The organism is Bradyrhizobium sp. SZCCHNRI1029, assembly GCF_032487555.1.
Lineage (GTDB): Bacteria > Pseudomonadota > Alphaproteobacteria > Rhizobiales > Xanthobacteraceae > Bradyrhizobium.
This window is the reverse complement of the sequence record NZ_JAUEUK010000021.1, coordinates 1-57,671: the sequence shown is the minus strand read 5'-3', so window position 1 is coordinate 57,671 and position 57,671 is coordinate 1. Positions and strand designations below refer to the sequence as shown.

Sequence of the window (57,671 nt, the reverse complement as noted above, 5' to 3'; positions counted from 1 at the left end):
TGTGATCCAGGAAATCGACTGTCGGCGCAAAGATTGGAAACTGGATTCCGACCAGCAGGATCCCCTTGGCCTCGGCATCCGCGGCCATTCCCGCCAATTGAGCGAGTTGCTCCTCGTCGGCTTTGGGAGCGCCAGGAATGGCATTAACCAAGCCGTTTCTGAAATCAAGCATGACCTGCTTGGCGGCGTCATATTGCGCTAGCTGATAGATCAACGATCCATCCCAACGAAAGCCGGCGCCGGTTCGTGCAGCCGTGACTCCAACCATGGTCAGATCCTCCCGCGGATGCTTCGGATAGCGGCCCGCAAGACACTCCCATGCTGCTTCTAAACCGCGACCGCTGGAATCAATCGTCTGCCCAATCAAGGAGCCGATGCCTCCGATATGTTCCTCGACACCGTAGCGGAACGTCCCCGCCCGCTTACCCTCCATCCTCTGGTAGGAGTTTGAGAGCTGGAAGTAATCCATCGAGAAGATGACCACGCGGGGATACGAGACCTCGGTGATCCTGTTGAGGAAGTCGCGCAACTGCGATACCGTCCAGGCTGTCAGACAGGCGTTATAGAACTTGTAAGGCATGAACATCGCCGACCGCAGCTGACTGCAGCGCGAATTTCCGATAGCGATGATCTCAGGCTGTTCGTCGGCGATCCGCTGCAGCTTGAAGGAGGCCCAGTTGCGCGCGTCGGTCGGAAAAAACACCACGGGCATGTTGCCCTGCTGCAGGCGAGCAGCGGCCGCGGGTGGACGTCCCTCAAGTGTAGCCCACCCCAGATACTCCATCAGCGCGATCTGGATTAGCGCGCACACCACCACCCAAGCCACGAAACGACGGCCCCGGACCCCCGCCGTCCGCTCTTCCGAGTTGGGCGAAACGGACAATTGCATGGCTGATTCTGCTGAGCTCATCGGTTGGACGGACATGGCCAATGTTCACTCGGGTCAGAAATGGAAATAGAGCAGCGCGGCGCGATCATTGCTCAGATACGCCAGGGCCGACCAGACGAGTAGGCAGGACACCGAGACTGCCCAGACCGGAGAAAAAGACAATTTGAGCGCATCAGCCGAAGGAGCGATCTTGGGGTAGCCGCCGCCTTCGAGGACTGGATTGAAACGGGACAGGATTTGGTTGCTGTTCGGCAGCCCCCAGACGATCAAGAAGAGCAGGAGCAGAATCGCTAGGTCGGCGACCGTGAGTGGCATCGTGCCACCTGTGGAGAGAACAGGGTCCGCCAGCCGGGTTGGCCACGCGCCGGTCAGCAGCGTGGCGCCGGTCCACTCGGAGCGTCCCAGCAGCGTACCTAGCATTGCGAACGCCCCACCAGGATTGCTCGCGCGGAAGATCGCCCACCCCGCTGCAACCGACAAGAAGGTCAGTCCCAACGCCACCATAGGCCACCAACTGGTAGCAAGGGCCACCTTGCGATAGTACCCGCCAAAGCTCCGCCAAAGGTGGTTCACTACCAGCAAGGCACCATGATACAAGCCAAACATGGCGAATGTCAGATGATTGCCATGCCAGATTCCCATCAGAAACATCACCAGCGTGGTGGGGTAGGCAATGCGCCAGACGAACTGCCTGGCTGCGCTCGCCTTGGCGCCGATCCGGCGCGCCATGTCGAGCGTGACTGTGTTGTAGACGTAGATCGTCAGGAAACGAGTCAAGGAAACATGCCAGCGCTGCCAGAAATCCACCATACTGCGCGCCTTGAAGGGCGAGTGGAAATTAGCCGGCAGTTCCACTCCGAGCAATCGTGCGACACCGATGGCCGCATCACTGTAGCCCGAGAAGTCGAAATAGACCTGAAATCCATAGGCAATCATGCCGACCCAGGCGGCGGCGGTTGGGATCGGCTGCTTGGCGAGCCACGGAATCATGACCTTATCCGCCACGAGCGCCACCGCCGGCGAGATCACGAGGTTCTTGAACATCCCGGCTCCGATCAGCGCCAAGCCGACGGACCAGTCAACGCTGGTCGTGCGGCCAAGCCGATCCTGGCTCGTCATCGCGTCATAGCGGATCAGTGGACCACAAAGAATTGCAGGGAAGAACAAGACATAGCTCAGTAAGTCCACCGGAGAGTGCGCGACCTTGCCGCCACCGTGGGCGTCGATGAGATACGACACCAGACGGAAGACGATGAAGGAAAGTCCGATCGGGAAGCCGAGCCCAAGCTCGACAGAATAGGTCGGGCCCAACCCGGCGACGAGCGTACCGAGATATTTGTAGGCGGCAAGCAGACCAAGATTGAGCGTCAGTCCAAAGACCAAGATTGTCGTCTTGCGATGATTTGGCGACAGAACGAACGCCCGCCCCAGTCCCCAATTGATAGCGACGAGACCGAGACAGACTGGCAGCCCTTGCGGGTCCAGTTCGTAGTAAATAACCGTTGATCCGAACGCAACGATCGCGCGGCGTGTCTCAAGGCTCCTTGTTAGCCTGAGTGCGATCGCAATCGCCGCGAGAGCTGCAAGAAAAAGGACAAAATAGTCCGAGTTGTGCATCGTGCGTTCATTCCCCCCTGAGGCGCACTTTACAGTGACTTATCCTCTAGCCGTCTTGAACGTCAGACACAACCATTCGATTGTGGGCCTTGGGAGGACTTAACTCGCTTGCGGGGGCCATAGTCGTGGTCGCTGCCGTTTGGCTTTTTGCGATGGATTTATGTCGTGGCACGAGTTGCCGACGCCTCCACTCTTTGCGTGAGTGGGCACATGTCCGCAGTTGGGCCTTTTGATCGCCATCGCTTCGCAAGAGAACGGGCGGCCCGATTGAGCAGGCTAATCTATCCTGTTCTGCAGGCGGCTACCTAACCGCCGTCGATCTCGGGGCCTCGATCGTTATTCAATTCCGCGGATAGAGCTGTAGCTCGATCACACGGCCGACCTGCTCGATCCGGACACCTGACGCATCAATGGTTTTCACCTTCCAGCCCTGGAACATCCCTTCTTCATCAACCCAGGAGCCGACTCCGCCACCAGCCTTGTTCAGCAGGTAGGCCTTACTCTCCCGAGTCGTTATCATAATACCACCAACAATGAGGCCGGGGTCCGCGGTCACTGCCTGCTGGGGAGCGACAGGGAGAGGCGGTGCGGGTGGAGGCGGAACGAAGGGCTCGCGCGACTTGGAGAAGACCGGGCGAGCGACGATCTCTGTGTAGGCATCCGCGCGCGGTCGTTCCGCATAGCCCGCCATCGAGCGCGGTAGCTCAGCGTTCCATGCTACGCGCTGCGAGCCCACCGTTTCTTCTCCCAATCCCAGTATCGCCAATTTCGCTCCGAGCACCAGATTGATCGTGCCCAGAACCGCCAGCACTCCGACCGGCGAAGTTACGCGCCATCTCGCCGGTAGCCTCATTGGATCGCACCATAGACATCGAGCTGCGCCTGAAGCATCGGCTCTTCGGCCGCACCCTGCCGCAGGGCGGGTCCACTCTTCAGCGTCGCGCTGAATATGAACAAGTAGGGCTTCGCGCTCTCGACGGCATGGACCACGTGCATCACCGATCGCAACGCCCCCGAAAGATCGACCCGCACTCCACTATACCTGATCCGATCCACCGTCCGGCTGGGCAAGGATTGGATGGCGCGGGACTGGGCACCCGAACTACCCAAGATCGTCTTCAACTTCGTCTGCAGATCGGCCGAGATCACGTTGTCATTGGCGCCCGTCAGAAACTCCCCGCCCTGAAACTGCAACTCCGTTTCGGCTGAGAGCGCCTCGACAGCCGATGCCTGCGCCGCGATCGCCCTCAGCCTTCCCAGCAAAAGCCGTTGATCCTCAATGCGGCCCTCGCGCTCGGCAAACATCTTATCGATCGGCACGACGATCACCCAAATCGCAAGGCTCAGCATGGCAAAATTTCCGAGGACGAACAGGCTGCGACGTGCGAGCTGAGCATCGAACTTAAAAGAGACCTTCATCGTGTCGCCTCCTTGATTGCGTCAGGCAGCCGAATCTTGACCTGAAGCGAAAAGCGCTCCCGGCCTTCGATTGGATCCATTGCGACCGGTGATGTCAGCGTGGCGTTGATGAAGAATTTCGACCTGTCGAGAATGCTGACGAGGCTAGGCGCGGCAGCGGAGAACCCCGTCAATGCGACCGTCGCGCTGCGGGAGCCGCCCCCCTCGATAAGCCGCAACTCGGTCAGCCAGGAGTGTTTTGGCAGAAGCCGTGTGGTTTCGTCCCAGACGTCGATCAGCCCCGGCGACTCGCTCCGCTGCAGGCGAAGCCGCACCAGCGCTGTTTGCCGCTCCCGCAATTGATCGACCACCGAACGGACGCGCTCTGCGTTCCGGCGCGCGATCGCGATATCGGTCTCTAACCGATCCAGCGCAGTCTGTTGCCGGTCATAGGTCATGCCCGCGAGGCCCGCCCCGAGTAGAATGGTCGTGCAACAGAGCGCCGCGATTGCGATCCGGTACGAATTGCGAACGTCAGCCTTGTGGGCCAGGCGGATCGAAGGTGCCCCTTCATCGTCGCCGAAGACGACGAACGTGATCTGCTCGAGCGGAAGCCCGAGCTCATCGGCGGCCTGCTGGACACGCCCTCGTCGGGTGACCCATTGCCGAACGGCAATGCGGCCGTCCGGAGATGCGCCCGCTACATGGTCGGAATAGATGTCCTGTACCTTGAAGGGAGTCCGGCGCAGCAGATCCTGCGGCACGATGGTATTGATCGAATCGCGGGCTTCGGCCGGGAGCACGAGGTCGCGGCGAAAGACGTCCTGTTCAGGCAATCGCAAGCCGAGATCGACGTCGCGCCGGTCAAAGCCGTAACGCTTCATGATGGCCTCCATCGCAGCCATCACCCCTTCTTCATCCGAGGTCTCCGAGACGTCGATCCCAGATCCCGGATCGATCAGCCGAAGCGTGACACCCGAAGCGCAGCCGTCGACCACGATCCTCGGTCTGCCGCCGGAGGTCAGCGAGGCCGCCATCCGTTGCGGCAGCAGATTGACGAATTCCCCGCACCACCAATTGACAGCCAACCGCGCCAGCTCGCGCGGACCAGCCGCACGGACCGTCGTTAGCAGCGTTCCCATGTCCCTGCCCTCCAGCATTGCCGCACTCGCTGTCCTCATCCCATACGGGTCGCGCGCAGGACGTCGTCGATCGTGGTTTCGCCGCGCCAGACCTTTCGAACGCCCATCTCGTACATGCTCTGCATCCCCCGCTCGCGGGCCGCGCGCTCGATCGCCGTATCCGCGGCCTTGGCCAGGATCAGACTTTGACATTCGTCATCGACAACCAGCATCTCTGCGATCGTCGAACGGCCGGAGAATCCGACTTGGCCGCAATCCGCACAGCCCTGCGGCTGGCGGATATCTGGTTCACCAAGCGCACGAACCTGCGTAACGGACCGTTCGAAGCTCTCGGCCCAATAGCTCACTTGCGGATGACCACAAGAACAGCACCGGCAGAGCTTGCGCACGAGACGTTGCGCGATCACGCCCTTCAGCGTCGACGCCAGCAGATAGTTCTCGACGCCGATATCGATAAGGCGCGTGATCGCGGATGCCGCGTTGTTGGTATGCAGCGTCGAAAGGACGAGATGCCCCGTCAGCGAGGCCTGAATGGCGATGCGTGCCGTTTCGAGATCGCGGATCTCGCCGATCATGATGATGTCCGGATCCTGCCGGAGCATCGATCGCAGCGCGTGCGGGAACGTCAGTCCGATGTCCGATTGGACCTGCACCTGGTTGATACCAGACATCTGGTACTCGATCGGATCCTCCACCGAGAAGATCTTACGCTCGCTGTTGTTCAGCGCTTTCAGCGCGGTATACAAAGTCGTCGTCTTGCCGCTGCCGGTCGGCCCCGTGACCAGGATGATGCCGTTGGGTTGTTGCAGGAGCGCATGGAGCGTGGCGATATGCTCGTCTGAGAATCCGAGCTCGGCAAAGTCCAGGCTCACGCGATTGCGGTCCAGCACGCGCAGCACCACGCTTTCGCCGAAGGCCGTCGGTATCGTCGAGACGCGGAAATCGATGTCGATGCCGCGAACCGCGATCTTGATGCGTCCGTCCTGAGGTAGCCGGCGCTCCGCAATGTCAAGTTTCGACATGATCTTTACGCGCGACGTGATCGCCGCGCGAAGATCCGCTGAGAGAACCTGCGCCGAGCGCAACACGCCGTCGATCCGATAGCGGACGAGCACCTGGTCGACGTTCGGCTCGATGTGGATGTCCGATGCGCGCGCCTCGACGGCGTTGGCAATGATCTGGTTCACCAAACGGATGATCGGCGCCTCGCTCGCCAGGTCACGCAGCCGCTGAACGTCTGCTTCATTGGCCTCGACACCGACGACCACATGCGTAGCGTCGTGGCTCGAACGGATCGGATAGAGCGCGCCGCAGACCTGGTCGAAATCAGCAGCCGTAAACAGGCGCATATCGACAGACAGTCCCGTCAGGAATGCGAGCGCCCTGACAGGATCGTGGTTGAACGGATCCGTCACGCCAAGTATTAGCCGGCCGTCTGTGCTCTGGAGCGGCAGCACCCGATTGTGCCACACGAACTCCGCTTCGACCAGCTCTGGCAAGACAGGCTCGATCGGAACCTCGTCTGGACGTACCAGACCAAGAGCCAGGAACTTCGCGAGCGCTGCAACCAAGCCCATCTCCGACACGAGACCGAGCTTGGTCAGCACCGTGTCGAGCCGGTCGCCGGTCGTCTGCGCCGCCCGAACCGCACGATCGAGGCTCATGCGGTCAACGACGTTTTCCGCTAGCAGAAAGGCGCCGAACCGTTGCAGTAGCTCGGCCCTGTCGATTTCATGCACGGAGTGCAGGTGCACAGCGCGCGGCGCGCGAGCACATTCAGCCGAAGCACCACTCTGGAGCGTCACGATCATCCTACATCCGTCATTTCGTTTTCCAGCTCAGCACCCAATACGGCTGCCGCGGGTTCTCCGTCAGGCGAACCGCGACATCGGCCGAGACCGTGCGCGAGGCGTAAGAGAATTCGGTCCTTATCGCGAAGGCGCGACCGCGCAATACGATCGCGGGATCATCTGCGAACAGCACGGATCTGGCTTCGGCGGTCTCGCGCGCAGCCACAGTCGCCTCGGCGCTCTCTGTGCTCATGTTGGGCAAAGCGCGCAGCACCTCGCGGGGCGCAAGCTGCGGATCGACAAATTGCCGCCCCGAATAGACCGTGAGCGCAGGCGCAATCCGCGCAAAGATCGCGGGCGTCATATCCATGACCAACAGCAGCTCATCGACGCTCTGGAACGGACCGTTGCGGGGATGATAAGCGGCGCTGCGCGAGGCATAGTCCCGGTCCTTGGCGCCGTTCAGGTGCTTCAGCGCGGTCGTCGTCCGCCAATCGACGATCTTGTCGGTCAGGCTACTCGCGACCTGTGCGTCCAGCCCTACGGATTGCAGTAGGTTGTTCAGCATGGCCTCGTCGGTCTGGTTGAGGTCGATCCTCCCCAGTTCGTCCTGAACCCTGATGCCGATCAGCGTCCCGTTGAAATCGAGCTTGTAAAGCCTGCCGTCGGCGCGCCAGCGGCGCTCTGCCTTTGGATCGAGCAGCCCGTCGATCGCCGCGTTGACGCCGGCTTCGACGAGCGCATTCAGACCGGCCTGCTCGATGCCGTTATGAGCCAGACTGTACGACACGCTGCTCGACCATGATAGCGACAGCGACACCGCCGTCAGCAGCATGAGTCCCCAGAGAACGGATATGACCGGCATGGCGCTATCCTCCCCGCTACCGCCCGCGACAGCGCATCGTGAGCGCGTCATAGACGCAACTCACATCTGCCTGCACGCGCGGCGCGATCACGAGCTCAGGCCAGGTTTGTCCGTCGCCGGGACGCATGAGGACCCGAAGACGGATAAGAGCCGGGATGTCGGTCTGCTCCTGCCAGCTGGTGCGCCAGCCCGCGTTGTCGGCCCCTGTCCCTCGTCCGGCATAGCTGAACTCCACCCGATCGATATTGGAGACCAGCAGCGTCCGCTCGGAGTCCTGCTTCAACGCCAGTTCGGGGCGTGATTGCAGGACGAGATCGACCCGGTCCGGCTTGCGGTCGGCGAAAAGCTTGAACCGGAAGTGGCCCGCGCCGCCGGCCACAGCCGGCGCGTCGCCGAGAAATTCGAGGCTCTCAGCCTGGCCGTCGAAATCGATCCGGCGCTGTGCGGCATCTTCTCCGAGCATCATCGGATAGAGATTCCCGATCAGCCGCCGCATAACATCCTGGGCCGCAAGTTCGCGCTGGAACGCTTCCGCTCGAGCGCTGCCGCTGCGCCAAGCCTGCAGGCCGAACTTGACGTTGTCGAACAGCAGAACGGCGAGCAGGCTGAACAGCGCGAGCGCGACCAGGACTTCGACCAGGGTGAAGCCTGCGTCACAATCATCCAGTCCTGCGGCTTCCGACGACGTCATCAGCATGGCTCACGGGGACTTGGTGGCTCTGGGTCCGAGACGCAGCGTCGAGAGCGCGAAAGAGCGCGGGTCCTGCCCTTCCAGCCAGCCGACCTGGACGGAGACCTGATACAGTTCGACTGTGCGCACGTCTCCGCCCTGCACCGGACGATAGGGCTGCATTTCGAGGCGCCACTGATAGCCATTCGCCTTCGTGCCGGCGAGCGCCTCGGTGCGCAGCGGAATCACGGGGCCGACCTGTGCCAACATGGATTGCGCCAGCGACACAGCCCCTGCCAGACGTTCGGCCATTCCCGTTCGCAAAAGCCCAGTCGAGAATAGGCTCATCACCAGGGTCAGGCCGAGCGACAGCATGGCGAGCGCTACGATGACCTCCACCAGAGTGAAGCCGGCCTCGCCGTCGTCAACCGCTGATGTCATCGCTGTCCCGATGGACGTCATGGCTGCCAGCTCGTCACATTGGCATTGGCGGAGGTCTCGTCCTCGCGGCCGTCGGGCCCGAGCGAGACGATGTCGTAGGCACCGTGCTGCCCTGGGAATTTGTAGACATAGGGCCGCCCCCACGGATCGTTCGGAACCAAGGTGCCACTGAGATAGGGCCCGTTCCAGGTGGCCGCGGTGGCCGGCTTCTGCACGAGCGCGCCGAGCCCTTCGGCCGAGGTCGGATAGCGGCCATTGTCGAGATGATAGAGATCGAGCGCCGACGACAGGCTGCGGATCTGGATCCGCGCCGTCTTGAGCTTGGAGTCGGAGAGATAGCTCAGCACCCGCGGTCCCACCAACCCCATGATGAGGCCAATGATCGTGATGACGACCAGCATTTCGACCAGGGTGAACCCCGCCTCGCTCTCGGCGCCCCTGCGCGAGCGGGCCTGGCGGAGACCGCGCCACGCCACAACACGCCGCCTCATGACGTCACTCATTGCCTGACATTTCAGCATCAATGCCTCCCTCCCCTCAACATGCGGCCGCCGTGCGCACCGTCCCCGTCAGCCACCCGACGCAGAGCCGCACCTCGCGTCCGCCAAGCTCCAGGCTGAGATCGCCGCCGGTCGACGAGCCGTCCGGAAAGAAGCGGAAGCCGCCCACCGCCGGCTCCGATTGCGTGGCGGCCGCATAGGTCAGCTTCGCCTGGATCTGCGGCGCAAACGAGCGCGACGAGACCACCTCGGAGCCGAACGTGCGGCGGTCGACATCCACGCTGAGCGTCATCACCCGGTTCTGCACGATCGCTGCGGCGCGCGTGGCGCGCAGTGCTGACGCAAGTTCGCCGGTCGCGGCGTCGAGGCTCACAGTGCCGGTACCGCGCGACAGCATCGGCACCGCGGCGACCGCAGCCAGCGCGAGGATGACCAGCACGGCCAGCATCTCGACCAGCGTGAAGCCCGCGCTCGTTCCGTCCTGCCACTCGCTCGTCAGCGCGCTCATCGGCCGGCCAGATCGTTGATGCTGAGGACGGCCGTCATGACGGGCGTGATCAGCGCGCCGATAATGAGCGCGATGCCGACCGTCATTGCCGGCGTCAACGCCGCCATGAAGCGATCGACATTCGTCTGGAGCTGCTTCTCTAGCATCTGCGCGACGCGCAGCAGCATGCGGTCGAGCTTGCCCGCCTCCTCGCCGACCGCGATCATCTGCAGCGCGACCGCAGGCAGCACGACCTCGGTGCGCAGCGCGCGGTGCAGCGCCGTGCCCTGCTGAACCTTCTCGATCGCCTGGTCCATGCCCGCGCGGAGATGGCGGTTGCCGACGACGTCGCTCGCCGATTTCGTGGCGGATATTAGCGGCACGCCGGCCATCAGCATCGTGCCGAGGGTGCGCGCAAAGCGTGCCGTGTCCTGCTGCAGCAGGAAGCCGCCGAGCAGCGGCAGCCGCAGCACGAGCCGGTCGAGGCGCCGGCGGCGGCCGGCATCGGCCATGGTGAATGCCACGACGGCGACGAGGAGCACAACGGCCGCAAGGCCGCCGACCACGATCTCGAGCCAGTGCTCGTTGAGCGCCAGCATCAGCTGGATGGTCAGCGGCACCGGCTTGCCGCTCTGGGTGAAGATCGGCGCCATCGACGGGATCACGCCGCCGATGATGATTGCCAGCGTGACGAGGCTCAGCACGATCAGCATCGACGGATAGATCAGCGCCGACTGGACGCGGGCACGGATCTCCGCCCGCCGCTCCAGCAGCTCGGCGAGTTCGGTCAGCACCTGCGCCAACCGGCCGCCGGACTCGCCGGCTCTGATGACCGCGACATAGTCGGCGGGAAACACACGCGGCTGCGCCTGCATTGCCTCCGACAGCGGCCGGCCGTTGAGGATTTCGGCGAGCAGCGCCTCGATCAGGCTGCGCAGCCGTTGCGCGGACGCCTGCGTCTGCACGATGCGCAAGGCATCGTCCATCGGGATGTCGGCCGCGCACAGCGTCGAGAATTCGCGGGTGAACGCCAGCAGATCGCCGCGGTCGGAGCCACCGCCGAGCGTGATCTCGCGATTCCACCATGTCGTGCCGCCGCTGTCAGCAACCGTCATCTGGAACGGCGACAATCCCTGCGCCCATAGCGCGGCATCCGCGGCCGCGGCTGACACAGCGTCGATCGTGCCCTCCGCAAAGGAGCCGTCGGTGCCGTAGGCGCGGTAGCGGAAGCGCGGCATCAGTCGAGGATCCTGCGTCCGGTGTCCTCGACGCGGCGCCGCGCCGGCGGACGGCGATGCGGGCCCTCGATCGCCATGAAGTGGCGGTACTCCTCGGTCACGCTGCGCGCCTCGTCGAGGCTGCGCATCACATGCGGCCGGATCAGGATGATCAGCTCGGTCTTGCCGATGACGTTGTCGCGGCTGCCGGCGAAATTGCCGATGAACGGGATGTCGCCGATGATCGGCAGCTGGCTCCGACCGCTGGTGCGGCCCTCCTGGATCAGCCCGCCCAGCACCAGCGCGTCGTTGTCGTTCACGACCACAGATGTCCTGATCTTGCGCTGCCGGATGGTCGGCGAATCGATGTTCGACGACGTGGTCGGCGCCACACTCGACACCTCCTGCTCGATGTCGAGCAGCACGCGGCCACTTTCATTGATGCGCGGGATGATCGACAGGATCACGCCGGTGTCCTTGTAGCTCACGGAATTGACGATCGGCGCGCCGGGCGTCAACGTGCCGGTCGCCGACTGCGTCGTGATCGGCACCTGGTCGCCGATCTGCAGCACCGCCGCCTTGTTGTCCATCACCGCCAGCGACGGCGAGGACACGATGTTGACGTTGGTGATCTGGTTCAGCGTGTCGATCGTGGCGGCGATGTTGGCCGCGGTCAGCGCATAAGAGAAGCCGGGGAACACCGAGCTGACCGCGCCGGAGGCCGCCTCCGTCAGCGTGAATTTCGAGCTGTGCTTCTGCATGTACCATTGCACACCGAAGCGCAGATCGTCGTTCAAAGTGACCTCGGCGATGGTCGCCTCGATCAGCACCTGGTTCGGCATCTGGTCGAGCCGTTCGATCACCTGCAGCACGCGCTTGTAGTCGGCCGAGGCCGCCTCGATCAGGATCGCGTTCTTGGCCTCGTCGGCGACGATGCGCAACCGCGGCCCATCGGCATCGCTATCACGGCCCGACGGCGCGGCCGCTGCCGCCGCCGGAGTGACGCTGGGCGCGGACGTGGCCGGCGCCGAGGTCCGCAATCCCCCCATCCCGCCGCTGGACGAGCCGAGGCCGCCGGTGAAGCCCGATGACGATGATCCGGAGAAGCCGCCGCTGGACGACGACGGCTGCGACTGCACCGTCGCCTCCTGATAGTTCGGCGCTACCGTGCGCCGCGCGGACGATGCCTGCGTGTCGGTCGGGAACATCGACTGCAGCACTTCGACCAGCTCCTGCGCGCGCCGGTTCTGCACCGCGTAGGTGAAGAGCTGCTTCTCGGACCCTTGCGCCTGCGCGTCGAGCTTGCGGATCCAGCTCTCGGCTCGGCGCAGATACTGAACCTGCGGCGAGATCACCAGGATCGAGCGCAGCCGCTTGTTGGGCACGAACTGCACCATGCCGGCCATCGGCCCGTCGCGGTCGGAGGCGAATACGCTCTTCAGCTCGGTGGCGATCGCGTCGGGCGCCGAGGTCTTGACCGGGATCAGCGCGAACGACATGCCCTTCATGGTGTCGACGTCGAACAGCGCGATCGCATCCTTCATCGCCGCGATCTCCTGGCGATTGCCCGAGAGCGTAATCAGGTTGCGCGCATCGTCGACCCGCACCACCCCGCCGCGCGGCGCGATCGGCTCGACGACGCGCCGGATCTCGGAGGCCGAGACATATTTCAGCTGCACCACCTGCAGCCCATTGCCGACCATCTCGCCGGTGTCAGCCACGTCATCGGTGCGATAAGCCGACGACACCGCCGTCTGGTCCGCCGCCACGATGCGATAGATGCCGCGGTTGTTGACGACAGCCGCATTGTTGGCCCGCAGCGCCGCCTGGAACAGATCGATCACCGCGGCCCGCGCCACCGGCTTCGGTGTCTGGATCGTGATCCGCCCCTCGATCCCAGGATCGACCGTGTACTTGACCCCGAGAATATCCCCAAGCACCATCTTCGCCGACTGCAGCACCGGCACCCCGGCGAGATTGATGGTGACGCCGTCAGCGACATCCTCCGTCCCGCGCGGCACGGCCCCGGTCGGCGGCTCCCCGACGAACCGCCCGGTGCCTTCGACCATCGTGGCAGGACCGCCCTTGTTGTCATCAAGCAGCGGTGAGCCCGAGATCCGGCCGGCCCGAGCACTACCCCCGGGCGACCGCATTGCCGCCTGCGCCTGCGATCCCGCCTCCGCAGCACTCGTGCTCCAGGCGAACGACGACGTGCCCTCCTCCACGGTCTGACACGCCGACAGCGCCAGCACCATCGGAAGCGCCATCCACCCGCGCCTGTAACCCTCGCCCCGCACTGCCGTTCACCTCAACCCGAAGCAGCCAAGCTGATTAACAACTAACAGGCGGAGTCTAGAGGGTTTCAAGAGCGAGAGATATTGCCAGTAGGACACGCAAGTGAGTCATGCACATGCTTTGATGCACCGACGTGGAGCGAAATCACATCACAACCATGCGTTCCAATGCCCTAAACGCGATTACAACCAGACTTCGCCTGCTCGTCCGATCAACCAGGAGCGTCGCGGCACGACGCACCCAATCAAGTGATTAAGTGTGCAGTCCAGCACTGTCACCGTAATACACGAGAGCCCGGCGATTCCCCTGATTGCCTCGCCGGATCGCGTTATCCCGAAGTCATCAATCTTCACGGACGACTGATGCGGATCGGTGTCCCGATGGGAAGCCCTTTAGCCTTCAGAATGAACTGGCCAGATATATGCCAATATACGTCGATGTCAGAAATCTGCAAATTACCTACATCATCCCCTCCCCCAAGGAAGAGCGGCTTCTTATATCCGGCACACTGATCGTATTTTAATTTCGTACGAGCAAATTTCTGCCAGCGTTGAAAAAACTCAAGCGCAAGGGCAGCCTCACCAAAATTGACTAGCTCGTCATCGTGGAAGGTTTCGATGTTCGCGGGAATCTTCAGAGCTTGCCCTGTGCCTGGCTCAAACATGACCACGCCGGGCTTTCCACCTTCAAGGCGCCTTTCATCAATCGCGAATGCCCTACCGAGCCAATCATACCCAAAGCACGTGATGCGCCCTTTGAATTCGGGAAACGCATATCCAACGCGGTCGGCCCATGTATCGAGGCTGCTGACCTGTACCACTCTATACAGCCCGCCGTTGAAGGAGCTTCCACCAAATTCGACAAACAGTTTTGCCGTTTCAGACGGCAAGCCCATATCACCTGATGGACCTGTCGGTGTTGGGCCTGCGTCCCGACGAAAATGTCTCTTGAAGGTCTCGAACATCATCTAGGACCAATCGTAACCCTGTTGATAGCCGTGCCTACAGGCAGATTTTTGATCGCCTGCTGGATTTGAGCCCCGAGGCTCCTGTTTACACTCGAATTGAGCGGCCACATATTGGAAACCGTGTCAGATCCACCCAATTGAAGATCGACCATATGGTCAATATCTGAACCTGGGACCAGATCACCCCCGGCCCTGGAATATCGGCTAGCCGCTGATGTACTCGACCGATTCACTGCTGTCACAACGGTTTCGGCCTCATTGAGGATTGCTACCTTCGCATCAGCCTGCGCCATTTGGGCAGCTGTCCAACCTGGTTTGTAAGTGAGCGCTAGATTGACGCCTCTCTCTGCGTTTAGCAAGTCATAGGCGTAGGTCAGCCCTTCGACAATCTCTCCACCGAAGACAAACAGGCCTGCCTGTACGATGAACGACATGGCTTTCCACCCGGCCGCGTCGGCGCGCGCCAGCGACTCCGGTGTGATATGCATCCCGTTATTGAACATGTATCCAAACGCCGCTGTTACCGCGCCGTTTGCGAACTTTCCGCCGCCAGCAACAGAGGCGAGACCACCAGCGACCGCGGAGACTGCAGTTCCACCCGCGAGCTGTCCAAAATCTTGATCCGGATGGGGGAATGCGCTGTTTGTGAGCGGCGACAGCGCCGATCCAACTGCTCCCGACAACGCGCCGGACTTGCAGTCTCCTTCCGAAGCCGCGGACGAAGCGCAACCGACGAGTGCGTGTCCAACGACGTTTTCGGCATATTGAACCGGATTAAAGCCCGCTCCGATGGGCTTGGCGGCGCCCGGCGTGATATCGCCAATCCCATAGAAAGCTGCCGCCGTTACCGCAGCTATGAGACCTGACTTGAGAACTTGCCCAATGTTGCCTCCGGACAGCCCTGTCGCGATCATCGCGCCGCCGGCGGCGGATGCGACGGCGAGCGCCAAGGAATTTGCAGCAAAACCAAGTCCGGGAAGCGCAATACTGAGCAGGATCGTCGCGCCGATCTGCAGGATTGACCTAGCGATGGCGTTCGTCTGGAAGAAGTGCGTGACCGACTTCCAGGCGCCGCTCACGGCCTTACCAATCGCATTCCAGAAGCAGCCGAGGAAACAGTGGCCGGAGGGATCGGTGAAGGTCAGCGGATCATTACCGACATATGAGTAGCGATTCCAGCCCTGGGTACTGAACGGACTCTCCGTGATCGTGTCAGGACTGGTAAAGCGCGCGAGCAAGGGGTCGTAGACCCGGCCGTTCATATGCACGAGGCCGGCGACAGACAGCTCTTCATGGTCGGTGAAGCCGCGGGTGGTCTGGCTGGTGATGCTGCCGGTGGTATCATCCGTGCCATTGATATTGCGGCGCTTGCCCCAGGCGTCGTAGCTGAGACGCTCGACCACAAGCCCGTTCTGGTCCGAGATCGCCGAGATCGAGCCGAGATGGTCGGTGTGGAAGTAGCGCGTGGTGACGGTGGTGCCGCTGCCCGATGTCTGCGCCACCCGCATGCCGACCCTGGCATTGCCGACCAGGAGATAGTCGGTCCACTTCTGCGTGATCGTGCCTGGGTTCTGCACCTCGGCCGCCACGCCGAACGCGGCGATATAGAGCGTCGTGCCCTCCGGGGTCACCTGCTTGAAGCGCTGGTGGTCGGTGTCGTCGACGAAGGAGATCGTCCGACTGCCCTGCGTGATGCTCGCCGGCTTGTTGTAGGAGGTGTAGACGATGCTGCGGCCGAGGCCGGAGGTCTGGTTGCCGTTGGCGTCATAGGTGAACGTAGCGCTGATCGTGCCGGAGACGCCGGTCACGGCATGCGGCAGCGGCTGACCGGCAGCGGGATAGGTGTAGGTGCCAACGTCCGATTTCGACAGGATGTTGCCGATCGGGCTGTAGGAGAACGTCTTGACCAGCGGTGTCGTGTCGACATTGGTGGTCGAGGTCGTCAGCCGGCTGAGTGCGTCATAGACGAAGATCTCGCTGACACTTGTGTTGGCGTCGCTGCGCGAAGTCAGATTGCCGAGGCGGTCATAGCCGAAACTCTGGTTTTGCACGGCATTGTTGACGCCGGTGGCGATGCTGGTCAGGCGGCCCGTGAGCGGGTCGAAGCCTCTGATGGTGCTGAGGCCGTTGCCGGCGGTCTGCTGGGTGATGTGCCCCTCGGCATCCATCGCATAGGCCGCCCAGTACGACTGGCTGGAGGCGTCGTCCTGAAGCTGGTTGGCGAAGCCGAGATTGTTGTAGCCGTAGCGGGCGGTGAAGCCGGAGGGATAGCTGACCTTGGTCAGCCGGCTGTTGGCGTCGTAGACCGCGCCCATCGTATAGGTCGCGCCATCGACCGTGGTCGCGACCTGCAACGGGCGGCCGAGGCTGTCATAGCTGACGCTGCGGGCAAAGCCGTTACCGGAGCCTGAGGTGATGCCGGTCGAGGCCAGCTTACCGATGCCGTTGGCGGCGGTGTCGTAGACCCACACCGAGGTCATGTCCGGCTCGATCCGCTGCACCATGCGGCCCAGAATGTCGTAGCTCAGGCTGACGACCTGCCCCTTGGCGTCGGTCTGCGTCGTCAGCTGCCCTAGCGTGTTGTAGCTGTAGCTCCAGTTACCGAGATCCGGATCGGCGCTGGCGATCTTGCGGCCGCGCAGGTCGTAGGTCGCAGTGACGACGTTGCCGACGGGATCGGTGGTCTGCACCATGTTGCCGACCGCGTCATAGGCGGCGGTCAGCGTCTTGCCCATCGCGTCGGTCACGGACACGATCTGGCTCTGGCTGTTCTTGGTCGTCGTCCGCGTCTGGCCCAGCGGGTTAGTCTCGACCGTGGTCAGGCCGTGATAGGCCATCTGCGACACGCTGCCGTCCGGCTGCGTGGTCGTTACTGCACGTCCCAACGTATCGTAAGTGAAGGTCGTGTAGCGCGGCGTGCCGCCGTTCAGGAAGTATGGCCGGCTGGTCTGCGTCACCCGCCCGAGCGCGTCATAGGTTTTCGTCGCCTGGATGACGCTGCCATCAAAGCCCTGGGTCTGGCGCCCGATCTCGCGCTCGAGCGAATCATAGAACAGCGTCGCCGGAGGCGCGATTACCGTGGTGCCGTCGGCGGCATATGATGTCTCCTGGACCAGGTAGCTCGCGCCCGAGAGGCAGGTGGCTGCGCCGCCGTTGACGCCGCTGCAGAACTGATACAGCCAGCGCGTGATCGTGCCATCGGGCCGCACCTCCTGGATCTTTCGGCCGAACGAATCGTAGCTCCAGGTCGTGGTCAGCCCGTTCGGTCCGGTGTGGCTAGTCGGCTGGCCGAAGCGTGCGTCATATTGGAAGCTCTCGCTCTGCCCCAGCGCGTTGCTGTTGGAGGTCGCGAACTCTCCCCGCGCGTCATAGGTGCTTGAGCTCGAGCGGCTGACGATGTCGGCGCCACTCACGGTCACTGACTGCTTATGCCCGAACGCATCATAGACATAGTCGGTCTGCAGCCGCAGCGCCGGCGTATCCGGCTCCACCACCTCTTGGGTGAGAAGGCCCGAAGCGGCGTCGTAAGCGAACGACGAGGTTCGCGTGATGCTGCTCGAGGCCCAGGCTGGCCCCGCCAGCGCCAGAGCAATCACCGCCGCGACCTGCGGCAACACAGTTCTGATCGAGATCGTCATGGCGCCAAGCCCCCAAGTCGCCGAATGAAGCTGCTGAGACTGACCGGTCAGCCCCTGACCGGCGCAACGCAGGACACAATTTCCCCGGTGGCGTGGGCCAACCCACGCCACGAACCTTCGTGATGCCGTGCCGCTATGGCGCGACGCTCGTGACGGAAGCTCTCGTGAGACGGCCGAGATACCAGAGCGACGGATCGTTGCTGTAGGTGTTGACCGTCGTCTTGCTGTAGCCGTCAGGTGTGGACACGGTGACCCGCGTCGCATTGCCGTAGGCGTCATACTGGTTCGCGGTGGTCACCGTCGGCAGCACCGAACCGTCGAGGTCCGACCCGCTCGCAACGTTCTGGGCCAGCGACACCCGATACGGCGCGCTCGACGGACTGATCGTCGTCGTGCCGGCTGCGTTGGTGAACTGGTAGGTGTTGGTCGACTGCCCCAACGTCTGGCTGCCCAGCGTCCGCACCGTCGACGCGACCATGCCGATATAGGGAAAGTCTTGCCGGAAGGTCGTGACGTCCGAGATCCCGGTCTGCAGATCATTGACCGTCATCTGGCGGAAACCCAACATCCCGCGCCCGGTGATGTCTGCCTTGGCTCCCGCATACGCATACGTCGAGCTGTACGTCCCGCCCACCCCGTTCGACACGTCGACACGCGAGACGACAAATGAAGCAGACTGCAGATCAACGTAAGGATAGGTGGCGGTGGTGTCCTTGGTGTAGACCGCACTGCTCGTGATCGGCTTGTACGTCACCGCGGTCGTCACGCCCAGACCGGTCGTGAAACCGACGATATAGTCGCCCGCTCCTCCGTTGGCCATGACCGAATACACATGCGTCGCGTCAAGCAGAGTAAATCCTGCTTTGCCATCGCCCTTGAAGTCACCGCCAAACAACCAGTAGCTGGCAGTCACCGGCGCGCCGAAGTTCCAACTGTTCGGCATCGGAAGCAAATGGTAGCTGAACGTGGCATCGCCGTTGCTCAGGAATTGATAGATGAACGAGCTGTTGCCGCCTATGAACGCAAAGTCCGATTTTCCATCCGCATTGAAATCACCGGAGAGAGGACTGAACAAAGCAGCCGGTTGCGTTCCAAAATTCCAGCCGACCGAGCTCGGGATGGGGATCGTGATGTAGTTAAATGTCCCATCACCTTTACTCTGGAATTCGTAGAGATAGGTGCCCTGCAGCATCACCCAGTCGGTCTTGCCATCACCATTGAAGTCGCCACTGATGGGCACGAAAGAGTTGTCAGGCGGACTGCCGAAGTTCCAGCCGTTCGAGATCTGCAGCGCGCTGTACGCGAACGTGCCATCTCCATTGCCGAAAAACTCGTACAGATAGGCGCCACCCATCATGATGAAATCGGCTTTCCCATCTCCGTTGAAGTCACCTGAGATCGGCGTATAGTTATCTGAGGGACGATTTCCAAAATTGGTGGGACCGATGTTGATCGTGTTGCCACTGAACGTGCCATCTCCGTTGCTGAGAAACTCGTACATGAACTGGCCGCTCATCAGCAGAAAATCTGACCTACCGTCGGAATTGAAGTCACCGGCGATCGTTGTATAGGTCGCCTGCGGCGGAGCACCGAAGTTCCAGCCGTTAGGACACGGCGTCGCCACACCCCGGAACGTTCCGTCCCCATTGCTCAGAAATGTGTACACGACGCCTCCGCTCAGCATCGCAAATTCGGACTTGCCGTCACCGTTGAAATCGCCAGAAATCAGGGCGTAGCTAGAGAACGGGTCGTTGCCGAAATTCCAGCCGTTCGGCGCACTCGAATTGACGAACGTGTAGGTCCCGTCCCCCTTGCTAAGGAAGGCGAAGAGATTCGGGCCATACAGCATCAGGAAGTCAGTCCTTCCGTCGCCATCGAAGTCACTATAGATCGGCGTAAACCCGATTGCGCCTTGCAAGACATGGCCTCGGCCGGCACCGCTGGTGGTCGAGGATGGCGAGCCAAAATTCGCACCATTCGGAACCGCCATCACCGCCGCCGAAAAAGAGTCTCCCCCTCCGCTGGCCCACTGGAACGTCGACGCCGGAAGGCACGATCCGTCACCCCCACAGGCGGCAATGGATGTCACCTCGGAGACGCCGCTCGTCGGACTCTGCTGATAGGAAAGACGATAATCAGCGACCAGAGTCGCCCCGGCAAAGGTCTTGATGTTTGTTAGCCGATCGGTCGTCTGGACCAGCGAACCAGCATGATAGTGCTGAATGACATCCGGCCGCTGGGCATACACAAACGCCACAGAGTTATAGGGCGCCACACCGGCGGAAGCATTGCCGGTATAGACAATCCAACTTGGGACGGACTGGCCAGTCGATGCATTGGTTACGTAGGTGACCGAGAAATAGTTACCCTTGGTGTCGCTGACCTTGTTTACTCCCCAAGCCCGCGCCATGGCTTTTCCGACGACCAACATCTGAGAATCGGCCGTGTGACCAAACTCCATGACTTGGCCCGCCTTGGTGCGCACCTCGAACCACGCAGGCCCGCTACCAGCCGTTCCGTGAGAAACAATTTTCGAGTAGACGTCGATCTCGGTGCGATACTCGGCTCCATCAGCGCCATATGACCCGCTCACCAGAATAAGCCGCTGGCCATCGAGGCAGAACCGATCATTGCCGTCGAAATTCACAGTCCCGATGACGCCGTCCTGCACCATTGTCCGTGGACAACGACCAACGGAAGGCAGTCCACCGAGAGACCAACCGATACCCATGATGCCGTTGGCCCCGGAGCTACTATAATCAAGCGAGAGCGAGGGCACGACGCCAGCCGTTCCAGGAGGAATGGCAATCGGAATCGAATAGGCTGCCGCGCCACCCTGGTTGACCGAGAAGCTCCCAGGCAGCGACATCCCACCTGCACTACTTAAAGTTGAATTCAACGCACAAAAAATAACGGCAAGACTGACACTTGCAGCCCCTCTTATGCCGCCCCGTGCGAAGCCCCCTCGACAGGCCCGAGTCGAAATAGCCAACATCCCTGCCCCCGCAGCATGTGTAAAGCACTGGACACAGCAAAAGGTATTTGCGTCCGACGATCAATATGCTTCAAAACTTATCCACAACAGGAGAGCGATTAGTTATCGAAGCGCACTCTGAAATTGATTCTTCCATCACGCCTTCCGCTCAATGCAAGAATGACAGCGCGCCCCGACTCCTGTTCCGGTCAGATACTTTTGTGAGGAGCAAGGATTGAAAGCGTACCGCATCAACCGCACTCTTCATACGGAGGGAAAGCGCGCGCAATAAGCCGGTAGCGCGCCGCTTCATTTGTCGATGAGCCAGGAGCTCCGCCCTCGATCAACGGCAGATCAACTACCTGATGCTACAGGACGCCGAACCCGCGGGAAGTCCGCCCGGCGGGGTCAGGCCGTTCATAACGAGCACCGCGTAGCTGTCGCAAAGGCCGCCGCGGCCGCCTCCCGGAACATTGAGGAATCCACCCGTGAAGTTTGCGTACCCGCCATGAAGCTCCATGAACTGCAAGGAGGGCGAGACGCCATTCATGTCGATAAATGTGCCCACTGAAAACTTGCTAAAGGAATTAGTAAAAACAAATTCGCCGATCTGCCCACCGAGAGTTATTCCCGGATTGCTCGCGCCGACAGCTCCGTACTGTGCGATGTTGTATGCGCCGAGGGCATCAGCCATAAAGACGTATCTGAACGCGCCAACACGCACACTGTTGACATCGAGCACACTGAACTGAGCGGCGTAGAAAGCGGTATCCGTCCCTGGATTGATGGTGTCCACGGTGAGACACTGCAATACGCCAATGCCGAGGTCACGAGACTGAATCAACGTTCCACCAGGTGCCCCTGTGTAGCGCAAGACTACGTTCACTTCTGTGGCAGGCACGTTGGAGCAATCGCCCTGCAGAATGTACAACCAGCTTCCAACCGGCGAACCGAAGAAGTTCTGCGTGCTATCGATTGAGTAGTAACCATTACACAACTGTACCGTCGGTTGATTACCTGCCAGGTCAATATTAGCTGCGATGTATCGGATCGCTCCATACGGCGTCGCAAATTCGGTCCCACTACCGCACCCTCCCTGGCCGGTACGCCCCGTATCGGAGCCGTTTGTTGCCACGTACCAGGTAAATGAAGTTGCCGTGGTGCGGGCATCTGCCCTAACCGGAAGCAACCAAAGCGCAAGAAGACAAGCAAGAAGACGCATCTGAACTCTACCCCTGATAGAGATTACCGCTCGGGAGAGCGCCACCGGCCGCAGATGAAATGCAAGAGAAGCACAACAACTACTTAAAGTAGAAAATGAGGCCAAAAGAGAGCGTCTGGGTCGATCCTCCCAGCTCTTTTTATTGATCCGCGCGCGACATTGCCCCGGCCAGCCTGAGTCGAAATACGGATCATTCCTGTCCCCGCAGTCTCTGTACATTCCGAAGCATAAACAGACGTCATTCGTATCTGGCGATCAACGAACATTGCAATCTATTCACAACATAAAGATGACAAAGCGGATAGCACAACTCCTGATTATGCGCTCCAAATCTGACTCCACATTTGCGAGCAGAGACCGCCCACATATTGCAGTAATGAATGATAGCGCCGCGGTTGCACTGGGGCCGATTTTGATCCGCACGAACCTTAACCGGCTTCGTGCGCTACGCGGACGATTGCAACATCAATGTGAGCCGTCGGAAAAAGGGCGAGTTCAGCTTGGCGGTCTAGGCGCGGACGGAAAGTCGAGCTTGAGGAGTCTCCGTGCTCACCGCCGGCCGGGCACCGCGTGAACTTGCCCAAGAAAGATCCCGCCGAACATGTCGCCTCAATATGCTCGCCACGAGGCCAGTCTGTTCGATCGAGGCGATCGAAGACCTGCCGACGAATGGCGCCGGTGCCGCACTGTCGTTTATCGCGATCCTTTCGATCGGCAACGGCGAAAGGTAGGATCGAAACCCGTCGCTGGCGAACGGCTATTCCATAGCGATCGTTACGGCGGGACCACCGAGCGCCACGACACACTATGACGGCGGCCGAACGGCCTGGCTCGGTCTGCACGTGATCGCGATCTCATGGATCGGCGTAGTGCTCTAGATTGGTGACGGGCTGTCTCGTTTAGGAGGGGGCCTTTGCATACCACCCCTCCCCTTTGGCAGCTAACTCCTCCGGGAACAGTCTGTTCTCGATTGGTCCAGCGGCCGCTCCTTGCAGCCGGTCGCCCAAAGCCTGTCGTCGCGCTCGCAAATGGGTGAGCCGGTGCCGGGAAAAGCCGGTGGCAGCCAATTGCGCCGGTTAGAATTTGCACTAGATGGCCGTTCTGCCGCGCAAAGCATGAGATCAGCAAGACTCATCGAACTCGCCGCAGCAGAGGTACCCCAGCTTAGGTGCGAGCTCGGCGGCTCGACCAGCGCTGACATCGTCGCGCAAGCGATTTGAACCGGGAAATAGTTGCGAGAGCAGACACCGTCCGGTTTCACCCTCGATATGTCCCTCGTACCTCAGAAATGAAAGAAATTGGCGATGTATGAGGATCTTAGCTTTGCAATTCGAATCTCTCCGCGCCAGTCTACGCCAGAGCACGACGTCATAGCCTGCGGCCACCTTTTTCGACGCTATCAGAACCAGCGCGTCGCCGCGATCCCGCCCGCTTCTTAAGGGGCCTCTTGTGATCGGCGAGTAATCCAACTGTGGCGCACGAAGTGGCAATCCCCACGGCATCGGCTCATGCCTGCAGGCATCGCGACGAAGGATGCGATCATCTAGCGGCGCCGAATTGCGCCATCGCGGCGAAAATGTCGCGAAGGCTTTCGCCGCGTGGGGTCAGCTCGTATTCGGTCGTCGGCGGATTGGTGGGAAACACGCGGCGAACCAGCAGGCCCTGGTGTTCGAGCGTGCGCAACCGCAGCGTCAACAGCCGCGGCGAAATCCCTTTGAGGCTTCGCTGCAATTCGCTGTAGCGCTTCTTGCCCGACAGCAGATCACGCAGGACGAGCATCGTCCACTTTCCATCCAGAATCTCGACCGTGCGCTGAACCGGGCATTCCGGACCACAGGGATCGTCTGGTGCGGCGACAATGAGATCTGCAGATTTCATGACTTCACTTTTGGTAACTACTTCACAAAAGATAGTGCGCCTCATAGGTCTTGTCACGACATCATCGTCGACAGGATATGCAGCATGTTTTCAGCTCTCTTACGGATCGTTGGCATGATCCAGATCGTTCTCGGGCTGGCCTATCTCTTCGTCCCGGCGGAATTTCTCCGGCTGATTGGACACAGCGCGCCGGCAGCCGATCTTCTCTATCCGCTCGGCATGCTGGCCGCTCGGTTCATCGCGTACGGCGTCGGCTTCTTGTGGGTCAGCCGCACGCCTAACGCGCACCGGCCCTGGATCGCGCTGATGGTGCTGATCCAGACGATTGATCTTGGCGTCGGCGCCTATTACACCGCGACGGGCGTCGTGCCCCTCTCTTTGTCCGGCTTTCCGATGTTCAACGCCATCTGGATCGCGATCGGCCTGAGCGCGATGCTTCTGCGGAAGGACAGGGAAGGCCAAGCGAGCACATGAGCCGCATTGGCGCTGCGCCATTCACGCGACTGCAAGGCGCGCACGTCGATCCTCAGATGCATGCGGCTGCCATCGATCTTCCGCCTACGGCAGCGCATCTCAAATGGCTCGACGTCGATTGCCCCGGGGCTCCACGTCGATCTTGCCATCGATCGAAAGGGCCGCCATCAAAGGGGAACCGAACCAGCCACCCATGAGGCGTCGCGCGAGATCGTAGTCTGTCACCGAATATACGGCGGGATTGCGCAGCCTGCTCCGATATCATAGCGCCACGGCGAAACAGTAGTGCCCATCTTCATTGACCGTGGCGCGCCAGAGCCATCAACCAACCCACCTCCTGCCCCTTGAGCCAGTACGTTCTGACGCTGCGGGCGGCATGTCGAGAGCATCTCCCACGACCGCCGCAGTTTCGATGCCGGGACCGGCGGCCTTCAGGCGCTCGTGACCTCGTGAGTGAGCCGGCCGACCTGGATCAACGGCTGCGTCGCATCGCCGACGCCACCGAAGACCTTCAGCTCGATCTCGACGCGGGGCCGGCCCGACGTCGTTGGCTTCGTCGTCGCCCGCCACGTATCGATCATCTGCGCGAACGGGGCCACGAAGGGCGGCTTCACGCCCGGATCGACCGCTGACGGGGTCGGCGTCAGCAGGTTGATCGGCAGCCGTACGCGCGGGATCGACGGCTGGCCGGCCACGATCTCATAGCTGTACATGCCCTGCATCGCGACCTCGTCGCTGGTGCCGCCATTGCCGCCGGCATAGAGCCCCGCGAAGAACGTCGTCAGGCGCGCATCGAGGTCACCGGTCGCCCCCGACATCGCGTCGAGCGAGAACGCCGTGTAGTTCAGCTGCGGAACCACCGTGGACGCAAACCGCACCTCCGGCGTCTGGAACAGGAACGCCGGGTTGGTGCTGGTGGTCTTGAGATCTGCCAGCGGGAACAGCGCGAGATTGCGCTGCACGAACACCGACGCCCAGCCGCTCTGGTATAGCAGCACATCGAGCGGAGCGATCGAAACGGTTCGGGCCGGCAACCCACGTGCCTCCTCTTCGCCAAGATAAACCGTCTTGCCGTCGACCTGACGCGCATAGACGTAGGCGATCTGCACGCCGACGGGCAGCTCTGCCGGAGGCACGGCCTGGGGCGTATAGAGCTCGGGTGCAATCGCGATCGCAGGCGCCGGAAGCGTGGTGGTGCCGTTCGAGATCGTGTTGGCCGCCGCATTCCAGCTCGCCGCCGTTCCATCGATGGTGATGTTGACGAGATTGGTGCGCGCGTGCCCGTCGCTGGTGCTGTCGAGCGTCGACAGAAACTTCACGATCACATGCGCGGGCGCCGTCGCGAGCTTGGCGGCTCCAACCGTCTCCCGCACATAGGCATCCGCGATCTGCCTGGTCTCCAGCGCAAAGGCGGCGGTCGCCTTGCGCGCGGCGGCCAGTTTTGCCGGATCCGGCTCAGCGCCATCGATGCCGACCAGATACTGGTTGAGGTCGCGCAGGATCGCCGGATAGTTGGTGACGAATTGAGCGAGCGCGGTGAACAGGTCGGGCTCGCCGCTCAACCTGGCCGAGCCGCGCAGCGTCGGCTCGGTCGGCCGGTTGAACTCCATCGTGCAGGACACTGCGTCGGCTGCCGCCTGCTGATAGAGGTAGTCGAACGAATAACCCCAGGCATTCAGCTTCGATGGATCGGTCGTGCCCTCGCCGGTGAGCTGCCGCGCCTGCTGCGCGGAGACCGTCGGCGGCGTCGGCAGATCGCGGTTGACCACGGGAATGTTGGTGACCTGCGTCCCCAGCGGATAGCTGAACGGCCCGTTGACGAAGGCGAGCCATCGCGAATCGACATAGCCGTCGATTCCGGGGACGGTACGCCGCTCGAATTCGAGATGAGTGAGCGAGAGCGTGAGCTCGAGCGGCACATAGGCCTGGTCGACGACGTTCTTGGTGGCGAACACGAAGGCCAGCCGCGGATCGTACCAGGTCTTGCTGGCGGGATCGTAGACTTCGCCGAGCGGGACGCGCGTCGGCGTCAGCGTGAAATTCTGATTGTCCGCGGCGCCCTTGATGCTGCCGCCCGGCTGACCGTAGAGGTTCGGCGGACCGGCCGGGTTGCTATCGCCTCCGCCGGTCACCTCGGTCACTCCGAAAACGACGGCCGCACCGGCCCGATAGGCTGCGCCAAGCTGATTGAGCAGCTGCTGGCGCAGCTTCTCGCTGGCGGCGAATCCGGTTGAAGGATCGCCCGCGCTGGTCGACAGCACCGGTAGCGTCTTCAGGCTGATCGTATCGGCCAGCGATTCCTTGGTCGACAGCACGCTTCCCAGCGAACCGTCCTTGAGCGGATCGGTCACCCCGTCGATCCGGTCGAGGATGAACGCGTGCGGCGCGTAGTCGGCCGACAGGAACTGATCGATGGCATCCAGCGCGCTCTGGAACCACTGGTTCAGATCGACACCGTCGAGATGCAGCGTGTCGGTGTCGCCGCTGTCATAGCGCGTGATCGTCGCATCGCCGCTGGCAAGCGCCTTGGCGATCGGCTTCGGCGCGAAATAGCTCGGTGACGTGCCCAGCTTGAAATGGATGCCCTGCCCGGCCGCCTTGCCGAAGCGGACGGCCCAGAGCTGCTGAGCGCCGTCGGCCGCATCCTCACCGTCGCGGGACAGGCCCTGCCCGACCTTGAGATACCAGTCGGCGGTGACGAAGACCGTTTCGACGATCTTGCTGAACTCCGTGTAGGATACATTGCCGTCGCCGTCGGTACGCGGCAGGATCGCCGCGGCCACGCCGGTGCCGCCCTGCAACGCCGCCACCGCCGGGTCGACCAGCAGCGGATTGCGGCTGAGTGTGAGCGTGACATCGAGCTCGAGGATGTTGCCGGCGGCGATCGCATTGACGTCGACCGGAAGCGACAAGGTCACAGCCGGGGCTGCGGGCGCCTGGCCGCGCGTCACGAGCTTCAGATACAGCACGCACGCGCGCACATAGCCGCGAATGATGTCCGCCTGCGCATCGCCAAGATCCACATCGGGCTTTGCCATCAGCGAATTCGACAGCCGCATCGCCACCGCGTTACCGGAGACACCCGGCACGGGGACGGCGACATCGGCGGAATAATCCTGATGCAGCTGATAGTAGATTCGGGTGTAGAGCGAGAGATCGTCGGCGGCCCGCGCCGCTCCGTCCGGTCCGGCATAGGCGGCGGCGTTGAGGGATAATGCGAGCTTGAACGCGGCACCGCCCGCCGCGTCATAGCTGTAGCTGGCATTGGTATTGATCCAGGACCCCAGCCCGATCAGCTCATCGCGGTACAGCATCGACACCGCAGCCCCGTTGAGCGCGCCGCGGTACCCTTGCGGCGGCGCCTCGAACGGTGTCACCGTGGTGTTGCCGAAGATATCGCGCCATTGCAGCGCGACCTGCGCCATGGTGCCGACGCCGAGATAGGGATTGGCCGCCTTCGGCGGCAGATCCGGATCAGACGGGTCCGGCGCGGCGTTGACCAGCGCGAACTGCGCCCCAATGCCGATGGACTGGCGATAGTCGAGATCGGCGATCGCGACCTGCGCCAGGCGGTCGCCGCGCGTCCGCGCCGAGCGCGCATGGCTCTCGAACGCGCTGGACTCATCGTCGTCATGGTCTTGGGGACCGAACGGCATGCCCAGCGGAGTAGCCTTGTAGAAGACGTTGCCCGCGAGTCCCGCGGCCAGCGAGGTGTAGAGCTGATACATCGTCTTCTTGGCAAAGTCCGGCGCCGCTGGATCGTCCGGCGGCAGGCCGAGATTGTCGCGCGTCAACGAGAACCCGATGTTCTGCGGTGGCAACTGGTCGCGCAGGGAGAACAGCTGCGGATCGAGATCGAGCACGGCATTGACCGGGAACAGCCCGGGCGCTGCGCTGGCGCCACGGGCGATCAGGTCGACATCCAACCCGTAATAGGAGGCCATGCTGGCAAAGCTCATCCCGGGCGCGGCCGAGGAACTGACCTGATAGGCCAGCGGCGGGATGTAGAACACGGCGGCCAGCGCAACAGCGACTTGTGGATTGAATGTGGCGATGTCCTGGCCGGTGATCGGATGGACTGCACCGGCTGAGAACAGTCTGGCGAGCTTGTCGAGCGTGGCCTGCGCGTCGATGGCCGCCCCGGTGCCGCGAACCAGATCCGCGTCGGTCAGTTGGCGCACCGCGCCCACGATCGGCACCAGCGCGCCCGCGGCGAGCGGCTTGGTCGCGTTGACCTCGGCGATCCGCCCGGGCCCGGGGCCGTAGATCGCCGCGAGCGCATCGAGCGATGCTCCCGCCGCAACCGGTGCCGTCTGGGCGGTCGAGGCGAGCGACACCGTCTGTACCAGATCGCTCTGCGGATCGACAGCGTCGGTCGTCACGAAGGCGTTGACGAAGTCGGGAAGCGTGGTGCCGAAGGACTCGCTGCCCTGCGCCGCGAACGTCACGACCATTGTCACGATGCCAGAGCCGGAGGAATCGAAGACGGCCGCCGGCAGGCCTTCCTCGCTTTCGACGTTCTCGTAGTAGAGATAGTAGCCGCCGCTGCGGACCGTGCTGAGCTCCCACATCAGGCGGATGAACTGCGCCGGCGAATTGGCAATGCCGCGCGGCGGAGCGTCCTCGGCGCTCAGCATCAGGCGCAGCGCCGCCGCAGGATTGGTCTCGGTCGACAGGTTGGTCTGGGTGATAAAGGCGAGGAAGTCGGCGTCCGCAGGCGTCACCAGCATCGGCGCGCCGGGTCCGGACTGGTTGTAGAGCAGGAAGACGGCGGAGGCGATGCCTTCGCCCAGCGCATCCATGGCGGTCAGGATGCGCTGCAGCCGCACCGCGTCCTCCGAGCTGGGTCCGACGAGCTCATAGACGAACGGCAGCGACGGCGCCGATGCCGGACCGCTCGGCAGATCGCCTGCGCCGGTGCCCTGAGCAGCCAGCGCCGTTGTGTCCGGCAGACGCTTGATCTCAATATCGAGCCGCGTGCACCAGGCCCAGCGCCCCAGGTCCGCATAGTCGGTGCGTCCGGTCGCGGGATTGCTGCGCCCGGTCTGCGGCTGGAACTTCGGCAGCAGCGCGAAGGTCGAGCGGAGATCCGGCATGACCGCGCGGATCGACTGCTCCCGCGTGGCGACCAGATTGGTCTGCGCCGGCGGCAGGCTCCATAGCGTCGGCTGCACCTGCGCGCCGGCATCGGCCGCCGCGGCCACGCCGCTGCGGTTCGTCAGAGCCAACAGGCTCGCGACGGATCCGCTCGACCAGCGCGCGTAGCCGCTGGCGGTAAACGGCCGCGGCTGACGCTCGGCGAGCGGCAGCGCCGCAAACGTCGGGCTCGGGACGAAATTGCCCGGCGCCCTGGCCCAGCTGACGACGACGTTCAGCGCGGCATAGGCCTGACTCAGATCGACGTCCATGCTGAGGTCGGTGGTGTCGTTCAGCAAGATGAAATCGAGCGGGACGCCGTGGCTCTGAGTCTCGCGTGCGAAGCCGACCTTGTAGCTCGTGGCAGAACTGGGCGTCGGGAATTGCTGGCCGGTGAGCTGATAGACGCCGTAGCCCGATTGCGTCCTCGGATAGAGGAACGCAGGCGACAGGGTCAGTCCATCCCGGACCGGCAGCCGCAACCCATAGACCAGGAAGCGCGAAACCATGCCGGCGGTCTGCCCGACCTGGCCCGTGGCCGCGATGGCCGACCACAACGCGCCGACCGACAGGGCCTGAAGACTGCCGACCGTGAGCAGGCCGCGCTCCGCCTGCACCGAGAACAGGCCGGCGACGCCGCGATTGGCGTCCGCCACTGCAACCGCAGTGGTCTGGAACAGGCTCGCGACCGTCGACAAGGTATCGGATGACGGGCCGGAGGTCCCTGCGGTCCTGTAGGCGATCGGCCAGATCGCGAGCGGCAAGGTCGGCTGCAGCAGGCCGGCGACGCCGTAGAGCACGCTCTGTGCAGCGAGCGCGTCGATCGAGATCGCGCCGAGCTGCAGCGCGATGTCGTCGAAGCTGTCGCCCTGCCGCGTCACACAGATCTGCTCCTGGCCGTGGCTGTTGGTGAGCAGCAGGACGACGCCGCCCTGCAGCATGTGACGGGCCCGGTTGGCCACGATCAGGCGGTCCGGCGTCGTGATCCAGCGCGGCGGCAACGCCGCATCGGAATAGCGGCCGGCGATGCCTTGCAGGGTGTCCCCGCTCTGCACCACATATTCGAGGCCGTCGATATGCAGCGACAGCCCGGCCCCCAAGGCATGGTCGACATTGGGCTGTACGATATCCGCAATCGTCAAGGCATTGCCGGCGATCCCGTTGAGCTCATCGAGAATGGCACCGATGCTGCTCGTCGGCGTCAGCGGATAGGCATAGCTCTGCAGCGCGTCGGCCGCGGCCTGGAGCAGTTGGCGCGCGATCAGCGTGAAGGTATCGACGAAAACCAGGGCCGCCATCGACTCCGCCGAGCTCGTATCGGTCTCCGCGGCAAGCCGGCGCGTTTCCTTGTTCTGGGCCTCGATGTTCGCGGCGACCTGCGCGAATATCTTGCTGACCGCGGTCGCGTAGCCGGGCGTGGCCGTGGTGTAGGTCTCGAACGCAATCGGCGCGGTCTCGCCACCGGACATGCCGGGGACCTGCAGCTTCAATCCGTCGAACACCGGAAACAGCACCGAACCGGCATCGAGCTTGGTCTTCAGCCCCGACGATTGCGCCGTCGCCGGATTGAAGATGTCGAGCGTGAAACCGTCGGCCAGGAACTGCAGCAGGCCCTTGATCGACAGGAACGGATCGGCCGTGTCGGCGAGACGCGCGACATAGGCCTCGAGCTGGGTGAGCGTCACCGACATGGCCAGCGTCTCGGCGAGCTCGGCCGCATCCCCGCTCTCGTTTCCCAGTGCGTCGATGATCCAGGGGAAGTAGACCTCGGCCAGCACGTCGAAGGACGTCTTGGTGGCGGACGGCGCGCTCGCCGCGGCATCCGGCGCGTCCATTGCGAGCAGGAGCACGAATGCCCCCTGGTTCGAGGCTGCGTCTGTGGCTGCCTCCGGAGCAAGCACGGTGTACTGCGCGCCCGCCATCAGCGACAGCTTCGGCTTGTTGCCATCTGCGGCGGCAAGGCCCATCCGGCGGGCGCTAGCGGGCCCGAGCCGCTTCGGTCGCGGCTTCAAGCTGCGCGCCAGCCGCATGGCCGCGTCCGGTCCGCGCGCGTGAGCCCGCTGCATCAGCAGCGCGTCGGCGCGTGCCCCCTGAACCTCCCATGGCGCCGTGCTGGTCTGTCCGATCACGAAGGTCGCAGAGACCTGGGCCGAGAACGACAGGCTGATGGAGATCGAGAACAGGCCGAGATTGATCTTGACCTTGAGGCTGATCGTCACGCTCGCGTTGGCGACCACCGGAATCTCGCGATAGCTCTCATAGGTGAGCTGGATCGACAGCACGATCTTGACATTGACCGAGGCTGAAATGATCGCGAAGTCGACGCTGCCATACAGCAGGCCGATGATGCCGACCGTTCCCGACAGCTTGAAATAATAGTCGCTCTGCAGCGCGCCGCTGCTGGCGCGCGATGCCAGCGTGCGCGCGGGGTCATATGGATGCCACGGCGCCACGACGCCTTCGACGATGCCGAAGACGGTGAGCGCAAAGCCCGCCTTCAGAGGCCCCTTCTCGAAATTGTAGCCCAGGCCGAGCTGCAGCCCTATGCCGAACTCGATGACGGGATCGAAAGTGCCGAGGTTGGTCTTCGGGATCTTGGTCGAGGTCGCGTTAGACAGTTTGCCGATGTAGAAGCCGCCCGCGCCCAGCACCGGCACGCCGTACACGATCACCGAGATCGAGAAGGAGCGGCGGAAATCGAGATTGTACGGGAAGCCGATGTCGATGAAGAAATCGCCGTTGGTGTAGACCTTGATCCCGAGCTGCGGCAGCGTGATCGACACCGCACCGAAATTGAGGTTGCGGATGATGTCCGGGAAGGTGAAGTCGATCTGGTAGACGCCGATGTCGTCGGTGATCTTCTTGTAGAGGATGTCGACGACGAGGTTGGCGAGCCCGCCCATCTTCTCGCCGGCGAGTGCCAGCCGCAGGCCGTAGAGATTCGGGTCATTGAACACCAGCATGGCATCGATCGACCAGGCGCCGGCCACCTTCATCAGGCCGAGATGCCCGGCAATGAGCCAGTTGTTGGACTGGTCGTAATAGGGCAGTCCGGGCGTCCCGCCGTCGTCCGCATTGGGATCGACCGGATTCATCTTGCCCGTCGTGCTGGGGACAGACTGCAGTGCGCAGATCACTTCCTTGGTACTGTTGAAGCTGGAATGGCCGGTGATGCCGATGCGCTGCCCAAGCACCAGCAGGAACAGCTTGAACCATTCCTCGCCCCGGCCGGGCACCGACGGCAGGTTCTGCACGTCCTGCCCCTTGGCGGGATCGAGCAGATTCTTGAATGCCGGATCATCGGCGACGAGCGGGCTCGAGCCCTCGATGGCGAGCGTCACCTTGCCGTCGGTGCCGCGACGGAAGGTCAGCGCGGTGATGCTGATGAAGCCGAGATTGATCGGGCTCGACAGCTCGTAGCTGGCCGACAGGCGCTGCGAGAAGCTCTCGCCGCTCTTGAGCGAGACGTTGACACGCAGCGCATCGAGCGAGATCTGGTTGAGCAGGTCCCATGGCGAATCCAGCGTGAAGTAAGGATTGCCGAGCGTACGCACCAGCGCCTGCACCAGCGAGCCGATGCTCCAGCCCTTGAGGCTGAACGTGACCAGCTCCTTGCCGCTCTCCCAATCCGCTCGAAAACCCTCCCACTCGACGAACAGAATGTTGTTGGAGCCCGCCTCCGTCGTCCTGAACTCATAGCCCATCGTGAGCTTGAGGTTGATCGCCGAGTAGATCCAGGTGCCTTGCGCGAAGCCGGAGAACTGCTGCTGGGCCGGCTTCTGGCCGTCATAGCTGACGCCGAGCCGCGCCGGATCGATGCCGACGGTCTGATCGCCGAAGGCGAACGTCCAGCTGAAGCCGACGGTGATGTCGTAGCTCGTCTTCAGCTCGCCCTGCTCGGCCGGAATGGTCGCGGTGATCGCGAATTCGGAGATGATGAGGTCGCCGGGCAGGAAGCTCGGGAAACCGTAGGCGCTGCCGGGCGAAAAGAACTGGTTGATCAGGTCCGAGACCTCGAGCGGTTCCTCCAGCGAGGCGGCGAGGTCCCACCGCTTCGGCGTTTCGAACCCGTCATAGGTCACGCTGACCTTGGTGTGCAACGGGCCGACATCGAGGAAGCCTCCGACGCTCGACTTCCATTGCGTCTGCGAGGCGGTTTGCAGCGCGCCCCCTCGCGAGGTCCGGAGCATCGGCAGCGGCGCCGCCCGCAGCAGCGTCGTCGCATTGCCCCCGTCTGGCGTCTGCGTCGGAGTCTGCGCCGCGATCGAGACCGTCCCCTCTCGCACGGCAAGGATCGGCTGGTTGTTGATCTTGAGCAGATTGAGCGTGAGGCTGAAGCCGGCGTCGAACTGAAAGCTCTGCGCGCCGTAGTCGACCGCGACCGCGATGTCGCCAAGTTCGAAATCGCCGACATTCTCGACGTCGAGCACGACGGCACCGCCGGACAGTGCCGTCAGGAAGTCGCTCAGCTTCGCGGTCCCGGCGAAGGATGCGAAGAACTGCTTCGCGGAGGTGAACTGGACGGTGAACACGCCGTCGCCCTCGCCGTCGGGCCCCTTGAAGACGCTCGGCGCCAGTACGAATTCGGTCGTGAAGTCGTAGGTCTGTTGCCGCTTGGTGCCGTCGAACGGATAGGCCATCGACCATTGCAGCGCGAAGCTCGTGATCTTGAAGTCGAGCACCCCGGTCGGCGGCAGGATTTGCCAGCTCGTATCCTTCGAGCTGCCGATCTCGATCGAGACCGCCGTGATCGTCGGCGAGCGGCCGAGCGTGCCGGCGATCGAGAAGCCGTTGAGACCGACAAAGGCGAGGAACTGCTGCAGCACATCGGGAGTCGCGGCGAGATAGCCGCCATTGCCGCCCATCACCTCGATCACCGTGGCCGGCGTCAGCGGCGCGCCGCCTTCGACGACGGCAAGTGCCACCGAATAGTTGGCATCGGCGCCGGGTGTGATCTCGACGTCGAGCTGATAGGAGCCGGTGCTGCCGACGTCGAACTGCGAGGAGATCGCGAGCGTCGGCGCCTGATCTCCGGCATCCGGATCGGCGGGATCGGCCAGCACCAGCACGCCGTCGACCTCATCGGCGCCATCGGGCGCGGGAATGGTCAGAGCGAGGCTCGGATCCCTGACCGTGAACTGCGACGCGAGCTTGAACGTGCCGTCCTGGATCGCGGCCCGCAGCTGCCCCGGCGGGAACAGCACGGTCTCGCCGTTGAAGATGTCCATGTTGAGCGCGCCGCTCAGCAGCAGATCGCCGGTCGGCGCGGTGAGGCCTGGAAACAGCAGCAGGAACGGCTTGGCGACATCCGGCAGAGCGACCTTGGCAACGAAATTCTGCACCGCGCCGCCGCTCACGGCACGCCCTGCGGAGTCACCATACGGGTAGGTGCCGGTCGCCGTCGAGAACACGAAGCTGACGTTCTTCAGGGTGCCGAACTGATTGAACGGGAAGCCGCCCATGAAGGCGAAGCTGCTGGTCCAGGTCCAGTTCGACGGCGTCGCCTCGGCCTGCACGATCAGTTGGTCGCCGTCCACGGTGAACACAAGCGTGGCCTTCGCGGCCAGCGGGGTCGCGGCGCCGATGAACGGGATCGTCGCCGACTGCACCGTGAACGCCGTCCCTTCGACGGGCCCGACATCGGATTTTGCCACCGTCACCTTGAAGTCGGCCGCGGCCTTGAGGAAGAAGGCCTGGCTCAGCCAGGCGTCGTAGTCGGCGGGGACCTTCACGGCGGGATCGGCGAGGCCCGCCGTCAGGAAGGCGGCATCGAGCGCGAAGGCGGTGTCGCCGGCGGCGGCTTCGACAGCGGCGCGGAGATTGTCGATAGCGCTCATCAGCCGGCGCTCCCTCAGATGTCGGCAGAGATGCCGAAGTGATCGCTGGTGTTGCGAACGCGTCCGTAGTTGCTCCAGCCGGTCAGATTTCCGGCACCGCCGATCCCCGGATAGTTCGCCGCCGTCGGTGCGCCCGGCCACCCCATCGGCGGCGCGGTGAACTGGTTGGCCAAAGCGATCGCACCGGGGGGAGGATTGTCCGGCGGCGCCATGACCCCGTTCATCGGCGTGCCGGTCACCGTGTTCATGATCGTGGTCTGATAGTTGTGCATGCCGTTGTGCGGCCAGACCAGGACGTTGTCGATCGAGTAGAACGGCGCGGCGACGAAGTTCGAGCCGACATAGCCGTAGCCGGGATAGAAGCTCTGTCCCGGCCCGCCGCCGTTGGACCAGAGGAACTTGGACGCCGCCGTCTTGTCCTTGCCGCGGATATGGGTGGAGAAATAACCCTTGTACTGGTCGAGATTGACAGGAACGCCCACCGCCGTCGGACTGACGAGCAGCGTGTAGGCACCGGGACCGCCGGTGAGCGGATTATAGAGGCCCGAGGCGGTACCATTGACGGCGAACAGGTTGACGTTGAAATCGCCGCCGATCACCCGCGTCTCGTTTACGCCCAGAGCGCCGACGACGTCGTTGATCGTCGACAGCGTGGTGATGTAGTTCGCCGCCGCCGGATTGTTCGGCGGGGAATGGATGCCGAAGATGGTGAGGTCTCGCTGCACGACGCCGAGATTATCGGCCTCGGTGAACGTCGCCATGAACGGCTCGCGCAGTCCGGCAAAGGCAACAGGAGCGCCGAGCGTGGTCGTGAAGGCGATCCGCGCCGCGACGACGTCCTCGTTGAGGCCGCCATTGTGCTGGGCACCCGCAGGGATCTGGCGCACCCCGCCCAGGCCCGGAGGCACCAGCATTCCATTGACGTTGACGGCACCGAGGGGCACCACCATGCCATTGTACGGCGTGGCGACGCCGCCGCCCGGCGGCACCGACACGCCGCCATGCCCGCCGGTCCAGATGTTGGGCCCGGTGAAGTAGCGGTTGAGGGTGCCAGCGGTGTTGGTGCGGCGATAGAGAATGCCAACCGTCTCTGAGCGCCCACCGACCCCGGTGTAGAGCGGCGGCACGGCGTTCCATCCGCCCGCCACCATCGTGGCGGGGTTGTTGAGCCCGAACTGCACCATGGCGAGCGCATTGATGCCGCCGGTCTGGCTCGCCAGAGCGTTGGGCGCATTGTCGCCCGAGCTCACCTCGATGATGACGATGATGTCCGGCTGCACGGCCGCCAGCACGGCATTGATCACCGCGCGGCGCTGGATCGCGCTCTGCATGTCGTTGAGACCGCCATGCCCGCGTTGCCGCTTGATCGAGGCCGAAAAGATCTTGTTGATCGAGAATTTCTCGATATTCCAGAACAGGATCCGCGTCATGATGACGGCTCCTGAAGCTCGGGCTTGCGTGCGGCGAATGCGAGCGACTGCTCGCAGCCCGGATTGTCGTCGGCGACATAGGCGGCGTACCAGCCGAGGCTGCCGGTGTTGTCGGGATCGCCGAACAGGAAGAACTGGATGTTGGCGGACGGCGGCAGCTTGGCGATGCCGAATATCTTGATGGCGATATCGTCGATCCGCAGGCAGTAGAACCACTTCGGACCGTCATCCGACAGCTTGCGTCCCGATGCGGTCGGCACCGGCTGGCGCAGGATCGAGATCGCCCCGACCGCAACCTTGATGACGCCCTGGATGCTGAACAGGCTGGCGCCGGGCGCCGCGCCCGGCAGGCTCATGCCGATGAAGACCGCATGCTGCGCATCCGATCCGGTGGTGACCGGCGACCATGCCGCGAGCAGCTGCGACTGGAAGCCGACGCCAGAGGCGAGCGCCCCCGGACCGCCGAGTGTGATGTCGTAGACGACGCCGAACCAGGGCCCCTCGAGTTCGGTGAGGTTGAGCTGCGACGTCACCGGCAGGAAGCCGAGATCGGACGGCTTCTGATCACCGGTCGCGTTGACGAAGCTCTTCAGTTGCAGCGCGAAGCCGCGGAACAGGCTGGTGTCGCGCATCGTCGAGCCGTTGAGATTCCAGGCCAGGTTGCCGGTCGCGACCCCAAACCTTTTGGCTCCGGGCGTCGCCTGCGGATAGGTCATGCCGATGACGAGGCCGGAGAAGGCGAGCCCGACCCCGAGCGCTTCCTCGGGCGTATCCGGCGGACTGCCGAACGACAGCAGGTCGAGCGTCTCTCCGATGGTGCTCTGAAGCGCCGTGAAATCGAGCTGCCCCCAGACGAGGAAGTTGCTCGCCACCGTGGCGCCCTGGTCCTGGGTGCCAATCGTGTTGAACTGCACCCGGTCGAAGGCCACGGCCGGCAGCACGTTCGACGGGCTGGTCAGCACGTTGGTCGTGTTCTGCTCGAAGACATAGGCGCCGCGGCCGCCCTGATCGACATAGCTGCCCTTGAGCACGATTCCCGTGAAAGGCTGCGGCTTGCCGCGCGAGTACAGCCGCGCCACCGGCGCGCCGAACAGCGCCGCGACCGAGAGCTGGACGTGGCTGTCGAACCGCGTCAGCCTGGCGTTCTCGAACAACGACTGCAGCTGCAGCACGGTAAAATCGAACTCGCCGCTCATCTGCACCGCCACCGGCACGTCAGGCGCAACGCCGTTGGAGATGTTCATCGCATAGCGCGGGTCTTCGTAGTCGATCAGGCCGAACAGGCTCGAATTGCCCTGCGGCATCGTGATCCGACCGCTCCGGCCGTCGACCGTGACGCGGCTGACGGTGAAGCCGAAATGATGGGCGTTGAAGCGGGTGAAGTCGATGCCGGCGGCAAGCCCCGCAATCTCGGGCGGCATGTCACGCTGGCCGAGGTCGGCCGCGAGCACGATGACGCCGGTCCAGTTCGGGTCTTGGGCGATGCGCGCGAAATTCTCGTAGAATGGGCCGGACGGTCCCTTCGAGCGTGCGATGGCGTCCGCGATGTAGTCCTGTAGCCATTGCGACAGGCCTGTGTAGGACAGCGCAGCGGTGACCGGCGGTGTGCCGGGCAACAAAGAGAACTGCTCCGCGGACGTCCACCGATTGGCATTCGTGACCCGCTCCAGCAACGAGCCAGAGCAGAACTTCATGATCATCACGTTGCGGTAGGCGGTGGCCGAGGCGCCGGCGCCGACCGCCGCGGTCATGGTCCAGCCCGCAATATTGACGGTGTTGGCGAACTGGGCGCCTGTGCCGAACGGCTCCGGATTGACGGCGACCAGAAAGAGCTGGTTGGTCTGCAAGGCGTCCTGCATCGCCTGGGAGGGAGCGGATAGCGCGAATGGCAGGGTGTTGCCGTCGCGGTCGATCGACTGCGCCATGCTGACCTTCAGATAGGCCCCCGTCGTCGGATCTCGCTCGATGATGAAGCCCTGCGGCGTCGTCCCATCGGTGCTCGGGCCGTCCGGCAGCGTGCCGCGCAACGCGTGAGCCCGCGCCGCCTGCACACGCGTCGACCACGTCTTGCTGCCATAGCTCGAGATCAGCGACTTGCGGGTCGCAGCCACGATCTGGCTTTCGAACTGGACGAGCGTCGCGCCATCGAGGCCGCTGCTCGCAGCAGCTCCATAAGGCGCCAACGGAAACGTCTTGTCGCTGCCCTGGGCGAGCGGCATGAATGGCGGTGCCGATTGCAGGATCTCCGCATTCGGAGCGCCGGCCGCGGCCGTACTATAGATCGCGCTGCCCTCGGGCTCGGCCAGATAGTCGACGGCCCCGCCCCCGGCGACGATGGTCACCCAGGAGGTCTGGTGGACGTCGGTCAGGCGCGGCGCAACGGCACCGCTCGCGGGACGGTTGAGATCCGCAGTCTCGAATGGGAACACCGGCGCGTAGCCGGGCTTCGAGGGAATGGCGTTGAGACGATCGTTCTGCGCTGCGGGCTGGCTGGCGTCGTACGCCTTGAAGCTGAGCGCCTCCGATCCGAATAGTCCACCCATCAGTTTCGCAAGCTGCCCCGCCGAACTGCCATCGGCGCCGAGCGCATAGTGGCCGGCCAGGCTGAGATAGGTCGTGCCAGTGTCGACCGCGGCCGTCTTCGCGGCGCTGGTCGCAAAGGCGAAGCCCCCTGCTCCGAGCGCCGGCGCCGTGTCCGTGCTGCTAGCCCCGACCGGCGTCAGTTGCACGACACGCCCGCCGGTCGTGCGGAATTCGCTCGTCAGCGCAGGCGCCCCCTTGATGGCGAACCCCGAACGCAGATACCCCTGCTCGAGCTGCTCTCGGCCGATCACGCGGTTGGCCGGATCGCCGAGGTCGAAGGCACCTGCGATCGAAAGCTGCGACGGCAACGCCGCCACCGTCATGGCTGCATATTGCGCAGCTTGCAGCGACGTCGTCGCGCTGTTGTTGATGACGTAGCGGATGCCCTGCTCCAAGCCCTGGCTGACGAACGCCTGCTTCGAATCGAGCAGCCCATCGAAGGTTACGCAACCGGTGTTGGCGCCGCCGAACGGCACATAGGCGTAGATGCGATTGTTGGAGGTCGGCGCAAGGCGAATGCCCAGCGGGTTGTCGCCCTTGCCCGAAAAGCCGATGAACGGAGGTGAGCTCAGCGCCGAGCCCGACAGGCGCAGCGCCCCACCCTCGATATCGATCCGGCTCTGATCGAGGATGTAGAATTTGGCGTTGCTGGCAAACCACAGGTTCAGGTTGCCCGAGACCTGGTAGACCGGCGGCAGATTGATGAAGGAGACGCCATAGCGCTCGAAGTCGCCGAACGCGACCGGGTTGGCAGACGCGAGCCAGACGACAGCACGATTGCGCGTCGCCTTGCTGATATAGGCCCGGACACGCTCGGCGAACCCGCCGGGATCCCGATCGAGATCGGCGGGCCGCTGTGTCGCAAACAGATAACTGCCACCGTACTTCTTCAGCGAGTCGTCGTAATTGATGAACGGTGGCAGAGACGAGCCCGTGCCGAGAAGGTAGCCGGCCCAGCCAACCGAGCCGGCAACCTTGGTCTCGTAAATCGCAGAGGAGTCGACCTGCTCGAACTGCGCTGACGCGGACGCGTCCATGCTCGTATCACCCGATCGGGAAGATGCCGAGCAAGGTGCCCGCCAGTGAATAGAGGGCACGATCGTCGATGATGTCGCCCTTGATGATGGTCACCGTATATTGGGCCGAGCCCAGCGCAGCATATTGCACCGTGATGCCCGCCTTCCACGTCGTCGCGCCGATCGTGATATCAGCGGCGAGGACCGCAGTGATCTGGGACTGCGAGACGATCGGCGTCCAGACCGGAATTCGTCCCTGGTACTGGAATGAGACGTAGGTCGTGTTGTTGGTGTCGCCGCTCGGCGTCGTCACCACGTTGCTGTTCGGGCTGGTCGGGGTGTTCACCGTCGGCAGCGCCGTGAAGGCCGCGCGCGGATATTCCTCGGTCCGTGCGGTCGCGGATGGCGCTGCCTTGACATCCAAACCGATCGGGAAGATGCCGAGCGTCACGCCCTGGAGCAAGTAGAGCCCACGATCGTCCACGATCTCGCCCGAGATGATGGTCACGGTGTACTGGGTCGATCCCAGCGCCGCATACTGGATCGTAATGCCCTTGCGCCAAGTCGTTGCGCCGATCGTGATGTCAGCCGCCAAAACGACTTGAGGTTGTGCCTGCGAGACCACCGGCGTCCAGACCGGAATGCGCCCCTGATACTCGAACACGAGCTGCGTCGTGTTGTTTTGATCGCCCGTCGGCGTCGCGACGACCTCGGTGTTGGGGCTTGTGGGAGTGGTAACGACGGCAGGAGCCGAAAAACGCACGCCTTCATGATGAGCCATGGCTATCTCCTTTTATAAAACACAGATCAAAACCCGCAGTACGCAACTGCCGGCGCGGCTGAAACGAATGGAAAATCGACTAAGCTACCAATGATTGAAATCTATCAGAGGTTGTGGCGTGTAACAGGGTTCGCGACGGTGGTCAATCGGGCCAGATCACAGTCTTCCCCCAACGCCCGGTCACATTCTGGTGTTTACATTTCGGGCGAAGCCGGGCGTCGCTCAGCGGCTGACTTGTTTCCGAAGCATCTGCATCGCTCGCTTCATCGCTGCGGACCGGATGAACGAGCCGAGCACGAATCCGGTAAAGCTGCTCTCCTTTCCGGAATCGACAATCTCCCCGCTCATCGTGACCGTGTAGTAGCGACCCATCGGGTGCATGGTCACCGTCAGCCCCTTGCGCAGGACAATGCCTGCAATTGCAATGTCCTCGGTCAGTTCGACCTCTACTTCGCCAATCGACACCAGCGCTCTCCAGCACGGGATCGTACCGTTGAAAAAGAAGGTCACCCAGGTGCTGTCATTCGTGTCGAACGTTGCAGCCACCTGCGCATTGCAATTCGTCGTCAGCTGGGTGTTGACGGTTTGATCGGTGAGCTGAGATGGCGCAGCGGGCAAGGCGGCTTCCGTCCTCGTTCAAGCGCTCAGCGTCATGCAAAATGACCAGCCGGAGGGTGACAAATAACTAGCCGCCGCCGGTTTGCGAGTCCATTTGCAATCCGGTCCCGGCCCCCGCCCGGACGGGGGCTCCGCACCCCACGCAGGTGCGACCATGGCCCTGGCCGTCACCTCCCGCGGATCGAGGAGTCCCGGCGGCTTTTCGCAACAGGCACGATCCGCTGCAGGAGCTGCTCTACCCGGATTTCTTCAAACTCTGTCGGCCTGTTGCCCGACCTTCCCGCCGATCGTCTGCCGCGCCGGGAAATCGCTCGACCGTTGGCCGCCGATGCCAAGGCTAATTTTTCTATATTTTTCAGTTCGTTGACAGCAACGTGCAACGCCGCCACGGCGGACGTCGGAGCGATCACGGTGCAGAGTCATCTCTGGCCTGAACGCCAGATCGTCGCTCGAGCGGGCGGCAATCCCCGTCTCCGGCCGGCGTCGGGTTGCCTCCAGGCCCTGCTGTTTCTACAACAGCCGGAGCGCCTCCCAAGCATCAGGACCATCCCTCAAAGTGAACGAGCAACGCTTCATCGGCTCGCTGACCGGCTTACGCTTCGTCGCGGCCGCAACGGTCGCCGTCGGCCATGGCGCCCCGTCGTTGGCGCAAGGCCTGCTGCCCGAGCTCATCGCACAAGTCAGCAGCATCGGAATGACAATGTTCTTCGTGCTGAGCGGATTCGTCCTGTGGCTCAACTATGCCGCACGCTTCCAGTCGCAACCGCTCGGAAGCGCTCTTCGCGAATTTGCCATCGCGCGCTTCGCCCGGCTCTACCCCATGTACGCCGTGATTACGCTCGCAGTCGTCGCATACGTCGTGATCGCGCGAGGTCTCTCGGCCCCGTCGCTCGGCTTCATCCTCACGATGACGCAAGCCTGGTTTCCCGTGCAGAACGGCACCATGCTGGTCGCAGTCGTGCCGTCGCTGCAGCACCTCTGGTCCATCAGCGTGGAGCTGTTCTTCTACCTGCTGTTTCCATTCGTCTGCCTGCTGTTTGCAGCCGTCGTCCGGCTGCCCACGATCATCTGGATCGCGCTGGCGAACATCGTGACGTTCGCGCTGACGATCGCGGCCGCCTTCACCTTCGGCGATGCGTTGCTACGGGCCGCCGCGCCGAGCCTTACGCAAAACGGGATGCAGTGGCTCACCTACTACTCTCCCTATCTTCACATCGCTCAGTTCCTGGCCGGCTGCCTTGCCGCCATGATCTACAGGAACCGCGCGGATGCCGGCGTCGGTGATCGGGAGCGACGCTGCGTGAGACTCCTGTTCTGGCTTTCGCTGGCGAGCCTCATCTGTGCGCCTGTGCTGCTGTTTCTGCAGCCTCGTCTGCCCGGCTGGTCGTTCGCGATCGAACTTGCCGTACGTCTCATCGAGATCTCGGGATTTTCGATCGTCTTCGTCGCAGCCAGTCGGTACGGTCATGCCGCTTGGCTGTCGTCCAGAGCCCTGATCATTGGTGGCGAATGCAGCTATTCGATCTATCTGCTGCATCCCTTTCTCATTCGGCTTGCGATGATCGGAAAGTCAGATGCTCCTGGCGCTCTTGAGCTCGCACTGCGGCTCGGTCTGTTCGTTGCGATTGCGACGGCGATGGCCTGGGTCACCTACATGCTCATCGAGGCGCCCTCGCGAACATGGTTACGGAGAGCCTTCGGCACGAGCGCACCGCGCGACGTGATCCATGCGAGCCCGGTCTGAGCGCGCCGGCTCATCGGCCGGCCCGTGCTTCGCGGTGCCTTTCTACCAGCGGTTTATTCGGACCATTTTGCACCAATTTAACATGATTGCCGCCAATCTCAGGCCTCCGGAACGGCAAGGGATGCAACGATGATTGTTGAGATCAAGGCGATGTGCGAAGCCAACGGGACCGTCCTTGCGACAACGAGCTACGACGATACCAACGAACGGGCGCGGGCGGTCGCGGTCATCGCCCTGCTCGAACAGGTGCTGGCGCATTCGGAGACCGCTGGGGATCAGCGCCTGTTCACTTTGGACGTCTCGCCCGTGTCGCCAACGGCAGCAGCTTCGTCTGCCTCCTGATACAAGGCACGGCAAGGCTCGCGGCAGCCGGCAGTCCGATCCACGCTCCCGCGCCGATGATCAGCCATCGTATGTTCACCTGCTGACACAGGCCTTCGCCTGTTTGCTCCATTTGAACGCGGTTCCGCACGGCGGCCTTGGCCGAGCGCCCGCAGGGCATTCGTTCCACACCGGCGCTCCTACCTCCCAGCCATTCACGACGCAGCCGCCATTCGGCGCGACGTGGCACCCAGGGCCGCACGACTCATTGGCGACCAACCGGCCCGCCCCTGCCGCAAGGCCGGTCAGCAGCACAACCCAAAACATCAGCCTCATCGCTTCGCTCCATTGGCTCTGAGGCGACGAGCCCCTGCGACCGCGCCCCAGCGGAAACCATGAAGGTGCCAAACCGTTCCTCCGACTGTCCCCGCCTGCTCGGGCTGAGATTTCGTCGGAGATCGTCGCCGCCAGCCTGTGACGAAACACCGCGCCGCCACCACACTCCAGCCCTACTACGCGCACGACTGCGCCATATCCGTGCACGGGAATGGGAAACCATGTAGCGAGAAGGTTTTCACCATGTTGGGCGATGATTGCGCAGCCTGGGCGAGCCGGAAGCGAAAAAGTCACCTCTCCACGCCAGTTGATCAAGGCGTTGGGGCGCGCGCGCTTAGAAACGTGACGAGCCAAACAACATCAGGAGCCGGCGGCACGAACTGCCGGCCAGCCTTGGATCGTCCGGATGCGTGCCGGACGGGCCGTGGCGAATGCAGGGAGCGATAGATCGACATCATGACACGAAAGCTTTCAGTCCGCGAAGTCATCGCCAGATCCTATCCCAGTTGGGACTATGCCATGGCGGACCGGTTGATCGCATGGCTCGATCATTGCGGTTACGAGATCGTGGAGAAGAAGCCGGAGCGCACCGCGGCTCTCGTGACCGATGACGCGCGGCCACACCTGATCGGCGCTCGATGAATGGAGCCCCTTCCGCCGGGGCGCTGTGAACGATCGGCGCTCCTCAAGTGGCAGCGCTCGGGCGGCGCAGGAACTGCGCATCCCGTTCTGGGGTTCAAGATGACAAGACCAACGCTCGACGTTTCATCGAGCACCATGAGATCAGGGAAGGATCACCAATGTCTCGCAAGCTCACACCACGCCAGGTCATCGCACGCTCCTACCCGACCTGGGATTACGCCATGGCCGATCGCCTGATCGCTTGGCTGGATGATTGCGGCTACGAGATCGTCGAAAAAGGAGCTGCGCACCTGGGCGCAAGCTTGGTGCCTGCTGCGCCGGAATCGACACCGTCGCATGAAAGCACACATTGATCCCGTCGCGGTCACCGAGACCGCGAACAGGGTCTCCGGACAGTCATTGGCATGAGAAAGCCCGACTCAGGCGAGCAGTTGTTTTTCGATTTCGTAGACCGGAAGCTTGACCAGATCCTTGTGGACCTCGCCATGCAGCGCCTTTCGTACCGCGTCGGAATAGTCGGCGCGGATGATCCCGAGCGCGCGCGGCGACGCCACCATCGTGACGGCTTTGGTTTCGCCTGAAATGACAGCATGATGCAGGCGATCAGCAAGCTGCTTGAGAAAGGCGCGCTCAGCCTGATCATGCCAATCCGTCTGATCCACTGAACTCCGAGCATTGCCGAATGACTGCTGCACCGAGCCGGGAGCGTCGGTGCCCTGAGCGCTCGTGCGGTCGTTCTCCTGCTCACGGACCTCTTTGGTGTGCAGGTTCGGAAACATGCTGTCACCGACGTTCTCGAGGATCAGCGCCTTGCGCCCGTCGCACACGACGATCCAATCACCGGTTCCGACCTTCATCTTGTCCATGAGATTACTCCATCATCCGAATTGCAGCGAAGAATGTGCTGGCGAGCCCATCGGGAGAAACTGCCCCCAGCTATATGCCTTCTTCGAAATCTTCCAAGGAAAGGCCGAACTCCGAGAGAGCCTCCTCCAGATAGTCGCCGAGCATCGGAGTTTCGATCAGGTACGTCGCGGTGCGATTGTTGTGCGCCTGAGCGGCCTGCGCACGAAGCTCATCCCAATTGTCCAGCGAGCCGTCGCCCCGGCCCAGCCACATCAGCGTGACCAGATCGATCTGTTCGTCGACATTGAGGCCCCTGATGAAGCTGACGAGCTCCGACCTGTCCGTGTTCAGGCCCCGCCCAGCGGTACCGGGCGCCGCGTCGTCATCTGCCAAATCTGCCAGCAATTCGGGTTCGGTCGCTTCCATTTCGTGCTTGTGGATCTTGGTCACGACGAAGGCGACCTTCTCCGGCGAGATTGAGAGGGTGGGCGTGGTAGTCGTCATTCAGCGTCTCCTGGGTCCCCGGGCAAACGCTCCCAGGTCCCATGCAGAGACGCTAGGCGTTCCGGAAGGAGCGCACTTTGCGCAAGATCAAGGCAGCGTGGCGGCGTGAAAAACGGCGCAACAGCCCGCGCGAGTTCAACCGCCCCGTGGCGCGATTGCAGCGGGACTGCTTGGATCGACCAGGGGCTGCGGGCGATCGATACTACCAGGTCCAATCGAAAGAGCCGACACGCGGCTGCTGCGCGACCAGGATCATCGGTCTGCCCGGATGAGCTCTTGCGGTCCTTCGCTTCTTCACCTCTGCAGCCGGCTTGCCTGTGTCGGCAATCCGCGTCGCGCGAGGCTTCTCGGCGGCCTTCACTGCCGCAACCTGCGGGTTGGCCTCGACGGCGCTCATCTGCGCGAAGGCGTCGCGGGGACTGCTCTTGGCGACTTCTGCTGCAGGCTGCTCCGCCTTCGCGAGCTTCACCGGAGCTGGCGTGGCGATCGAGGTGTCCATCACGATCCGCTCCGGCCACTTTCTCGTGGACTGAATGCGCACCGGGGGAAGATCCGACGCAGACGACAGGCTTGCAGGCAATGGCACGCTGGGAAGCACGGCATCCGCCAGGACGAGCAGCGCCAGCAGAGTTCCACCGACGAACATAAAGTAACGCAGAATGGGCATAATTTACCGCTCCGTCGGCACCTGCGCCGACATCCACCTAACGGAGGATCATGACAGTATGTTCCCGCGTCGAACGCTCGGGTTCAAAGACCGCGGGAGACTAGCGCGACATAATTAGATTTTCGTCGCTGCAACCAGCGCGCATTTGGCCGCGCTGACGTTAACGTTGACGAATCCGACATGGACCGCCACGAAGGTCTTCCGGCTGCGCGACCCGACTTGGCCGGGCACGATCCGTCGGCGGTCGGTGACGTGACCACCGTCCCGCCGGCTGAAGGCGCAGGTGATTTCGATGTCCTTGATTGCGAAACTGTTGGCATTCCGTAGCGTGAAGGTCACCAGCGCCTTCGATCCAAGACCGCCGCGCCGCCAGGACTGGGAACTGATCCGCAGGCCGGACAGAGCCGCCGGGTCGAGCGCAGGGGATGACGCAGGCGGCATCGTCGGCGACAGGCTGGCATTCGCGTCCATGACGTTCCGGCCGGAGCCGACCACGGGGGACGAATCGGGGTGCGGATTGGATGCATCCGCCAGACTGGGCACCACGGGCGAGAGCCGACGCGACGTCTCAGTCCCGTCTTCGTCTCCTTCGTAGCCGCTGCTCGGGGGGGCCGATCCGACCCGCGTGAGGCTGGGGTCGGCCACCTCCTCCTCTTCGACCGACATGATCAGCCACCCGACCGTGCTGAACATGACCAGCGCGAAGATCGCCAACCCCGACACGGCGGCTCCCAAAGGGATGGACGCTCCGTCGCTTCGGCGCATGGCCAGCGACGCCGCGGCATCGGGCTTGCGTCCCAGCAAACGAAAGAGACCCGCGCTCATGTCTGCACCATCGGCTGCCCGGCGGGGGCATCTGGAAGCTTCAATCGGCAAACATCGATAGGGTTGCATGCAAAGCCGACAATTGGAGGGCAGGCCCGGATACCGGTCGGTCGGCCGGGCTGGCGCGGCCGCTGACAGAGCGGTAGACATCCGCACAGTTGCCGACACCTCAAGAAACGCCGCCGCGCCGCGGGCGGTTCACTCTTTCGAAAGATCTCGACGATGTTGAATGTCACGTGGGACCACATCCATCTCCGCAGTCCGGACCCGGAAGCCACCGCCAGCTGGCTTCACGACATTCTCGGCGGCGAGATCATCCGCAATCCCGGCCGCATCGACGTCAGGCTCGGCGGTGCCAGCGTGTTCATCGCCAAGGTCGAGCCGGGCGACGGCGTCAACGCGCCGCCTATGACGCCGCACCAGGGCCTCGATCATTTCGGCCTCACCGTGAAGGACATCGACGCCGCGGCCGCCGAGCTCAAGGCCAAAGGCGTCACCTTCACGACCGAGCCGACCACGATCCGCCCCGGTGTTCGCATCTGCTTCATCCGCGGGCCGCAGGGCATTTCCATCGAGCTCCTGGAGCGCGACAAGAAATACGTCTGACCGCCGTCCCGCACGGCTACGTCATGCTGCCCGGCATGAAGCAGCGAATCTGGAGGCCCTGATAGCCGCGCATCGGCCATACCATGGTACGGCCGACACGGTTGGGCTCGGTGATGACCGCGTCGTCGGGAACATCGAGCCATTCCCCCTCGATACGGACGCGGTAGTGACCGCCCCTGCTCTCCCAGTCGACATCGCTGACGGCGCTGCCGTCGGCGTCAGAGCAGCATGGGCCCTTGCCGCTGCGCAGACCGTCGAACCATGCCTTGATCTCCGGCGACGAGTTCGCATACTGGCCGCGATCACGCGCCAGTGACGGTGGCGCGGCGAGTGCGATCAACAGCGCCGCACTGCTGACTTGGACAGGCGGCTTCCATCGCGCGACCGCCTGCCGCCTCGAACCCGTGTTGCTTATGTCGGCACGATCAGCGCGATGCGGCCCATGGCCGCGGGACCCGATCCATCTGCTCATTTCCATCTGGCTCCTGCACCACCCCAGGGTGCGCGGGATGGAAATGCATCAACCGGGCCAGATTTCGATTCGATCTCGGCTTCGTGAGAGTCAATCCGGGGGGTTACGCAGATCTCCCTACTCGGCCGCCTGCTCGAGAGGTGCGACCCGCGGCAGAATGATCTGGATGCGCGTGCCCGCGCCAGGCTCGGAGTCCAGATCGAGCCGGCCGCCGAGCCGGCTGGTCACGATGCTGTAGACGATGTGAAGGCCCAGGCCGGTGCCGCCCTGGTCGCGGCGCGTCGTGAAGAAAGGATCGAAGGCGCGGCGGCGGACGTCGAGCGACATGCCGCAGCCATTGTCGGAAAAGACGATCTCGACATTGTCGCGGCCGGACTCCCGCGCCCTGATTTCGATCACACCGCTCCTGCCGTCCGGAAACGCGTGCGCGACCGCATTGAGGAACAGATTGGTCAAGACCTGCCCGTAAGGCCCGGGGTAGCTGTTCATCACCAGATCGGGCTGGCAATCCACGTTCACCGTCAGGTTCTGTCTCCGCACACCCGGGCGCAGGCTCATCACCACCTGCTCGGTGAGATCGGCGAGATCGAAGGTGCGCTGGTCGGAGTAGTTGCGGTCCGCTGCGACCTGCTTGAACGACTGGATCAGTTCGGCCGCGCGATTGAGGTTGGCGACGAGCTGCCCCGCGGCGCTGCGGCTCATCTCGATGAACTCGTTGAGGCTCGACCGCCGCAGCTCACCCCGCGTGACCGCCTCGCTGAAGCGCTCGGTCTTGCGCTCGAGCGCGGAAGCGACCGTCAGGCTGATGCCGACGGGGTTGTTGACCTCGTGGGCAACGCCGGCGACCATCCGCCCGAGCGCCGCGAGCTTCTCGGCTTCGATCAGCGATGCCTGGGTGTCGCGCAGGTTCCGGAGCGCCGTCTCGGCGGCCTCCTTGGCCTTGCGCATCTCCAGTTCGCTCTTCTTGCGCTCGCCGATGTCGAGCGCCACCGTGACGATCTTGTCGACCTCGCCGTCGGCGTCGAGAAGCGGCAGCTTGTTGACCAGCCATTGCCGCATGACGTTGCATGAATCGAGGTATTCCTCCTCGTAGAACCCGAGGCCGGCCTTCGTCGCCAGCACGCGCTTGTCGTTCGAGTCCGTCTTGTTCGCGCCGTAGCGCGACATCAGCTCGCCCGTGGTGCGGCCGAGCGCATCCTCGGGCTCGACGTTGAAGATGCCGGCCATGTAGCGGTTCATCAGGACATAGCGCAGCTCGCGATCCTTGACGTTGATCACCGCCGGCACCGTGTCGATGACCTGCTGCAGCAATCGCCGGCCTTCAGCGATCGCGTCCTCGGCGCGCTTCTGATCCGTGATGTCGCGGACCACGCCTTCGTAGCGAACCACCTCGCCGTTCTCATCCCGCACCACCGTGCCGCTGTCGGAAAGCCAGCGGATCTCGCCGGTGCGCCGCCGCACCTGGTATTCGAACTCGCGCACCATGCCGTCGCGCCGCATCAGCCGCTGATAGCGTTCGCGCGCAAGGGGATGGACATAGATCGTATCCGCGATGTCGTTGACGCTCTGGATCAGCTCGCTCGCGGATTCGTAGCCCATGATGCGCGCGAGCGCCGGATTGGCATTGAGCACGAGACCACTCGGTGTGGTCACATAGATGCCGTCGATCGAAGCTTCGAACAGCTTGCGATAGCTCTCCTCGGCCAGCCGCTGCTCGGCCAGCGCGCGGACCGCCGCCTCACGCGCCGCGTCGGCATCCTGCAAAGTCTGCCGGAAGACTTCCGCCGCCCGCGCGATGTCGCCGATCTCGTTCTGAACGTCGGTCTGCGGGATCGACGCCGCCTTTTCGCCCGCCGCCAGCGCCCTGATCGAGCGCGCGATCGAGGCCAGCGGCCGCACGGTGCGCCGGACCACGAAGGACGCAGCGAAGATGCCGATCAGAACGCCCGCCGTGCCGAAGATGATGCTTTGCCATTTCGTCTCCGCCAAGGTGCGGGCGAAGTCGCGCGACAGCACCTTGCCCTGGCTTGCGCTCAGGGCGCGCAGCAACTCGGTGACCCGGCCGATCAGCCGCCCCTCGATGCCCAGCACCTCCTTGTCGAGGCGCGCGATCTCGTCCTCGGTGCCGGCAATGGCGATGATCGCCTCGGCATAGCGGTCGGCGGCCGCACGAAGCGCGCTGTCCTCGATCGGCATTGCGCGCATGCTGCGGGCGGCCTGCTCGGCGCCAGCCGGGTCGCGCGCCAGCAGCGCCGCGCCGACCTGATTCTGCACCTGGAACAAGGCCCGCGCCGTGGCGCGATCAGTCAGGCCGGCGATGGCGTCCTCGAAGCTCTCGCGCGCCGCCGGCAAACCCGATAGCAGCTCGGCACGCCGCGCGATCAGCGCGCTGATGCGGTCGATGCCTTCGCGGTAATTGGCGAGCCGCTGGGCAACGCCGTCGATGGTCGCCTGCTGCTCCGGTGCGAGCTGCAGGCGCGTCTTCTTCAGGAGCGCGCTGAGCTCCGTCGCCGCCTCCATGGCACGGTCGGAGCGCGAGCCGGGATCGGTGACGAAATCGCGCGCCGCGAGCCGCAGCTCGTTCATGCGCTGGTCGATCTCCTCGGCGAGATCGCCGACGCCCTGCAGCCGCTGCAACTCGGCAAAGGTCGAATCGATATGCCGAATGGCGATCACGCTCGCCATGCTGGTCGCGGTGATGACGGCAAGCAGCAGCAAAAAGCTGCCAAAGATCATCCGCCCGATCGTCATCGATCGGAGGCTGCTGCAGGCCGTGTCGAGGTCCGGTAATCTACTCATGGGATCCGATGGTCGGAACCGCACTATATACGAGCCGCTGGGCGGCCAAATGAACATATAGAGAACAATTTTCGTCCGCGCATCATCCGCCGGACGAAAAATAGCCTGTGCGGTTAACCGGCCGCACCGAACTCGAACACCTCCCCATCATAGCCCGCCTCGCGCGGAATGCGCAGCTGGCGACCGCCCTCGGCGGTCTTGGTCATGACCGGCATCACGGTGACGATGTCCATGTCCCGCGCCGCCGCCAGGGCGTCGGCCACCGCGGGCTGCTTGCCGAGCCGGATCAGGTTGCGCGTGGTCGGGAACGGCAGCTTGAACCGGCCGTCCTCGCCGCCGGCCAGCGCCTCGCGCGGCGAGACCCAGACGGAGTCGGTCGATTCCCGGCCGTCATGGGCGCCGAGTTGGTCCGGCGGCGCCGCCGCCAGAAAGAACCAGGTGTCGAAGCGTTTCGGCATGCCCTCGGGCGTGATCCAATGGGCGTAGGGAACGAGCGCATCGAGCGCCAGCACCAGACCGTGAGCTTCCAGAACCTGGAGAAAGCTGATCTTGCCCTCGCACAGTGCCAGACGATGCGCCGCCTCGATGTCGCGAGCGGCAGCGGCATCGATCAGCGCGTCCGATCGGCGCAGCCGCGCCAGCAGGATGCCGCTCTCCTCGAAGGTCTCGCGCACCCCGGCGATGCGGAAGCCGAGCGCCTCGGCTTCAAGACCCTCGTCGCCGGCATAGAGCTCCGGCCTGCCGGCGATCTCCTGATCGCCTCTGTCGACGCTACCGCCGGGAAACACCAGGGCGCCCGAGTTGAACTCGATCTGATGGTGACGCACCATCATGAACACCTCGATCTCGCGCGCGACTGCGCTGTCGCGCAGCAGCAGCACGGTCGAGGCGGGACGGACGGCGGCAGCGTCAGCCATGGTCACTCCGCGGCGGTGGCACGAGGTTGCAGATTGGCACGCGCGTCGTAACGCGCCACGCGCGACAAGAGATAGTCGACCTCGGCCCTGGCCGCGGCCGTGATCGCGGAGGCCGGCCTGCGCTGCGCGCTGGAGGCGATCGCGCCGCGCTTCTGCAGCACGTATTTGCGCACGGCCAGCCCTGCCCCCGGCTGCTGCTCGTAGCGCACCAGCGGCAGATGCGCGTCGAACAGGTCATGCGCGGCGTCGCGCTTGCCCGCCTGCGACAGCTTGACCACGTCGACCAGCATTTCAGGGAAGGCGTAGCCGGTCATGGCACCGTCGGCGCCGCGCTCCATCTCGAAGTCGAGGAACAGGCCGCCATTGCCGCACAGGATCGACAGCGGCCGCAGCGAGCCGTCCTTCTGGAACGCGCGCAGCGTCGAGATCTTCTCCAGGCCCGGCCAGTCCTCATGCTTGAGCATCACGCAGGAGGGGCTGTCCATGACGATCTTGCGGATGACGGCCGGCGTGAACTGGACGCTCAGCGTCAGCGGGTAGTCCTGCAGCACCCACGGAATGTCCTCGCCGATGGCCTCCTGGGCCTGCTTGAAATAGCCCGTGATCTGATCATCGGTGCGCAGGCTCGGCGGCGGCGCGATCATCACGCCGGCAGCGCCCGCATCCATCGAGGCGCGCGCCAGCGCGCGCATGGTGGCAAAACCCGGCGCGGAGACACCGACGATGATCTGCAGGTTCTTGGCCCGCTTGGCAAAGCGCACTGCAACCTGCTCGGATTCAGCGGCGTCCAGCTTCGGCGCCTCGCCCATGATGCCCAGCACGGTGATGCCGTCGCAGCCGGCCTCGGCATAGAAATCGACCAGCCGGTCGATCGAGGCCTCGTCGATGCGACCGTCATCATGGAACGGCGTCGGCGCGATCGCGAAGGTGCCTTTGGCGGCGGCGGTGAGCTTCATCTGGTCTGGTCTCCAACCTCTCTGTCATTCCGGACGCGCCAGGCGCAGGCCCGAAATGACGACCTGAATACATCAAAACCGCCGTGCGGACTTGGCTATATCGGCCTCCGAAAAGAATATCTCCTCTGCATGGGCGGCGATGTCCTCCGCTTTCCACGCCGACGACGGCGGTTTCCAGCCGTCCATTTCCATCATACGCAACTCGCGCACGCCGCGTGGACCGGACACGCCGAGCACCTTGCCGGTCTGATCCCCCGAGAGTCTGCTGACCATGTAGAGCACGGCCGGCGCGATGCCCTCGGGCGTCAGCGCCGCGCCCGGGTTTTCCTTGTAGCGCGGCAGGTCCACGGTCATGCGGGTCAGTGCGCCCGGCGCCAAGGTCCACACCCGGATGTTGTACTTGCGTCCCTCGATCGCCAGCACGTTCGACAGGCCCCAGATACCGCCCTTCGCGGCGCCGTAATTGGACTGGCCGAAATTGCCGATCAGGCCCGAGGTCGAGGAGGTGTTGACGATGACGCCGCCGCCATTGTCGCGCATCCAGCGGAACACGGGAAGCGTGCAGCAGAAGGTGCCCTTGAGGTGCACCTGGACCACCTTGTCCCAGTCGGCCTCGCTCGACTTGGCGAAGGTCTGGTCGCGCAGGATGCCGGCATTGTTGACCAGGATGTCGGCGCGACCGAAATGGCGGATGGCATCGTCGAACACCGACTGGCCGCCGGCCATGGTCGAGATGTCGGCGCCGTTGGCGACGGCACGGCCGCCTTCAGCGGTGATGGCCGCCACCACCTGCTCGGCCATCGACAGGTCCGAGCCGGAGCCGTCGCGCGGGCCACCGAGGTCGTTGACCACCACAGCCGCGCCCTCGCGTGCAAACAGTTTTGCGTAGGCCTCTCCCAGCCCGCCACCTGCGCCGGTGATCAGCGCCACCTTGCCGTCGAGCAGTCCCATGGGTGTCTCCTCCTGCGCCGTGTCTTTTGTTGCCCGTCATGGCCGGGCTTGACCCGGCCATCCATCTTCGGAAGAGGATGGATGCCCGGGTCAAGCCCGGCCATGACGGCAACTAACAGACGTGCCTCACATGGCAATAATCAACCCAGCACCGTCTTGCCGTTCTTGATCACGGTGACGTTCCGCTCCTTCACCCGCGCCTCGAACGAGATCACGTCGCCGTCCTTCCACAGATCGACCGTCACGGTCTCGCCGGGAAACACCGGCGAGGAGAATCGCGCGGCGTGCTGGCGGAAGGCTGACGCATCGTAGTCGGCGTAGGTCTGCAGCACGGCGCGGCAGGTCAGGCCATAGGTGCACATGCCGTGCAGAATCGGCCGCGGGAAGCCCGCGCGGCGCGCGAATTCGGGATCCGAGTGCAGCGGGTTGCGGTCGCCGCAGAGGCGGTAGATCAGCGCCTGGTCGGGCCGCGTCGAAATCTCGACGCTGCGGTCGGGTGCACGCGACGGCACCGGATGCGGGTCGGGGATGCCGCCGGAGGGGCCGCCGAAGCCGCCGTCGCCGCGCGCGAAGCGCGAGGCCACCAGGGTCGCCAGCGGAGCGCCGCCCTCGTCGCGCAAGATCGTCTGATGGCGGATGACCGCGCCCTTGTCCTTGCCCTTGTCGGACACCGCGAGCACGGAGGAGTCGGCCGTGATCTTCGCCGCGGTCGCCAGCGGCTTGTGAAAGGTGATGTCGCGCTCGCCGTCGACGACCAGCACGCGGTTCAGCTTCATGTCGCCGGGGCTTGCGCCCCAGGCGGCGACGGAGGCAAAGGTCGGCACCACCTTCAGTGGACGCGGCTCGGCCGTGGCCTCGTTGACGAAGGCAAGCTCCTTCTCGTCCATCGGATCGGCCCCCATGCCGATGCCGTAGGCGTAGAGCATCACCTCGCGATCGGTGTAGGCGTAGTTCTGCCCGATCGCCTTCATCGCCATCAGCTCATCGTAGTTGATCGGCATGTTGCCTCCCCAAACCTCGTTCTTTGTAGGGTGGGAAAAGCGAAGCGTGCCCACCGCCTTTCTTAGTAGAACGGTGGGCACGGCGCTCTGCACCTTTGCCCACCCTACGCACTCGTCGTGGAGCACACCGCTCGTTCCGCATCCGTCATTGCGAGCGGAGCGAAGCAATCCAGGGCTGCGCAAGGACTCTGGATTGCTTCGTCGCTTCGCTCCTCGCAATGACGCGTGGATGCATCTTTGCTCCCTCTCCTAAACCGGCGTGAAGAACGGCAGCGGGGCGCCGTCGGTCGGCTTGAACACCACCTTCACCTTCTGGCCGATCTTCAACGCGTCGAAATCGCAATCGACGAAATTGGTCTGCAGCGACGGGCCCTCCTTCAAGGTGACGTAGCCGATCGCGTAAGGGCCGGTCGGCGACTTCCGCATGATCGAGAACGTGTAGATTTCCCCCTCGCCCGCGCTCTGCTCCCACACCGTCTGGTCCGAGAAGCAGAACGGACAGATCGAGCGCGGAAAATAATGCGCCTCGCCACAGGCCGTGCAGCGCTTGATCATGAACTTGCCCTCGGCCGCAGCATCCCAGAACGCCTTGGTCTCGGGATTGGTGATGGGGGCCGGCAGTTTCTTCGCTTCGGACATCAGACGCGCTCCAGAATGCAGGTCGAGGCGGCGTGGCGCACGCCGAGCAGGCCGCCGGTGCCATGGGCGATGGCGAGATCGCAGTTTTGCACCTGCACCTTGGGATGGGCTTCGCCGCGCAGCTGGCGCACGGCCTCGATCACCTTGGTCATGCCGCCGCGGTTGACGGGATGGTTGCTGCAGAGGCCGCCGCCATCGGTGTTGAACGGCAGCTTGCCGACACCGGAGATGAGATTGCCGTCGGCGACGAACTTGCCGCCCTCACCCTTCTTGCAGAAGCCGAGATCCTCGAGCTGCATCAGCACGGTGATGGTGAAGCTGTCATAGATCGAGGCGTATTTGATGTCCTTGGGGGTCACGCCCGCTTCCGCGAAGGCGCGCGGGCCGGACCACACACCGGCGGAATAAGTGAGATCGAGGTCCTTGCCGCCGCGCGGCCCCTTCATCGCCTCGCCATGGCCGATGAGACGCACCAGCGGCTTCTTCAGACTCCTGGCGATCTCCGGCGTGGTCACGATCAGCGCGCCGCCGCCGTCGGTGACGACGCAGCAATCCATGCGGTGCAGCGGATCGGAGATCATCGGCGAGTTGATCACGTCCTCGACCGTGACGACCTCCTTCAGCATCGCATGCGGATTGTACTGCGCATGATGCGAGGCCGCGACCTTGATCCAGGCGAGCTGCTCCGATGTGGTGCCGTAATCGTGCATGTGGCGCATCGCGCACATGCCATAGGCGTTGTGGGTGGTGGCGCCATAGGCCATCTCGAAATCGGCCTCGGCGCCAGCGGCACGCGGCGGCATCGGCCCGGTGCGCGGCTTGCCGGCCAAGGTGATCAGCGCGATCGAGCATTTGCCGGCGGCGATGGCCTCGGCGGCATGGCCAACATGGATGAGATAGGAGCAGCCGCCGGTCTCGGTGGAGTCGATGTGCCGGACCTTCAGCCCGAGATAGTCGACCATCGGCCACGCGCCGCCCGGCGCGTCGCCGGCGCAGAAATAGCCGTCGACATCCTTCGCGCTGAGACCCGCATCCTCGAGCGCGCCCTTGGCGACCTCGGCATGCAGCTGCGCGGTGGATTTGTCGGGTGCATGCCGGGTCGGATGCTCATAGATCCCGGCAATGTAGGCCTTGCCCTTGATGGTCAACTCCGTCTCCGCTTCCTGTCGTTTCGTCCCAGGTGGTTGGAGATTTTTTGGACCGTTGGATAGAGCTTGGCAAGCGTGGAAAATATTCCGCAGGGTGGAGATGGTCGCACCCCAGCGACATATTTCGACGTTGCAAGCGACAGCGCCCATGCTGTCATCGTCCGGCTTGACCGGACGTCCAGTCGTCCAGGGATCGCAACGATTGAATCGAGACGCCGCGGCGTACTCGATCGCCCGTTCAAGCCGGGCGATGACATCTGAGTGCGTGGTCGGCCTCTTGCAAAAGCCGCGCTTTCTCGTTCCCGCGACAGATCCTGCCCGAGTCATGCTCATCTCGTTTGCCCTCATCAAGTCGGAGGGCGCGAGGAAGGCCGGACCTCGGCTGAGGCCCGTGGCCCGCCTGCTCAAAAGAATGCAGGCGGCAGGTACCAC

At 63.5% G+C, this 57,671-nt stretch carries 42 protein-coding genes (1 of these 42 running past the window's edge); 6 read left to right on the top strand and 36 right to left on the bottom strand.

The annotated features are described in order from the left end of the window. From QW861_RS33755 to QW861_RS33670, 18 genes are all read right to left on the bottom strand, one after another. Positions 1-889: the 5' portion of a hypothetical protein gene (locus QW861_RS33755; RefSeq protein ID WP_315754918.1), read on the bottom strand. Its footprint begins 314 nt before the window's first position; only the first 889 of its 1,203 coding nucleotides appear in the window; it begins with the start codon at positions 887-889; its stop codon lies beyond the left edge, outside the window. Between the two features lie 54 nt (positions 890-943). Beyond that, positions 944-2,506 carry an MBOAT family O-acyltransferase gene (locus tag QW861_RS33750; protein ID WP_315754916.1) on the bottom strand — a complete coding sequence of 521 codons (1,563 nt, stop codon included), beginning with the start codon at positions 2,504-2,506 and terminating at the stop codon, positions 944-946. A gap of 340 nt (positions 2,507-2,846) precedes the next feature. Next, complete coding sequence (locus QW861_RS33745) at positions 2,847-3,317, bottom strand: hypothetical protein (RefSeq protein ID WP_315754913.1); 471 nt, start codon at positions 3,315-3,317, stop codon at positions 2,847-2,849. Positions 3,318-3,355: 38 nt separating this feature from the next. Further along, the gene (gspM, locus tag QW861_RS33740; protein WP_315754911.1) at positions 3,356-3,925 is read right to left on the bottom strand and encodes a type II secretion system protein GspM; all 570 of its coding nucleotides are present in this window, start codon (positions 3,923-3,925) and stop codon (positions 3,356-3,358) included. Then, positions 3,922-5,046: a PilN domain-containing protein gene (locus QW861_RS33735; protein WP_315754909.1), complete on the bottom strand. Its 1,125-nt coding sequence runs from the start codon at positions 5,044-5,046 to the stop codon at positions 3,922-3,924. The genes gspM and QW861_RS33735 overlap by 4 nt, the downstream gene beginning before the upstream one ends. A 35-nt stretch (positions 5,047-5,081) precedes the next feature. Next, complete coding sequence (locus QW861_RS33730) at positions 5,082-6,857, bottom strand: GspE/PulE family protein (protein ID WP_315754907.1); 1,776 nt, start codon at positions 6,855-6,857, stop codon at positions 5,082-5,084. A 10-nt stretch (positions 6,858-6,867) separates the two neighbouring features. Continuing rightward, positions 6,868-7,671, bottom strand: coding sequence for a type II secretion system protein GspK (locus tag QW861_RS33725; RefSeq protein WP_315754906.1), 804 nt, complete (start codon positions 7,669-7,671; stop codon positions 6,868-6,870). A gap of 46 nt (positions 7,672-7,717) precedes the next feature. After that, complete coding sequence (locus QW861_RS33720) at positions 7,718-8,392, bottom strand: prepilin-type N-terminal cleavage/methylation domain-containing protein (RefSeq protein WP_315754904.1); 675 nt, start codon at positions 8,390-8,392, stop codon at positions 7,718-7,720. 9 nt (positions 8,393-8,401) lie between these two features. Further along, positions 8,402-8,833 carry a type II secretion system protein gene (locus tag QW861_RS33715; RefSeq protein WP_315754902.1) on the bottom strand — a complete coding sequence of 144 codons (432 nt, stop codon included), beginning with the start codon at positions 8,831-8,833 and terminating at the stop codon, positions 8,402-8,404. After that, a complete protein-coding gene (gene gspG / locus QW861_RS33710; protein ID WP_315754899.1) occupies positions 8,830-9,303 on the bottom strand; it encodes a type II secretion system major pseudopilin GspG in 474 nt (157 codons plus the stop codon). The genes QW861_RS33715 and gspG overlap by 4 nt, the downstream gene beginning before the upstream one ends. 46 nt (positions 9,304-9,349) lie before the next feature. Beyond that, the gene (locus QW861_RS33705; RefSeq protein WP_316194030.1) at positions 9,350-9,820 is read right to left on the bottom strand and encodes a GspH/FimT family pseudopilin; all 471 of its coding nucleotides are present in this window, start codon (positions 9,818-9,820) and stop codon (positions 9,350-9,352) included. Next, positions 9,817-11,037: a type II secretion system F family protein gene (locus QW861_RS33700; protein ID WP_315754895.1), complete on the bottom strand. Its 1,221-nt coding sequence runs from the start codon at positions 11,035-11,037 to the stop codon at positions 9,817-9,819. Before QW861_RS33700 ends, QW861_RS33705 begins: the two co-directional genes overlap by 4 nt. Continuing rightward, the gene (gspD, locus tag QW861_RS33695) at positions 11,037-13,283 is read right to left on the bottom strand and encodes a type II secretion system secretin GspD (RefSeq protein ID WP_315754893.1); all 2,247 of its coding nucleotides are present in this window, start codon (positions 13,281-13,283) and stop codon (positions 11,037-11,039) included. Before gspD ends, QW861_RS33700 begins: the two co-directional genes overlap by 1 nt. Before the next feature lie 377 nt (positions 13,284-13,660). Further along, positions 13,661-14,278, bottom strand: coding sequence for a T6SS immunity protein Tdi1 domain-containing protein (locus tag QW861_RS33690; RefSeq protein ID WP_315754891.1), 618 nt, complete (start codon positions 14,276-14,278; stop codon positions 13,661-13,663). Next, positions 14,275-17,916: an RHS repeat-associated core domain-containing protein gene (locus tag QW861_RS33685; RefSeq protein WP_315754889.1), complete on the bottom strand. Its 3,642-nt coding sequence runs from the start codon at positions 17,914-17,916 to the stop codon at positions 14,275-14,277. The genes QW861_RS33690 and QW861_RS33685 overlap by 4 nt, the downstream gene beginning before the upstream one ends. A 133-nt stretch (positions 17,917-18,049) precedes the next feature. Next, positions 18,050-20,785, bottom strand: coding sequence for an FG-GAP-like repeat-containing protein (locus tag QW861_RS33680; RefSeq protein ID WP_315754887.1), 2,736 nt, complete (start codon positions 20,783-20,785; stop codon positions 18,050-18,052). A gap of 463 nt (positions 20,786-21,248) precedes the next feature. Next, positions 21,249-22,112 (bottom strand): hypothetical protein, encoded by an 864-nt coding sequence (locus QW861_RS33675; RefSeq protein WP_315754885.1) that lies wholly within the window; start codon positions 22,110-22,112, stop codon positions 21,249-21,251. Between the two features lie 1,539 nt (positions 22,113-23,651). Beyond that, positions 23,652-24,035, bottom strand: a complete 384-nt coding sequence (locus QW861_RS33670) for a helix-turn-helix domain-containing protein (protein ID WP_315752600.1) — start codon at positions 24,033-24,035, stop codon at positions 23,652-23,654. A gap of 69 nt (positions 24,036-24,104) precedes the next feature. Here QW861_RS33670 and QW861_RS33665 point away from each other — a divergent pair, with 69 nt between their 5' ends. Then, entirely contained in the window at positions 24,105-24,464 is a 360-nt protein-coding gene (locus tag QW861_RS33665) for a hypothetical protein (protein WP_315752599.1), read from the top strand. A 431-nt stretch (positions 24,465-24,895) separates the two neighbouring features. Here the strand turns inward: QW861_RS33665 and QW861_RS33660 are convergent, their stop codons facing one another. From QW861_RS33660 to QW861_RS33640, 5 genes are all read right to left on the bottom strand, one after another. Then, positions 24,896-35,437 carry a LysM domain-containing protein gene (locus tag QW861_RS33660; RefSeq protein ID WP_316194029.1) on the bottom strand — a complete coding sequence of 3,514 codons (10,542 nt, stop codon included), beginning with the start codon at positions 35,435-35,437 and terminating at the stop codon, positions 24,896-24,898. A 14-nt stretch (positions 35,438-35,451) separates the two neighbouring features. Beyond that, complete coding sequence (locus QW861_RS33655) at positions 35,452-36,867, bottom strand: hypothetical protein (RefSeq protein ID WP_316165040.1); 1,416 nt, start codon at positions 36,865-36,867, stop codon at positions 35,452-35,454. Beyond that, on the bottom strand, positions 36,864-40,487 hold the full coding sequence (locus QW861_RS33650; RefSeq protein WP_316194028.1) for a hypothetical protein: 3,624 nt from the start codon (positions 40,485-40,487) through the stop codon (positions 36,864-36,866). Before QW861_RS33650 ends, QW861_RS33655 begins: the two co-directional genes overlap by 4 nt. Positions 40,488-40,494: 7 nt before the next feature. Beyond that, positions 40,495-41,247, bottom strand: a complete 753-nt coding sequence (locus QW861_RS33645; RefSeq protein ID WP_315717680.1) for a hypothetical protein — start codon at positions 41,245-41,247, stop codon at positions 40,495-40,497. A gap of 222 nt (positions 41,248-41,469) precedes the next feature. Beyond that, positions 41,470-41,865, bottom strand: coding sequence for a hypothetical protein (locus tag QW861_RS33640; protein WP_315717679.1), 396 nt, complete (start codon positions 41,863-41,865; stop codon positions 41,470-41,472). Positions 41,866-42,421: 556 nt separating this feature from the next. On the opposite strand from QW861_RS33640, the gene QW861_RS33635 reads away from it, so the two are divergent. Both QW861_RS33635 and QW861_RS33630 read left to right on the top strand, forming a co-directional pair. Beyond that, a complete protein-coding gene (locus tag QW861_RS33635; protein ID WP_315752595.1) occupies positions 42,422-43,609 on the top strand; it encodes an acyltransferase in 1,188 nt (395 codons plus the stop codon). A gap of 129 nt (positions 43,610-43,738) precedes the next feature. Continuing rightward, positions 43,739-43,951: a hypothetical protein gene (locus tag QW861_RS33630; RefSeq protein WP_315717677.1), complete on the top strand. Its 213-nt coding sequence runs from the start codon at positions 43,739-43,741 to the stop codon at positions 43,949-43,951. Between the two features lie 75 nt (positions 43,952-44,026). Here the strand turns inward: QW861_RS33630 and QW861_RS34105 are convergent, their stop codons facing one another. Continuing rightward, entirely contained in the window at positions 44,027-44,266 is a 240-nt protein-coding gene (locus tag QW861_RS34105; protein WP_409999270.1) for a hypothetical protein, read from the bottom strand. Positions 44,267-44,722: 456 nt separating this feature from the next. Between QW861_RS34105 and QW861_RS33625 the strand changes: the two genes are divergently transcribed. Both QW861_RS33625 and QW861_RS33620 read left to right on the top strand, forming a co-directional pair. Beyond that, entirely contained in the window at positions 44,723-44,908 is a 186-nt protein-coding gene (locus tag QW861_RS33625) for a hypothetical protein (RefSeq protein ID WP_315752594.1), read from the top strand. Positions 44,909-45,066: 158 nt separating this feature from the next. Next, on the top strand, positions 45,067-45,261 hold the full coding sequence (locus QW861_RS33620) for a hypothetical protein (protein WP_315827831.1): 195 nt from the start codon (positions 45,067-45,069) through the stop codon (positions 45,259-45,261). A gap of 66 nt (positions 45,262-45,327) precedes the next feature. Here the strand turns inward: QW861_RS33620 and QW861_RS33615 are convergent, their stop codons facing one another. The 4 genes from QW861_RS33615 to QW861_RS33600 all read right to left on the bottom strand — a co-directional run bounded on the left by QW861_RS33615 (position 45,328) and on the right by QW861_RS33600 (position 47,750). After that, the gene (locus tag QW861_RS33615; protein ID WP_315827830.1) at positions 45,328-45,774 is read right to left on the bottom strand and encodes a host attachment protein; all 447 of its coding nucleotides are present in this window, start codon (positions 45,772-45,774) and stop codon (positions 45,328-45,330) included. A gap of 70 nt (positions 45,775-45,844) precedes the next feature. After that, positions 45,845-46,258 (bottom strand): DUF3775 domain-containing protein, encoded by a 414-nt coding sequence (locus QW861_RS33610; RefSeq protein WP_315752592.1) that lies wholly within the window; start codon positions 46,256-46,258, stop codon positions 45,845-45,847. Positions 46,259-46,460: 202 nt separating this feature from the next. Further along, positions 46,461-46,925, bottom strand: coding sequence for a hypothetical protein (locus QW861_RS33605; protein WP_315752591.1), 465 nt, complete (start codon positions 46,923-46,925; stop codon positions 46,461-46,463). A gap of 114 nt (positions 46,926-47,039) precedes the next feature. Continuing rightward, complete coding sequence (locus tag QW861_RS33600) at positions 47,040-47,750, bottom strand: hypothetical protein (RefSeq protein WP_316194027.1); 711 nt, start codon at positions 47,748-47,750, stop codon at positions 47,040-47,042. Positions 47,751-47,972: 222 nt separating this feature from the next. Between QW861_RS33600 and QW861_RS33595 the strand changes: the two genes are divergently transcribed. Beyond that, entirely contained in the window at positions 47,973-48,356 is a 384-nt protein-coding gene (locus QW861_RS33595) for a VOC family protein (protein ID WP_315717669.1), read from the top strand. A 16-nt stretch (positions 48,357-48,372) separates the two neighbouring features. Here QW861_RS33595 and QW861_RS33590 read toward each other — a convergent pair whose 3' ends face one another. The 8 genes from QW861_RS33590 to QW861_RS33555 all read right to left on the bottom strand — a co-directional run bounded on the left by QW861_RS33590 (position 48,373) and on the right by QW861_RS33555 (position 57,239). Then, positions 48,373-48,828, bottom strand: a complete 456-nt coding sequence (locus QW861_RS33590) for a hypothetical protein (RefSeq protein ID WP_410051861.1) — start codon at positions 48,826-48,828, stop codon at positions 48,373-48,375. A 117-nt stretch (positions 48,829-48,945) separates the two neighbouring features. Next, entirely contained in the window at positions 48,946-51,627 is a 2,682-nt protein-coding gene (locus tag QW861_RS33585; protein ID WP_315717744.1) for a PAS domain S-box protein, read from the bottom strand. A gap of 113 nt (positions 51,628-51,740) precedes the next feature. Further along, positions 51,741-52,544, bottom strand: coding sequence for an NUDIX hydrolase (locus tag QW861_RS33580; RefSeq protein ID WP_315717667.1), 804 nt, complete (start codon positions 52,542-52,544; stop codon positions 51,741-51,743). Positions 52,545-52,546: 2 nt separating this feature from the next. Further along, entirely contained in the window at positions 52,547-53,500 is a 954-nt protein-coding gene (locus tag QW861_RS33575; protein WP_316170850.1) for a dihydrodipicolinate synthase family protein, read from the bottom strand. A 72-nt stretch (positions 53,501-53,572) separates the two neighbouring features. Beyond that, positions 53,573-54,451, bottom strand: coding sequence for an SDR family oxidoreductase (locus QW861_RS33570; protein WP_316194026.1), 879 nt, complete (start codon positions 54,449-54,451; stop codon positions 53,573-53,575). Positions 54,452-54,591: 140 nt separating this feature from the next. Beyond that, complete coding sequence (locus QW861_RS33565; protein WP_316194025.1) at positions 54,592-55,452, bottom strand: MaoC family dehydratase; 861 nt, start codon at positions 55,450-55,452, stop codon at positions 54,592-54,594. 249 nt (positions 55,453-55,701) lie between these two features. Continuing rightward, positions 55,702-56,091, bottom strand: a complete 390-nt coding sequence (locus tag QW861_RS33560; RefSeq protein WP_315752583.1) for a Zn-ribbon domain-containing OB-fold protein — start codon at positions 56,089-56,091, stop codon at positions 55,702-55,704. Then, positions 56,091-57,239 (bottom strand): thiolase domain-containing protein, encoded by a 1,149-nt coding sequence (locus tag QW861_RS33555; RefSeq protein WP_315717662.1) that lies wholly within the window; start codon positions 57,237-57,239, stop codon positions 56,091-56,093. The genes QW861_RS33560 and QW861_RS33555 overlap by 1 nt, the downstream gene beginning before the upstream one ends. Positions 57,240-57,671: the final 432 nt, after the last annotated feature.

Bases quoted from the DNA above. Each gene is read 5' to 3' on its own strand.
- QW861_RS33750 (WP_315754916.1), bottom strand. From the start codon at position 2,506: ATGCACAACTCGGACTATTTTGTCCTTTTTCTTGCAGCTCTCGCGGCG.
- gspM (WP_315754911.1), bottom strand. From the start codon at position 3,925: ATGAAGGTCTCTTTTAAGTTCGATGCTCAGCTCGCACGTCGCAGCCTG.
- QW861_RS33735 (WP_315754909.1), bottom strand. From the start codon at position 5,046: ATGGGAACGCTGCTAACGACGGTCCGTGCGGCTGGTCCGCGCGAGCTG.
- QW861_RS33730 (WP_315754907.1), bottom strand. From the start codon at position 6,857: ATGATCGTGACGCTCCAGAGTGGTGCTTCGGCTGAATGTGCTCGCGCG.
- QW861_RS33725 (WP_315754906.1), bottom strand. From the start codon at position 7,671: ATGCTGCTGACGGCGGTGTCGCTGTCGCTATCATGGTCGAGCAGCGTG.
- QW861_RS33720 (WP_315754904.1), bottom strand. From the start codon at position 8,392: ATGACGTCGTCGGAAGCCGCAGGACTGGATGATTGTGACGCAGGCTTC.
- QW861_RS33715 (WP_315754902.1), bottom strand. From the start codon at position 8,833: ATGACGTCCATCGGGACAGCGATGACATCAGCGGTTGACGACGGCGAG.
- gspG (WP_315754899.1), bottom strand. From the start codon at position 9,303: ATGAGGCGGCGTGTTGTGGCGTGGCGCGGTCTCCGCCAGGCCCGCTCG.
- QW861_RS33705 (WP_316194030.1), bottom strand. From the start codon at position 9,820: ATGAGCGCGCTGACGAGCGAGTGGCAGGACGGAACGAGCGCGGGCTTC.
- QW861_RS33700 (WP_315754895.1), bottom strand. From the start codon at position 11,037: ATGCCGCGCTTCCGCTACCGCGCCTACGGCACCGACGGCTCCTTTGCG.
- gspD (WP_315754893.1), bottom strand. From the start codon at position 13,283: ATGGCGCTTCCGATGGTGCTGGCGCTGTCGGCGTGTCAGACCGTGGAG.
- QW861_RS33690 (WP_315754891.1), bottom strand. From the start codon at position 14,278: ATGATGTTCGAGACCTTCAAGAGACATTTTCGTCGGGACGCAGGCCCA.
- QW861_RS33685 (WP_315754889.1), bottom strand. From the start codon at position 17,916: ATGACGATCTCGATCAGAACTGTGTTGCCGCAGGTCGCGGCGGTGATT.
- QW861_RS33680 (WP_315754887.1), bottom strand. From the start codon at position 20,785: ATGTCGCTGCCTGGGAGCTTCTCGGTCAACCAGGGTGGCGCGGCAGCC.
- QW861_RS33675 (WP_315754885.1), bottom strand. From the start codon at position 22,112: ATGCGTCTTCTTGCTTGTCTTCTTGCGCTTTGGTTGCTTCCGGTTAGG.
- QW861_RS33670 (WP_315752600.1), bottom strand. From the start codon at position 24,035: ATGAGGCGCACTATCTTTTGTGAAGTAGTTACCAAAAGTGAAGTCATG.
- QW861_RS33665 (WP_315752599.1), top strand. From the start codon at position 24,105: ATGATCCAGATCGTTCTCGGGCTGGCCTATCTCTTCGTCCCGGCGGAA.
- QW861_RS33660 (WP_316194029.1), bottom strand. From the start codon at position 35,437: ATGAGCGCTATCGACAATCTCCGCGCCGCTGTCGAAGCCGCCGCCGGC.
- QW861_RS33655 (WP_316165040.1), bottom strand. From the start codon at position 36,867: ATGACGCGGATCCTGTTCTGGAATATCGAGAAATTCTCGATCAACAAG.
- QW861_RS33650 (WP_316194028.1), bottom strand. From the start codon at position 40,487: ATGGACGCGTCCGCGTCAGCGCAGTTCGAGCAGGTCGACTCCTCTGCG.
- QW861_RS33645 (WP_315717680.1), bottom strand. From the start codon at position 41,247: ATGGCTCATCATGAAGGCGTGCGTTTTTCGGCTCCTGCCGTCGTTACC.
- QW861_RS33630 (WP_315717677.1), top strand. From the start codon at position 43,739: ATGATTGTTGAGATCAAGGCGATGTGCGAAGCCAACGGGACCGTCCTT.
- QW861_RS34105 (WP_409999270.1), bottom strand. From the start codon at position 44,266: ATGAGGCTGATGTTTTGGGTTGTGCTGCTGACCGGCCTTGCGGCAGGG.
- QW861_RS33625 (WP_315752594.1), top strand. From the start codon at position 44,723: ATGACACGAAAGCTTTCAGTCCGCGAAGTCATCGCCAGATCCTATCCC.
- QW861_RS33620 (WP_315827831.1), top strand. From the start codon at position 45,067: ATGTCTCGCAAGCTCACACCACGCCAGGTCATCGCACGCTCCTACCCG.
- QW861_RS33615 (WP_315827830.1), bottom strand. From the start codon at position 45,774: ATGGACAAGATGAAGGTCGGAACCGGTGATTGGATCGTCGTGTGCGAC.
- QW861_RS33610 (WP_315752592.1), bottom strand. From the start codon at position 46,258: ATGACGACTACCACGCCCACCCTCTCAATCTCGCCGGAGAAGGTCGCC.
- QW861_RS33605 (WP_315752591.1), bottom strand. From the start codon at position 46,925: ATGCCCATTCTGCGTTACTTTATGTTCGTCGGTGGAACTCTGCTGGCG.
- QW861_RS33600 (WP_316194027.1), bottom strand. From the start codon at position 47,750: ATGAGCGCGGGTCTCTTTCGTTTGCTGGGACGCAAGCCCGATGCCGCG.
- QW861_RS33595 (WP_315717669.1), top strand. From the start codon at position 47,973: ATGTTGAATGTCACGTGGGACCACATCCATCTCCGCAGTCCGGACCCG.
- QW861_RS33590 (WP_410051861.1), bottom strand. From the start codon at position 48,828: ATGAGCAGATGGATCGGGTCCCGCGGCCATGGGCCGCATCGCGCTGAT.
- QW861_RS33585 (WP_315717744.1), bottom strand. From the start codon at position 51,627: ATGAGTAGATTACCGGACCTCGACACGGCCTGCAGCAGCCTCCGATCG.
- QW861_RS33580 (WP_315717667.1), bottom strand. From the start codon at position 52,544: ATGGCTGACGCTGCCGCCGTCCGTCCCGCCTCGACCGTGCTGCTGCTG.
- QW861_RS33575 (WP_316170850.1), bottom strand. From the start codon at position 53,500: ATGAAGCTCACCGCCGCCGCCAAAGGCACCTTCGCGATCGCGCCGACG.
- QW861_RS33570 (WP_316194026.1), bottom strand. From the start codon at position 54,451: ATGGGACTGCTCGACGGCAAGGTGGCGCTGATCACCGGCGCAGGTGGC.
- QW861_RS33565 (WP_316194025.1), bottom strand. From the start codon at position 55,452: ATGCCGATCAACTACGATGAGCTGATGGCGATGAAGGCGATCGGGCAG.
- QW861_RS33560 (WP_315752583.1), bottom strand. From the start codon at position 56,091: ATGTCCGAAGCGAAGAAACTGCCGGCCCCCATCACCAATCCCGAGACC.